This is a genomic window from Flavobacterium sp. (assembly GCF_044361015.1).
Classification (GTDB): Bacteria; Bacteroidota; Bacteroidia; order Flavobacteriales; family Flavobacteriaceae; genus Flavobacterium.
The window spans coordinates 1-46,554 of record NZ_JBIKJL010000015.1 but is presented as its reverse complement, the minus strand read 5'-3'; the positions used below and the strand labels follow the sequence as shown (position 1 = coordinate 46,554).

The following is a 46,554-nucleotide window of genomic DNA, read 5'->3' as shown; positions in this document are numbered from 1 at the left end:
TTTTGGCGGAGTCATTCGCGATATACTGTGCAATGAAATCCCCATCATTTTCCGAAGAGAAATTTACGCCACCATTTGCATCATCGGAGGTTTGCTATTTTTTGCCTTAAAGCATTTCAACTTAAACGATGATGTGCTTTATTTAGTAACCTCTGTCGTTATCATTTCCATTCGATTGATGGCGGTTAAGTTTAAATGGTATTTGCCGACGATGGGGAGGGGATAGATTTCTCAACTAACCCGCTCTAAATTAGCACAATGCTAGTCGAAAGACTTCATAGAGCTAGGGTTAATTTTTGAAAACCATGTTAAAGTTGTATATATTTGATGATATATACTAGTTACTGGCTTTATTAAAACCTAAAACACGAACTACGAGTCTATTTTAATAATGAAAAAAAAAATTGTAACATTCATTTTTCTATTATTTACGGTGATTTCTTTTTCTCAAATTAGAACAAAGGATGTAATTGGAACATGGTATGCAGAAAATGAATTGACTCAAAGTAATTTTAATGACACAATTAAATTTTATCAAAACCCAAAAATAATTGAGAATATAAAATGTGAATTTATTAAATGGGAAATAGAAAAGAAAACATTTAAATTGAGTGAAGTTAATTTATGCTCAGCAAAAGCAAAAGTATCTTCAATTCTTATAAAAGAAAAGATTGAAATAATTAAAACTGACTTTGGTCAAATAATAGAATATTACCAAGATAAAAAAGTAATTGATAAATTCAGAATTATTAGACTTCAAAATAATATTTCTAAAGAATTTACAGTAATTCGTTTCGACAGATTAATTGATCAAAAACTTTATAAATATGTTGATTCGTTGATATTTAAAGTTTTGAAATACAATCCCGAACCAGATGAAAGCTTAACTAATTATGGTGTTCAAATTGCTGACGGCAACCCAAATTTTAAAGTAACAATAAAGGAAGGCGAAAATAGAAATCTAGAACCTCTGATTGTTGTTAATGGATATCTTATAAAAAATAAAGAAATACTAAAAGAAATACTTTTAGCAGAAACTTATGGAATTACATTTTTAACAAAAGAAAAATCAGCAAGCCTTTATGGTTATAAAGCTGTAAATGGAGTTATTATTTTACAAACTTCGGAGAAGAAATTTAAAGCAATACGAAAGAAATACTACTGGTAACACTAGCTACCGTCAATGGCGAGGTCAGAGCTATCAGGAAAGTAAGCTGATGAAATAAATTTTGGTTACATTTGTTTGGTCCGTGATAATGGTCGCAAACTCTAGATGATGGACTTTACCGGTAATGTTAGCAAAAATGAAATACATCAAAAAAATAATTTTCTTATTTCTAATAATGATATTTATTAGTTGTGATCCACCTCATAACATAGTTTTTATTAACAATGGTCAATCAGAAGCAAAAATTAAAATTCATATCGATACAATTGTTGAAAATAATGAGTTTATGAATTTTGATGAATTGCAAAAAGATACAATTGTATATAAAATTAAACCTTCAGATACTTGCACAATTTTTTTTGGAATTGGAACTTGGTCTGATAGTGAAGTTAAAAACATTTCAAAGTCAATCAAAAAAATTGAAATAGGAAACGAAGAGTTTCAAACAATCTATAAAACTAAAAATAAAATTGAAAAGTTATTAATTGAAAATAGAGATGATAAAATTGGATGGGAAACAGAAATAATTTTCGATATTAGATAATAAAATTATGTATAAATTTTAATCTATTTTTTCTTTATAATACAATTCGCTTTTAGTCAAAATAAAGGCGAAATTAAACTTGATAAAAACATTACTTTGAAATGGGTAATTCAAAACCTCCGCTCAAAGTCTCCCGACTTCGTCACAATAACTAATCCCCTCAACCTCACAACTCCTCGCATGGTTTTTTTTAAGCAAACTTCATCATAATCAAAAAACCAAAGAATCACAAATCAAAACAAAAAACAACCCCCAAAACACACAAATTCTTTATTAATTCCTACAAAAAAATCAAAAATTTAAAAGAATCAAAAAATCAAAAAGAACAACAAAACTAAAAACTAAGAAACCAAAAAAATTAAAAAATGTCATGCTGAGCCTGCCGAAGTAAAAAAAACTAAAAAATCAAAATCGCACTTCTAAAGCAATTTTGCACCTACTAAAAAGTAAAGTAAAAGCACCAAATAGCGATTAAATCAATAAAAACAAGCCCTAAGCTACTTCAACAAGTGGCAGTTCCTTCAAAAAAAACGCTCGATGTTACTAAAATTATGCCCGATGATAGTAAAAAAACGCCCGATGATTGTAAAAATATGGCCGATGATAGTAAAAAAATGCCCGATGATAGTAAAAAAATGCCCGATGATTGTAAAAAAATGGCCGATGATTGTAAAAAAATGGCCGATGATTGTAAAAAAATGCCCGATGATAGTAAAAATATGACCGATGATTGTAAAAAAATGGCCGATGATTGTAAAAATATAGCCGATGTTTCAAAAAAAATGGCCCATGTTTCAAAAAAAACATCGACGAATGACACTTTTTTAAATCCAAATTTTAAAAAAATAGGATAACAGCAACTAAAAAAAGTCAAAACTAAACGTATCCTTTTAGAAATTCCTACAAAATTTAATCATTCCGAGATTGGCTCAACAAATTTTTCAATAGCGACCTTGCCTAGATAGTTTTTTCCGTAATAAACTCAAATTTTTTGCCAATGTTGCTCGCAGTAAATAAGCAGTATAAAATCAAACGCAGTGTTTCACCATATAAATAAAACGTCAAAAAAAAGAGGAAAGTAGTCGCTACAAAATCAAGTTATCAAATCGTTCGGCAGTCATTTTCAACGCGTGATATACAAAAATCCTTGATAAGGTTGACTATAATTGGGGTCATTCAAATGAAGCACATAAAAATAAGTGCCATCCGGTGCAATATTTCCGTTCCATTTGATTTCTTCCGTTACTTCGCCCCGCCAGTCGGCTGTGTTTTGGTTGCCCTTCCAAATAAGATACCCCCAACGGTTATAAACCGCTAGTTCAAAATTCAAAAAAATGTCCCGCAAACCATCAATAAAGAAGTAATCATTCCAACCGTCTTCATTGGCAGAAATGAAATTATAAACCGTAGGCGGACAATTTTCAACCGCCAGTGGAAGCGGAGCCACACTCGGACACGGTTCATTTTCAATCCGAAGATAAAGGGTCTTGGGCGTTTCAGCGGAATAATTACCCGTAGAAAGAATGGCATTTGTGCCCAATTCTGCCTCTTCCAGTGTTTCATGGGCTGTCACAGCAAGCATCTCCGTTCCGCTTAATTCATTCAACACCGGATTTAAATCAAAAGTTCCCCGGCTAAAGCCTTCGTTACAAACCAGCAACGCTTTTAAAGCAGGAATAATAGGCGAAACTAACAACGTTACTTCTTGCATTGCCGTGTTGTTCGCATCGCTAATTTCAATTACAATTCCGGTGCCGTTACCAATGTCGTCCACCGCAAAAACTAGTTCAAATGAACTCGTTATCCCTTCCGGAAGCAATAGCGTTATGCTGTTTGATTCACTGCCGTCAATGGCAATCACATTCATAGTGGCAGCAGAAGCAATGACAACACCGTTAACATAAACCGCAATAGGGGTGTTGGCCGGCAACGGATTGGTAGCATTCAAATTATAAACGGTATAGTCAACCGTAACTTCATTGGAATTACAACTAAGAAAAACGTTGTCAATCACAATGGTCGCATCCGGAACCTGACTGTTTAATTTCGTCACCACGGCATTAATCATCACAAAATCCTGACCCGAGGTCAACGCTATTTCCGCCGATTGATCACCCGGCTGAATGTTATTTTGAATATCATAAATATCTAAATCCATATTAAACAAGGCCGAACTTCCCGTGATGCTATTCGTGCCGTTAAAGGCATTATTCTCCGGATTCAAAGGCGGATTGCTCAAAATAGTTCCATTAATACGAAGCGTTTCATTAACCAAAATTCCCACATCGCCTTCCCAGGCCAAAAAACCAATTTTAGCTCCTTGATTATCAATCACGTTTAAACTGTTTAAACTAATATTCAACTCTTCGGGAACACTCTCTAAACCATCATAAAGGTTAATTTGATTCAGAGGTAAAGAGGCATTATAATAAACCAAAATAATCGCCCATCCCGCAAAGTTGGTTCGCCGTTGAAAATGTAAAGGCAAAAAGGAGAGATTGTCTAACCCTGAAAAAGTATAAACGCCATTTCCTGTAGTAGCAATAAAATCAGTTATATCTGCAAAAGCACTGAAAAAAGTAAAATCAACCCCATTAAAATTGCGAATTAAACTAAAAGTTCGTGCTGCCGTAAAGCTTTCACCGTTTAACTCAACCTCAAAATCGCCATCGCCTGAACCGGCCCAGTATAAATAGGCTTTCAACAAAGTGTCATCGGAATTCAAACTTAATTCAGCCGCAGACGAAGCCAATATTTCCTGAGAAGTTTGAAAACTGTTTTCAGCAGGGTTTAAGGTATTGCCAACGAACGTAAAATCATACCTACCATTAAACTGTTGATACAAACTAACCTCTTGCCCCCAAACAGAGAATGCAAAAAAATGTAGTAGCCATAACAGAAAATAGTTGTATTTTCGTTTCATAAAGTATAAATCCTCAATTTTGGATTTAAAGATACTATTTTATTGAATATAAAAAAAGTCTCGAGGCATTCGAGTCAGTAGTTAAGGTGCATCAATACCAAACAAGAACATACGCTTCAGCCGATTATTCAACTTGGAATGATTTTATAAATCAAGCCAAAAACGCTACTTTTTTATTTCACCGCGACTTTATGGAATACCATTATGATCGCTTCGAAGACTATTCACTCATCGTAGAAGATGACAAAGGATGGTTGGCCGTTTTGCCGGCTAATCGAGTAGGAAAGGAAGTCTTTTCACACCAAGGGTTAACCTATGGCGGATTGGTTTTTAAAGGTGATTTAAAACTAGAAAAGGTACTGCTGATTTTCAAATCAATTTTACAACAACTTTATGTAAGCGAAATCAAAACACTACATATAAAAGAATTGCCTTTTATCTATTGTGATTATTTCTCAGATGAACTAAAGTATGCTTTGTTTCTCGCTGAAGCTAAATTGTCTCGCCGCGATACCTTAGCCGTAATTGATTTATCAAAAGAAATAAAACTGTCAAAAGACAGAAAGCAAGGAATAAGAAGAGGAATTAAAAATCAATTAATCATTAAAGAAGAAAATGATTTTACTTCTTTTTGGAACTTGGTGTTAATTCCGAATTTAATAAATAAGCACCAAGCAAACCCGGTTCATACTTTAGAAGAAATTTCTAATCTGAAACAGAAATTCCCTTTAAACATCCGACAGTTCAACGTGTACAAAGAAAATGAAATAGTGGGCGGCACCACCATTTTTGAAAGTAAAAAAGTAGCTCATTCACAATATATTTCAGTCACATCCTCTAAGAATGAATACGGAACGTTAGATTTTCTGCATCATTATTTAATGACAGAAGTATTTAAAGATAAAGCGTTTTTTGATTTTGGTATTTCCAATGAAGAACAAGGACGAAAATTAAACAGCGGTCTTTCCTTTTGGAAAGAAAGTTTCGGAGCTAAAATTGTAACGCAGGATTTTTATCAAGTTCAAACAGAAAATTATTTCAAATTGGAGCAAGTAATCGTATGATAAAATTTTTCGATTTACATAAAGTCAACAAGCAGTACGAAAAAGCTTTCCATGAAAAGTTAGAGCAGTTCATGCAAAGCGGTTGGTATATTCTGGGAGACGAAGTACAATCTTTTGAAAACCAATTTGCCGCTCATTGCGGAACCAAACATTGCATTGGAGTGGGGAATGGTTTAGAGGCTTTAGTCTTGATTTTCAAAGCTTACCTCGAACTTGGAAAATTACAAAAGGGCGATGAAGTAATCGTTCCGGCAAACACCTATATTGCAAGTATCTTATCCATTTTACAAACGGATTTAGTCCCGGTGTTAGTAGAACCCAAGTTAGATACCTTCAATTTGAATCCGGATTTAATAGCCGCTAAAATTACTTCCAAAACCAAAGCCATTTTGGTCGTTCATTTATACGGACAGTTAGCGGATATGGAAAAAATTGATTCGATTGCAAAGCAACACAACTTGTTAATCATCCAAGATGCAGCTCAAGCTCATGGAGCCCATCTCTCATCACCCAAAAGCAATGACTCATCACCCGTTTTTAATTACCCTTCTGCCTACAGCTTTTACCCTTCTAAAAATTTAGGTTGTTTAGGCGATGGCGGAGCAGTGGTAACTAATGATGATGAATTAAACAAAATCATTCGTGCGTTACGGAATTACGGTTCTGAAAAAAAATATGTCAATGATTATATTGGAATAAATTCCCGCTTAGATGAAATTCAAGCCGCTTTTTTAACTGTAAAACTACCCAACTTAGCGAATGATAATCAAAAGCGAAGACAAATCGCCAATCGTTATTTAGCTGAAATTAAAAACGATAAAATTGTTTTACCTTTTTATGATGGTTCAACCAATCATGTGTTTCATTTGTTTGTCATCCGCACAGAAAAGAGAACCGAACTACAACACTATTTAAAAGAAAACGGTATCGAAACCATGATTCATTATCCGATTCCGCCACATCAACAAAAAGCATTGAAAGAATTTAATTCGTTATCTTTCCCAATCACAGAAAAAATTCACAGTGAAGTCTTGAGTTTACCGATGAGTCCGGTGCTCACAGAAGAGGAAGTGAGTAGAATCATTCAAGTTTTAAATCAATATTAATGAGTGATTGAAAAAAAAAATACATATCGAAATATTCTTAAAGCTACTACGATATTTGGAGGTGTACAAGTTTCCTCAATTATCGTGTCAATTATAAGGTCAAAATTTTTAGCCATTTTTATTGGTTTGGCTGGATATGGTATTTTCAGTCTTTTAAACTCTACAATTGAATTAGTAAGAGCGTTGACAAGTTTCGGCTTAGAGACAAGTGGAGTTAAAAAAATATCCGAAGTAAATTCAATAAATGATAATCGTTTAATTTCTAAAAATGTATATGTCATATTGAAATTAGGATTGTTAACCGGAATTTTAGGAACTTTAACAGCAATGATTTTTTCCAATTACCTGAGTAGATTTAGTTTTGGAAATTCAGATAAAACAATTGCTGTAATTTTAATATCTGTTTCAATTTTATTTAAGCAACTCACAAGTTCAAAAAACGCAATATTTCAAGGGATGGCTAAACTAAATTTTTTAGCAAAATCTAATTTATACGGAAATATTTTTGGTTTAATAATGACACTTCCTTTATTTTATATATTTAAAATAGATGCTATAGTTCCGGCAATAATTGTTACATCATTCATAAGCTTTATAGTATCAGTTTATTATTTCAAAAAATTAAATATCGAAAAATCCTCAATAAAGTTTAATGAAATTTTAATTGAAGGTAAAGATGTTTTGTATTTTGGAGGTTTACTGTCTATTAGTAGTTTTTTGCCTGTTCTAAGTAATTATTTAATACAAATTTTCATAAGTAAAAACGGAGGGATTGAATTGGTAGGACTTTTTAGCGTAGGATTAATTATTATTAATTCTTATGTAGGTATACTATTTAATGCGATGAGCACAGAGTATTATCCGAGGTTAGTTTCAGAAATTAGTTTAAATAAAAATGTAAATAATTCTGTAAATCAACAAGCAATCTTTTCTATGTTGATTATAGTTCCAATTATTATCCTTTTTTTTGGGTTAATGCCCATAATTATTAAAATTTTATTTACAGCAAACTTTTTGGAGGTAATGCCTTTTGTTTCTTGGGCTATTTTGGCTATGTTTTTTAAATCATTTTCTTGGTCTATGGGACTAATGATTATTGCTAAAGCTGACTCTAAGGTTTTTACAAAAACTTCAATTATTTTTAACTTTCTATATTTATTGATTTGCCTTTATGGTTATCATTTTTATGGCTTAGAAGGTTTAGGTATTGGATTCCTTTTATATTTTATTATTCACTTAATTTCAGTTTTTTTTGTTGTTAAATGGAGATATGGGTTGATATTAACAAACAAACTTTATATAGTTTTTGTTATTTGTTTAGTATTATGTATTATCTCTATAGTTTTATTTCACATTAGTAATTCTTGGATGAAATATATTTTATTTTTAATTACATTTATTTTTTCAGTTCTTTTTGCTTACAAAGAATTAATGAAAAATTCAGATTTAAAAGAATCTTTAATAAGTTACTTTAATAGAAAGAAAAAATGATCCATATAAGACGAATTTACCATAGGGTTAAATACATTAAAAATCTATTTATTAAAGTAAATTGGATTAAAACAATTTATTTTAATTTCAAAATATTTCCTTATGAAACAGCTATTAAGCTACCTGTTTTCTTTTACGGTAAAGTGAAATTTCAAAGTTTAAAAGGAAATATACAGATTGACGCACCAATAAGAAGAGGTATGATAGGTTTTGGACAACCATATGAAATGAATACAAAGCATATTGGTATAGCAGAATTATTTTTAGAGGGAAATATAGTTTTTAAAGGTTTTGTTCAATTCGGGAAAGATTATTTCGTTCATATTTCAAAAGGATCAATGCTAGAAATGGGAAATATGTCTTCTATAGGTTCAAGAGGTAAAATAATATGTGCAGAATTAATTAGATTTGGAAATTATACAAGAATTGGTTCAGAGTCACAGGTTATAGATACCAATTTTCATCAAATGATTAATACTTTTAATGGTGAAACTTATCCTATGAAATCACAAATTTATTTGGGGGATTTTAATTTTGTAAGTAACAGAGTTACTATTCTTTCCAAAACAATAACGCCAAATTATTGTACAATTGCTTCCAATACTTTATGTTCTAAAAATTATTTAAATCTTGGTGAAAATATTTTAATTGGTGGAATCCCTGCAAAATTAATAAAGGAAAATATTTCAAGAGATTGGGAAATTGAAAAAGAACTGTTAGATAAATGGTTAAAAATTTAACAAATAATTAACTGTTTTATGTTTTTTTTTTTTTTGTAATTTTAAAGAATTAACTTATTAATCTTTTATTATTATGAAAAAAATTTCGTTTTTATTTGCTGTTATGATTACGACAGTAGTTTCAGCTCAATGGAGTCCAACAGGGACTTCTTTAACATCAAACATTTTTAGATCTGGTTCAGTTGGTGTTGGTTACACCACAACACCAAGTTTTGGAACAAACAAGTTTTTGGTAAATGGTAATTCTTATTTTTCCGGAAATTTAGGTATTGGTACTACTACTCCGAGTGAAAAAGTTGACATTAATGGTAATATTACAGCAAAACAAGCTTTGTTTTTTAATTCTGCTCCTAATGGAACAAATTATGCTACTTGGGCAGGTAGATTTAGAGCCTCAATTGCCTTAACCGCAGGAACTAAATTATTTGACCAAGGAGTTCCTTATGGTGTTTTTAGTATATATGACTTTCCAGATAATCCAAGTGATGCTAATACACCGAATCCAACTGTGTTTTTAAATGTATCAGACAGGGCTGCTAAAACAAGATTGAGATTTCATGCAGAACAAGGTGATGAAACTGGGTTTAGAATAAATGGTAAAAATTCGGATGTGGTTTTTAGAATTTTTGATTCTGGAAATGATAATGATGTTTTTTTGGATATGCCCAAATCGAACTCAAGGGTTGTGATAGCTGGTTGGGGTGACTATTTACCACAACATAAATTGGTTGTAAGAGGTAGTTCAATGATAGAAGGAAATATTTTAACAGATTCAAACATTGGTATTGGAACAAGCAATTTTACAGATGGTACAGATAGTTACAGATTATCTGTTAATGGTGCGGTAAGAGCAAATCGAGTAAGAGTTTATACAGACTGGGCTGATTATGTTTTTGAAAAAGATTATAAATTGCCAACTCTTGAAGAAGTTGAAAAACACATAAATGATAAAGGGCATCTAATTGATATACCATCTGCTTCTGAAGTTGAAGAAAATGGTATAGAACTAGGCGAAATGAATAAATTATTGCTTCAGAAAATTGAGGAATTGACACTTTATATTATTACATTAAATAAAGAGGTTGAACAACTTAAAGAACAAATTAAAAAGTAGTATTCTATGAAAAAGAAAGTTAGTTTACTCATTTTTATGAGTCTATTTTCTTTAATAAGTTTTGGTCAAGACCTCAATTTCTTTTTAGTAGAAATGTCAAATAAGGAATTTGCTCCAAAATTTAAAAAAGAAAATAATTTTATTGTTTACGATGGAAAAGACGAAAGAGAATTTAATTTTTTTAAAAATTATAATATTCTCGATTTTTTTCAGGCTTTTCCAGATTCTAAAAGAGAAAAAACATTAAATGTGTTTATGTTCGTAACGAAAGAAAAATTTTTTGGTGAAAATTTGGTGACAACATTTTCAGATAAATTTATAAAGTTTGAAGATGTTACCGATTTTAAAGTTGAATTAAGTAGTAGTTATCCAAATGATTATGGAATTTCAAGTCCTCAAACTAATCTAGGTTTTCCATTAAGTTTAAGTAATTTTGATTATGTAAATGTTCCTAAAGCATGGGATTATACTTATGGTGATAGCTCAATTAAAGTGGGTATTTCTGATGCGATTATTGATGTGAGAGATGCTGATTTTTCAAGTAAAACTACTTTATTGCCAGGATATTTTGATTCTCAAAATTATTCTCCTCCCTATTCACTTAATAATATTGAAACTTGGCATGGAACATCAGTTGCATCCATAGCCGCCGCACAAGGAAATAATTCATATGGCTTGGTGGGAGTTTGTTCTGACTGTAGTATTTTGGCAACTTGGTATTTATACGGTACTCCGGGAACTTACACAAACCCAACTCCAAATTTAAATAGATTATTACAACTTGCCTATAATGGAGCTAAAGTTATTAATATGAGTTGGACCACTTTTAGTACTTCACCTCCTAACACATATTCAATTTATCAATGGATTTTTGATGAAATTTATGATGAGAATGTAGTTTGTATTGCGAGTGCAGGTAATAACAATAGCTCTCCAGGTTTATTATATGGATATCCTGCTTCATATAATCATGTTATTTCAGTATTATCTGTAAATCATAAAAATGAATGGAGTCAGGAAGTAGTCAATGATCCTAATTATGGTGAAATTTCATTATTTGTTAAGGATATGATTTCTCCATCTGTAGTAACAAATTATAATGGTAATGGGCCATATGCATTTAATTCTTGGCATACAGTAAATGAAAGTGTTGATATTTGTGCTCCGGGTTATAATAGTGTAATTTATCCATGGTATTTATTAGGAAATACTCAAAACGGACAACCTTTATATTATGGTAGCGGAACTTCTGGGGCAGCTCCTCATGTTACAGGGACAGTTGGTTTGATGTATTCATTGAATGATTGTTTATTAGTTGATGAAGTTGAAGATATTATTCAATTAACTTCCAAAAACTTAGAGTCTATTAATGGCAACCAAAATTTTATAGGTTATTCAGGATCTGGTAAGTTGGAGGTTGGTGATGCTGTCGAATTTACATATGAATCGATGATTCCAAATGGAAATGCAGTTATTGATAACCAAGATTTTTTGAGATTTAACTTTGACTTAAGTAGAATAAGTAATAATTTGACATTATCTAATTTAATTTTGAGAGAATCAAATACCTCTACTTTTAAAGCTAAAAACAGTATTGATATCATAGAAAATTCTGATTTTAAACCAACCACAGGATTTATAGATATTAATATAGATACCAGTATGGATATATGTTCTTCTTCTCAAAGAGTTTCCAAAAGTAAATCTAAAAAGGAAGAAAATAATTATGACTTAATACAAAGAAATTTAGATAAAAAAGTTCAACTTTTTCCTAATCCTAATGAAGGAGATTTTAGATTAGTTTTTAATGATAAAATATTAGAAGAAATTGAAGTCAATATTTTTGATGTATTTGGTAAGTTAGTGTACAGTATGAGTTCAAAAGAATCTCAAATAGATTTTAAATTGAATAATTTGAATAGTGGAGTTTATTTTGTAAAAATAAGTTCATCTGAAATGAATGAATCAATAAAATTCATTAAGAAATAATTTAAATTTTTAAAGAGGGCTGAAAAAGCCCTCTTTATTTATCCCAAACCTTCAAATACTTCTCGGCAATCTTCACATAATTATGTTCCTTTTCAACAAAAGCTCTTGCCTCTTTCCCAATCCTGATAATTTCCTGCGGATTTTCAATTAATAACGATAACTCTTTTACCAATTCATGCACATCCGGTAAAGCATTGATGGCAACTCGATCTGTTAACTGATAATAATCAATATACTCTTGTTCAGCACCGGTGAAAACTACTTTTCCTTTCGCCATCGCTTCTAATGCATTGTATCCTTGATCATAAGCATACACTTGGTCCAAAAGAATATGAGCTTTGTTATATAACTGAATATATTTCTCATAAGGAATGTTTTCCGTGATGATAATTTCTACTTTAGCAGCATATTTTTCATCAATAATCTTTAACGCTTCTTCAAAAAAGTGAATGCCTTTTTTGACATAATTGTGCCTGTTGATGCCTAAAAACAAAACAACTTTATCTTTTATTTCCATAGGAATAAAATCAATTTTAGCACAGTTGATTGGATTCGGAATCAATCCGAGATACTTTGATTTTCCCTCTAACGGAATCGCATAATCGAAATCAGTGGCAATGACCCCGTTACTGTTTTGATATAAAAAATGATGTAACTTCAAATGACTTTTGGAAACATACCGCAGCATATAAGGATATTCATTACTTGCTTTTTGTTCTTCCAGATAGGGAGTAAGTATAGAGTACTTAAACTTTTTGTCTAGCATATATTGCACATTCACGGCATCGGCACCTGAGGAGAGTAAGAACAATTTGTTATTATGCAAAAGCAGTTTTTGAATCAAATAAATCTCAAAGGATGCAATGGTATTAATAGATGCTTCGTTAATGAACTGAATCACCTCAAACTTTTTCAGTTTAGGAAGTAAAAAATAAAACCGAAGACCACGTTCAATAGAAGCAATATCAATCTTAAAAAATTTGTGCAAAGCTCTTCGCGGATAGAACAAAAGTTTCGATTTACTCCATTTCGCATCATACGAATAATCGTTGGGATAATTTTTAAAATCATCACCATCACTCACTAGCGTAACTTCATGACCAAGTGTCAAAAGTCCCTCTTTTAAAGAATTATGCAAACGGCTGTATTCGCCTATCAATAAGATTCGCATGAATCGATTATATTTGTATGAATTTAAATGAAATCGCTTGCAAGATAAGAAAATAAAAATTGGATTGTTAGGAACCAGCTTAGCCCATGGCGGAGCAGGAAAAATCCTTGCTTTGTATTCCATTGGCTTCGAAAAGGCAGGGTTTGAAGTGCATACTATCCTGGTCAATTCAACTATTGATTTTGAATACAAAGGAAATTTAGTAGACTTAAGCAAGCACAAAAAGGGTTTCTTCAACCGATTGAATCGATTCTTGATTTTAAAAAAATACATTCAAAAGAATCAATTAGATTATTTAATAGATTTTCGGGTTCGCAATAAACCGCTGATGGAATTGTTACTCAATCAATTTGTTTTCAATTGCCGCTATATTCCAACGGTGCATAGTTTTGAGTTAGATTTTTACTTTCCTAAAAATGATTTTTTGGCGAAACTGATTTATCGAAAAGCCTATAAAATTGTCACGGTTTCTAAAGCTATTCAACATAAAATTGAACAAAAGTATTCGCTCAAAAACGTCGTTACGATATCCAATCCGTTAGATTTTGATGAAATAGAAGCAAAAAGTGAACAACCTATTTTAATGGCTGAAAAGTTCATTTTAGCAGTGGGCAGAATGGAGGTAGACAACATCAAGCAGTTTGATAAATTACTGGAAAGTTATGCTGATTCTCAATTACCGGCACAAAACATTCACCTAGTTTTTCTGGGTGACGGCATGTTTAAATCTAAATTAGAATCGATTGTAGCAAAAGCTAACCTTGCCTCGTTTGTTCATTTCAAAGGGTTTCAAAAAAATCCGTATGCCTTCATGAAGCAAGCTCAATTTTTAGTGCTTTCCAGCAGAAATGAAGGTTATCCCAATGTGTTAATTGAAGCTTTAGCTTGTGGAACGCCGGTAATTTCGTTTGATTGTGAATCAGGGCCAAACGAAATCATTCAGCAGGAACAAAACGGCTTATTAGTCGAAAATCAAAACGTTGAAAAATTAACGATTGCCATGAATCGATTTGTTTTGGAACCGGAATTATTGAAATTTTGTAAAGTAAACACGTTGCATTCTTTAGAAAAACATCGATTTGAACAAGTCATTTCACAATGGAAGGAAACAATTTTTAAAAAATAAGGCACTCTAATTACTTAATCCCTTAGATTTGTAAATCAAAATTAAAAATAAACTATTTTGTCTTTTCAACTTATAGCTATACCAAAAATTGAAGATCCGCGTGGCAATTTATCTGTCATAGAAAAAAACGTTTTGCCTTTTGAAATGAAACGTGTTTACTATTTATATGATGTGCCAAGTGGTGCTGAGCGTGGCGGACATTCGCATGTTCAACAAAAAGAGTTTTTGGTGGCTCTTAGCGGAAGTTTTGATGTCATTCTAAACGATGGAAAAACAGAAAAGACAATTACTTTGAACAAACCTTTTGTAGGCTTATTGATTAACGAAGGAATATGGCGAGAACTGAAAAACTTTTCTTCGGGTTCTGTTTGTTTAGTGGTGGCTTCAGACGTGTTTGAAGAGGAAGATTACATCCGGGATTTCATCGATTTTTGTAATTCTAAATAACGGAAATGACGAAAGAAACCTCATTCGTTTCTGTGGGTGACTTCCTTGACGTTTACTATAAAGTGAAACAAAAAGGATTTCTGCAATTGACATCCCTTTTTAATTTAACGAAAAACAAACGGGTTTCAGCAAAATGGGACCAATATCAATCTTGCTCTGATTTTTGGATTATTCCTTCTTTACAACAATATTGGAATAACTTAATTTCAGGCAATCCGGAAGTGAGTTATGAGTCGTATGTTGTTCAAAAATACTTACACAACAAAACTAATTTATCCTTATTATCCATTGGTTGCGGCGAAGGAAGACACGAACGTAAATTTGCCGTTTCCGGACTATTTTCAAAAGTAATCGGTGTAGATATTTCTAAAGACAGAATTGAACGAGCCAAACAATTGGCTTTAGAAAACAACTTAAAAATTGACTATTTAGCTGATGATTTTCATCGAATGAATTTTGAAAATGAATCAGTTGATGTAGTTTTATTCGATTCTAGTTTGCATCATTTCAATGACATCAATGGGTTTTTAAAAAACGAAATTTCACCATTATTAAAAACTGATGGAATTTTAGTGGCAAATGAATTTTGTGGTCCCAATCGTTTGCAATGGAAAAAAGAGCAACTTGATTTTGCAAATGATTTACTAAAAGAACTTCCCAAAAAATATAAAACACTCATCGATGGCAAATCTGTTAAGCGAAAAGTTTATCGACCGGGACTAATAAGGATGATGTTGGTTGATCCTTCCGAAGCTCCTGATTCTGCTAATTTAAAAAATGCTTTGCAGGCCAATTTCACTCTGTTGGAAGAAAAAAAATTAGGATGGAATATTCTGCATATTCTCTTGAAAGGAATTGCTCATAATTTCTTAAAAAATGACGATGAAACAAATCAATTACTTGCTTATTTGATTAAAAAGGAGGAAGAGTTTGTGGAAAGTGTAGGTGATGCCGATAGTATTTTTGGAGTCTATCAAAAATCAAGACTTAAATAAGCGGGTGTAAAAATTGAAATACATTTTGTTTGAGTGCAACAACTGTCCAAACACAAATAGCTTTTTCAAAATAAAGGTAGGTAACTTCAACAATATTCTACTTTTCAAAGGGCAATTTTCCATCGCAATGGCGGAATAATAATAAGCAAAGTTCTTTTCATCACCGGCTAATTTATGTTTAAGAGCATAAACAACCCGGTACAAATCTAAAAATTTCTTAAGGGAAGGATTTACTTTTTCTTGTTGATAAAACTTATCTAATCGGGCAAAGTTTCGTTTTGTAGTATCACTGAAACTTATTTTGTTTTGAGCCGTCATATTATATCGGGCAGAAATTTCAGTAGAAAAAGCTACCGGATAATCAACCGCAATTCGAATCCATAAATCGGTATCTTCTCCTGCACCTAGGGTTATTGTTTCATCAAAGCAACCAATTTTATCTAAAATAGCTTTCGGAACGGCAACAGCACTCGTCCATGCCAATCGATAGGTCATACTTGATTTAAAAAAGTCTTTTACTATTCCGCTCCAATTTTCTTCCGGAATATTGTCAAAAATAGGCCGAATGATATTGTGCTCGGAATAATAAAATTCATAATTAGTGGCCAGTAATCCGGCCTCCGGAAATTTTTGATACAATCCAAATAACTTTTCTAAATGGTTTGGAAACCAATAATCATCAGCATCTAAAAAGGCAATAATTTCCCCGTTAGCATAATTAATTCCGAAGTTTCTCGCTTGTGAAACACCTTTGTTATCAGTTGAAATCAGCAAAATTCGTTCATCGGAAAACGATTTTACAATTTGCTCACTTTTATCCGTTGACCCGTCATTAATGATAATCACTTCAAAATTAACAAAAGATTGACTCAACACACTCTCAAGCGTTTGTTGAATTTCTTTTTCCTTATTGAAAAGCGGAATAATTATGGAAAATATGGGTTTCATGACTATTGCATTATTCTAATGAGCAAAGATAACCTAAGCGATAGATATCAAAAAAAACTAATTTTGGATTTGTACTCAATATATTTTTCTTTAAAAAGGGAGCTACAATTTTAAAACCAACTGCTACCAATTTTATTAATCCCATTTTTTTCAGTTTGAAATAAGCTTGCACTAACGGATTCATTTGGTCCACACCTTTTTCATGAAGAAGGTATTTTTTTCGGGATACAACTCCTTGCAACGCTTTTTGAAAATAAACTTCGTTTGTTTCTAATCCTAAATGAAGGATTGGGTTATCAAGATGAAGCACAGAAATATGATGTTGATAAAGTTGATATCCAAAATAAATATCCATGCCATAATTTTTCTCGTTGGCTTGGTAATTAAAGTTTAAAAAAATTGATTTTGGAACTAGCATATTTCCTGAGAACACGTAGGTATAGGGATTTTTATTTCGTTCAGAAGCATATTTTTCTTCTCGCTCTTTTCCATACCTATACCTTAAAATTTTTGTAGCATCAGTTGATTCCTTTTCATATTGATAGCCGCCAAAAATAACTGTGTTCGGTTGTATAGCATCTATATAATGTTTGATAAAAGCGGAAGTAACGGGAATCACATCTGCATCTAAAAATAATAACCAGTCGTATTTTGCTTGTTCTGCCAATCGTTGCCGAGTTCGCGTCCGTCCGACATTGGTTTGGTTAACGTTATAAATAGAGCTGGGTAAAGTTGAAATAACTTGATTTTCAATTTGATAATCATTATCAGATTGGTCATCCAAACAAATGATTTCAAAAGGAATTTGTGCTTTTAAGCATTGTTGATGCACATTTTTAACAAGTGCAAGAATAGCATAATTATAAGTCGGAATTAAAATGGATAGCATATTAAAGTCTTAATAATCCATATTTAAAAATACACCAAATTGCCCAAAAACCATCTTTCCAATTGATTTTTTTTCCTTCTTCATACGTTCTTCCGTAATAGGAAATGCCTACTTCATAAATTCGAATTTTGGGAATGCGAGCTATTTTTTGAGTGACTTCCGGTTCAAACCCAAAACGATTTTCATGCAAAGAAAGTGATTTTAGAAGGGTAGCATTAAATAATTTGTAACACGTTTCCATGTCAGTCAAGTTTAAATTGCTGAACATATTTGATAGGAAAGTCAAAAACCGATTGCCAATGGTATGCCAGAAAAATAAAATTCGATGGGGTTTTCCGCCCATAAACCGCGAACCATAAACCACGTCAGCATGACCGGCTAGCATTGGTTTTAATAAAACAGTATATTCCTCCGGGTCATATTCCAAATCAGCATCCTGAATGAGGATGAAATCACCGGTAGCTTTTGAAATTCCGTTGTGAATTGCGGCACCTTTGCCTTTGTTTACGTCATGCTTGTAATAATGAATGACAAATTCCGGATTATTAAATTGATAGGATAATAAGGTTGCTTCGGTTTCATCGGTTGAACAGTCATTCACTACAATGATTTCTTTCAAAACAGCCTCAGGTAATACAACGTCCTTAATTTTGTTTAAAATCAAATGAATTGTCCTTCCTTCATTGTAGGCAGGAATAATAATCGATAATTTTTTGGGATTGCTTTGGTTTTCCATACAATTGAAAATAATAACCTATTTTTGACTATTATTTTTAAAGCAGCAATTTAGCTTTTTTCAACCAATAGTGAACTTATTTTATTCAAATATATGACACTTTTTTTTCAAAAGTATTATTATCATTTCATACTCGTGACCGTTGGATTGCTTTGGTTGTTATTTTTATCAGCAATGTTGGATATTTCTGCTCAAACCTTGATATATCCTGACGCCGGTGATTATAACTTGTCTGCCACTAATTTGTATTTATATTTTCGTGGCCATTGTTATCGACCAATGCTGATGGCGGCTATATATGGTTTTCCATTGTTGTTTGGAGCTTCTGCCTTTGATTTGTATGGCATTGCGATATATATCAATATTTTTTTATGGTTAGCTACTATTTTAATTTTATTTGAATTACTTCAAACTTATGTAAGTGAGAAAATCGCATTTTTGATATCACTTTGTTTTGTTTTTTTTGTTAGCAATGCATTGTTTAATTTTCATTTATTAGCAGAAACCCCTTTTCTTTTTTTCCTGATTTCAGGGTTTTATTTTATTCAAAAGTATACTCAAACGAAGGTTTTTAAATGGCTCGTATTTGCTCTTTCCATCATCGTTTTAAGTATGTTAATCAAACCTGCCAGTAAGTTTTTTGCAATACTTATGCTACTCTACTTTGCCAAAATACTTTTTTCGCAGTATAAACAAAAAGTAATGGTTTTTTTGTACGCTTCTTTGGTTTTATGTTTTGTTCAAGCGGCTGGTTTAAAACACCAGTTTGGCGATTTTACCATTAGTTATATTGATAGTGTGACGTTTTATAATTACTTGTTTTCAAAAGCAGATTGTTATAGAAAAGGAGTAGAATACAATCAAATTAAGAATCCCAGAGCGGAATATTTATTCACTCACAAAGCCCATGAGCAAAAACAAATTGCCAATGCGGATATCAAAGAACAATTGTTGAACAACAAATGGAATTTGATAAAAGCGTACAGTCACAATTTTATGTGGAATTCTGTCACCGGTTCCATTTGCATCAATGGGTATTCAAACGTAAAGGGAAATCCAAATTTTGAAACCAACCAAACTATTTTATCTTGGATTTCTAAATACCAAAATCGATTAATAACGGGTTTAGGAATCGTGCTGACTTTGTTGTCGGTTTGGCAGTATTACAGAAAAGATACCTTTTTGCTTTTCGCCGGGCTTTTAATACTTTATATCATTGGAATATCAGGTATATCAAGTAATCAGGGCGATCGATTCCACCTGATAACTTATCCGTTTACCTTATTGCTGTTCGCAAAATACTTGAGTACTAAACCGTTCTTTGCACCACTTCAAAAATAGTGCTGTCTTCGCATTTCAACGTTTTGGATGGAAATTTCATAATCAACGCATAATCATGTGTTGCCATGATAATCGTTTTTCCGTTTTGATTAATTTTTCGCAATACTTCCATCACTTCCACACTGGTTTGCGGGTCAAGGTTTCCGGTCGGTTCATCTGCTAGAATTATTTCTGGATCGTTTAATAAGGCTCTGGCAATAGCAACCCGTTGTTGTTCTCCACCCGATAGTTGATGAGGCATTTTGTGTAGCATTGATTTCATGCCAACTTTTTCCATCACTTCATCAATTTTTTGCTTCATTTCAGTTGTTTCTTTCCAACCGGTTGCTTTCAAAACAAATTCTAGGTTATCAAAAACACTTCGGTCCGGCAGTAATTTGAAATCCTGAAAAACGATACCTATTTTTCTTCTCAAATACGGAATGTCATTTTCTTTAAGTTTAGCCAAATCAAAGTCAACTATAAAACCTTCGCCGTTGGTTAGTGGTAAATCGGCATAAAGTGTTTTCATAAAACTACTTTTCCCGGAACCTGTTTTTCCAATCACATAAATAAAATCACCGCGTTTCACATCTAAGTTGATGTTTTTCAAAATCATGTTGTTTTCTTGCGAAATATTGACGTTTTTTAACGATGCGATGGTGTTTGACATAAATTGACTATTTGATTGGTAAAAGTAGTAAGTTACCAATGGTTTTCAAAATTATTTTTTCAATTTAGTAAGGGTATAGATTCCACCTGCAAAAAGTACAACAGCAAGTCCTAAATATAAATAGCCTTCCTGTTTGCCTGATTCGTTAGAAGCATCAATTTTTAAACCCAATAAATTGACTGATTTGGAACTGTAAGTAATCTTTGTTGCACCGATGTAACCAATTCCCAAACTGATAATTTTTAAAAACCGCTCCTATAATTTTTGATGAATTCATTTTTTTTAAATTTAGTATTTCTACAAGATAATGAATTTAAGCATAGAATCAGCATTTCTGCCATTTATAAAAAATAGTGTGGCATAATTATTATAAGATATATATAAAACAATAGTTTTTATCTATTGAAAACTAATAATTATACGAGTTTATTTTGTTAAATTTGAGATTGTTAAATCATTAGATTGAAACTACTTTTTAAGGAATTAAAAGGTAGTTGTGTTTTGATATTTAATTTTTAAAACAAATTAATTTAAACTTAAAATAATAAATATGAACAATTCACAACCGGGAAAATGTCCGTTTGGTCACGGAGCCAATACTGAAACCAGCAATTCAGTAATGGAGTGGTGGCCTAAATCGCTTAATTTGGACATTCTTCATCAACATGACACAAAAACCAATCCGAATGGTGAAAACTTCAACTACGCAGAAGTCTTCAAAAAATTGGATTTAGAAGCTTTAAAAAATGATTTGAAAGCATTGTTGACCAACAGTCAAGATTGGTGGCCGGCTGATTGGGGACATTATGGCGGATTAATGATTCGGTTAGCTTGGCATGCTGCCGGAACTTATCGGGTGGCTGACGGTAGAGGGGGAAGCAACACAGGAAATCAACGTTTCGCCCCGCTGAACAGTTGGCCTGATAACGGAAATCTTGATAAAGCCAGAAGACTATTATGGCCTATTAAGAAAAAATACGGAAACAAAATTTCATGGGCTGATTTATTCATTTTAGCCGGAAACATGGCCTATGAATCGATGGGATTCAAAACCTTTGGTTTTGCCGGTGGCCGGGAAGATATTTGGCATCCGGAAAAAGATGTGTATTGGGGTGCAGAAAAAGAATGGTTGGCTAAAACAGGAGTAGAAGGAACTCGTTATAGTGGTGAACGTGACCTTGAAAATCCATTAGCAGCGGTAATGATGGGATTAATCTACGTAAACCCTGAAGGAGTAGACGGAAATCCGGATCCGTTAAAAACTGCTCATGACATGCGTATAACATTCAAACGAATGGCCATGAATGATGAAGAAACCGTTGCGTTAACTGCAGGTGGTCACACCGTTGGAAAAGCACATGGTAATGGAGATGCTTCCATTTTAGGTGAAAGCCCTGAAGGCGGTGACATCAAAGACCAAGGTTTTGGTTGGATGAATCCAAAAGGAAATGGAAACGCAGGTGATACCATAACCAGTGGTCTAGAGGGTGCTTGGACAACCAATCCAACTACATGGGATAATGGTTATTTTGAAATGCTTTTTAACCATGAATGGGAATTAAGAAAAAGCCCTGCAGGTGCTTGGCAATGGGAACCAATCAATATCAGAGAAGAAGACAGACCGATTGATGCTCATAACCCTTACGCTCGTCAAAACCCAATTATGACCGATGCTGACATGGCTTTAAAAGTGGACCCGGAATACAGAAAAATTTCTGAACGATTCAGAAATGATCCTGCTTATTTCAATGACGTTTTTGCCAGAGCTTGGTTCAAATTAACCCACCGCGATTTAGGTCCGAAAAATAGATACCTTGGTACCGATGCTCCAACAGAAGATTTGATTTGGCAAGACCCAATTCCAACGGTTGATTACAACTTATCTGAAAATGAAATTCAAGAATTAAAAGAGAAATTACTAAACAGTGGTTTAACGCAAGCAGAATTAATCAATACCGCTTGGGACAGTGCCCGAACTTTTAGAGGTTCTGATTTTAGAGGTGGTGCAAACGGGGCTCGCATTCGATTAGCTCCTCAAAAAGACTGGGAAGCTAACGAACCTCAACTTTTAAATAAAGTATTGACTAAGCTTGCTGAAATCCAAAGCGGATTAGCTAAAAAAGTAAGCATGGCTGATTTAATTGTTTTAGGTGGAACAGCCGCTGTTGAAAAAGCAGCAAAACTATCCGGTGTGAACATAACAGTACCTTTCAGTCCAGGTCGTGGTGATGCTACACAAGAAATGACTGATGTAGAATCGTTCGAAGTTTTAGAACCTCTACACGATGGTTTTAGAAACTGGCAGAAAAAGGATTATGTTGTTAACCCTGAAGAAATGTTATTAGACAAAACGCAACTTTTAGGACTAACAGCACCGGAAATGACCGTGTTAATAGGAGGGATGCGAGTTTTAGGTACCAACTTTGGAGGGACTAAGCATGGCGTTTTTACCGATAGAGTAGGTGTTTTATCGAATGATTTCTTTGTGAATTTGACTGACATGAACAATGCTTGGAAACCGGTTGCTTCTAATCTGTACAATATTGTAGACAGAAAAACCGGAGCAACAAAATGGACAGCCACCAGAGTAGATTTAGTGTTTGGTTCCAACTCCATTTTGCGTGGATATGCAGAATTTTATGCACAAGACGACAACAAAGAAAAATTTGTAAAAGATTTCGTGACCCTATGGAATAAAGTCATGAACCTTGACCGATTTGATTTAGCTTAACTTTAAAGTTTTGTAGAAATAATAAAAGGTAGTCTATTTTAGGCTACCTTTTTTATGCTATAGTATTTACTTGCAACTAAACAAAAAATAAAAGCACTTTGTAAAGAAACTGTTATTGAAAATGTAATTATTGTATGATATATTTTGTTTTATTAAGAACTCCAATCCGCTCAAATAGATGTAATTCCATTCCTTTTTTCAAATCTCTACTGGCAGTTGCGGATGACAAATCTTTAAATACATTCATATAATCTTTTCTGGTAAATTCTTTTGTTCCAAGTTTTAGAAAGTATTCCAATCTATCTATATCTTTTAAAATACGATTGTTATAACTAAGTAAACTTTCTAATGACTTTTCAATAACACCAAGCATGTACTCAATAAATGCGGTTTACTTTCCTGATTTATCACTTAATACTAATGACCTTTAGTAATCATCTTGGGTTTTATTGATTAATGTTTTAAATGGTAAAAACTCAAAAATGGGATATTCATTCAATAATATCAAAGTTTGCCACAATCTTCCCATTCTGCCATTGCCATCTAAAAAAGGATGAAAAAATTCCATTTCATAATGAAAAACATAACTTTAAATCAAAGTTAATTCTTCAGGATCTTTCAGGTATTCAAACAAATCCTTCATTTATTCATTTTTACTTTCAAAAAAAATACTACTATTTTGAAATAAACGTTGTCAAAGTTCAAAAGGTTGACAACATCTTTTTTTAATTTTATTGCTCCGCAGGACGGCTTCGGAAATTATAAAGTTCTTATTATTCAGAATTTATTTGTGGGCACGAGCAAGATGCTAGGGCTATCGGAGTTATTTTTTCAGCTTAAAATTTATATTTAAAATATAATCCAGTTTCTAATATTGCTCCAGGTGATTCACTATTATAAGTCGATATTAGTCTAAAACCATATTCATAATTATCGTTTTGAGAAATAAATGCTCTTACACCTAAATCCATACCAAATCCATTACCATCATCTAAATTTAATTTATCATCGAAATCCATATAAGAAAAACCCATAATCGAGGCTATTCCAAACTTTGAATCTTCTGAATTAAATCTATAATCAACATTAAAATAGTATTTACTAACATTGTAATCATCGTTTATCAAATCGCTATCGATTGTTCCATTCATAAAACCTAAAATTAAATTAATTCGGCTTGATGCTTGGTAACCTATACCAGCTCCATATGCTAATCCTGCGTCGCTTTTAATTATCAGAGATGTTCCATACGCTTCCGCATTAAATTTCGATTGAGCGATAATTGTCATTGGTAAGAGTAATAAAATAAGTAAGATTGTTTTTTTCATTTTTTTTTCATTTTTATGGTTATTGTTGTGTTTAGTTACCGCTAACGTCAGCTCGTCTAAAAACCCTCCACCCGAACTGATTTTTATTATTTATGGAAGTAAATATATTAGTTTTACGGGACAATAAAAACCTATTTATTACTTTTTTAGGAACAACTATTACCTTAAAACGCTTGAAATGCCGACCATAAAAAATGAATTTAATCTGGATTTTCCGGGCATTCTATTTTGTCCTTTAAAAAACAATAAAAAAGCCAAATAAAACAAAAGGGATACGAATCCTTAACGGAAATCTACATTCAACTCAACCCATCTCTTTGCGAACCGCCGTATACGAGACCCGCTTGGTTTATACTGAGCTTGCCGAAGTATGAGGTGGTGTGAGAGGCTCTCCCTGTCAGTTTCTGACAGGGCAGTCTACTCGATTGTGCATAGTTTTACTACGACCTGTCTTTAAGATAATCTTTGATATCAGCTCTTAATTTTCCAATTTTTTCTTTATTATATTGAGAGCCTTTGTGTCTATCTTGTTTTCCTACAGCTATTTTCCAAAGGTAACTTTTCAGCAAGCTCCTTTCTTTTTGGTTTAATTCTATAGGAAGTCTAACACCTTTTATATTGTTTGTGCTATCATACTCAAAATATGGCGCAATAGCATCATTTATTTTATGAAAATAATTTTGCATAAATTTATTTTCGCTGTATTCTTCGCTAAATTTTCTTTCTAATTCATAATCAACTTCATATAAATTAATGATCTTAGTCCTCAAAGTATCATTTTTAATAGTTTCTAAACCTCTTGATTTTAAAGATTCATATCCTGATTTGTTTTGAACAACTATAATATCTCGAGAGAGTAGAAAATAAAATGCAACTAAGCTATCATTTTCAACAGACTTTCCGTCTAAAATCTCATTAAAATATTTGAGACTTCTAAATGTAATTTTATAATATTGTTCATCGTTGGCAATATCTATACTATCACGTTCTAATCCATTATAGATTTCTTCTATTATTTTGTTTTCAGCAATACGGTCTTTTCTATTGTCATTCCATCTATCCAATATAAAGGCTAGAGAAACAGCAAGGAAAATCGAAAGAAATTCGAACAAGTATTTTCGCATATTTTTAAATTTAATACGATTAGTTGTTTTCAATACTCAAATTTTTAAATTATCTACAACGTCAGTTCGTCTAAAAACCTCCATTCGAACTGATTTTAATTAATTATGAAGTAAATATATTAGTTTTACGGGACAATAAAAACCTTTTTTATAAAAAGGCAACTGATTATTTTGAAAAAGAAAAAGGTCGTAAAAAGCTTTAAAACGTCTTTTACCAATGAATAAAACCCTTCATGATTATAAGATTTATAGTTCCTACTCAGGCTGTTTCTTTGACTCAAAAATAGTAAAAACATTCTTTGATTGCTAGTACCACACGAAGGGATTTTGCGGGAGGGGGTGGTAAGCAGCACTTGGAAACGGCAAAAGCTAGGTGTATTGCAATCAAAACTCCAAATACAACCTACTGTCAAAACAGTTCGAGCCACTAAAATCAGAAAATGCCAATGTTGCAAAACGGGCAACTTGCATACTATTCTAATTTTTGACAAACGAGGACCGCCTGGGTGGTATCTTGGCGATAGCCAAAATTCAAGTTTCTATAAAAACTAATTGTATGGGTAAGGGAACTTATTCCCCTTAGTGAAGGAAAACACGATAAAAAACCAAGCAATACACTCCACAAAAAAAGAGGACTACTAATCCTCTTCTAAATCTTTATAAAAACACATCGAAAAACCCATAGTGGACGCACATGTAATCGGTGAGCCTGTCCTGAGTTTATCGAAGGGTTCAACAGGAGTTTCATTACTTCGTCCGTTCGCCGTTGGCTCGGGTGTTGGCTTTGCAAGCCCAACGAAACTCTAGCTATTGTGTGCTTTTATTCTTTATCATCCAATATTTTTAAAAGTTTTTGGTTTAAGTATAGTTTCTCTTTACCTACTTTTTCTGATTTCAAAAAACCGTTTTCTTCTAAGGTTATTAAATAGCTTCCCACTGTCTTTAAGTTTCCAATATTTTCGTCAATTAAGTTTTGACGTTTTATGTACGGTAAACGATATAAAATTTCTATCAGGTCTTTGGAATAAATTTTCGGCAACTTCTTTTTGATTTCGTTTGCCGTTTCTTCCATAGCCACCGTGATTTTAGAAAGCCTCTTTAATCCTTTATTGGCAGTTTCTTCAATCATATCCAACATATACAAGATGTAATCGTCCCATTCGTTTTTTTCGGTTATATCACGTAAACATCTATAATATTCACTTTTGTTTTTTATGATATATTCACTTAAGTAGATTGCGGGTGTGTTCAATAACCCTGAAATTTTTAGATATAAAAGTAACAAAATTCTTCCTGTTCTGCCATTTCCATCCGAAAAAGGGTGTATCGCTTCAAATTGATAGTGCAATATTGCCATTTTGATTAATGGGTCTATGGTCTCATCTTTGTTTATAAATTTTTCTAGGTTAGCTAGTTTCTCACGTATTATATTTTCTCCACTTGGTGGAGTGTATATAACTTCACCTTGGGTGTTGCTCAATGTAGTTCCAGGTGTATTTCTTATCGATGCTTTGTTTTGTTTTATACACTGAACAATTTTGATGCAAAGATTAGTTGTTATAAATGGTTTTGTTTTTAATTCCTCTAAACCTAACCAAAGAGCTTCCTTGTAGCTTAATACTTCTTTTGTAGCTAAGTTTTCAATTTTTCTATCCGCAACGAAAGATTTATAAAGTTCATCATTTGTTGTTATAATGTTTTCAACTTCTGAGCTTGCCTTTGCTTCTTGTAAATAAATAGTGTCTAAAAACAGAGTAGGGTTGGGTAAGTTGAGCAAAGTTCCATTCAGTTGTGCCAATACTCGTCCAGCTGAAATTGTTTTTCGAAGTATCTTCTTTGTTTCTATATCTACCTTTGGCGGTAACAAAGGCAAGTTGTTATAGGGTGTATTTCTGTCAAATTTTGTCATTATGTTCAAAGGTCTATTTTACTCTTGTTATTAATACAAGGGCAAAAATAATAAAAAATTACTCTTGTTTTACAAATAAAGGTAAAAATTACGCTCGTTCATTTTTTATGAAAGAAGATTAACTTGTGGACTGCTGCGATATAATAAGGAAAGATTCAACTGAATTTGGTTTGTTTTGTTTTGTAATTACTCTATTATTATTTATCACTTCTGTGCTAGTATTAATCGAAAAAGAAAAATTGGGCGAAAGACTAGGAAAGATCAGAAAATCAGATATTTCTGTTTCAGATTGCTGAAGAAAAAAATAGCTACTAATATGTTTTTTTAGTAAAGCGTGTTTAGGTTTAAAAATAGAAATATTCATAACTAACTATATTTGTCTTTGTGATTTAAAATTACAATCAAAGTCAGTTTTTCATAAACAAGATTCTTATGTATTTCACTTTTTATTGTCGAATTCAAAATTAGCGATTTTTAAATAATACTTTTTTCTGTATATGTTTTTATTTGCACAGTCTGCGGTACGGTTGCCCCTAACTAACGTATACCCGTTTAAACATTCACCAATCTTAATTTGGTTTATTTCCCTTTCTATTCCCAAAAATACTACAATTTTATAACAAACATTGTCAAAGTTCACAACGTTGTTAACGTCTGGGTTTCTATTTTATTGTTCCTTAGGGCGACTTCGGAGAGCGGGCAAGCGTATTCAGTACTGCTCCATGCATAGATACATGGTCAACTCTAACGGGGTTATCAGGAAAGGCCTTGTCTAAGCCATCCCGGTTCAACAGCCGGCCGTTGGGCATTACATTATCATCGTATCCGTAGCCCATAATTATTTCGCCTTTCAGTATTTTTCTTTCCTGTGCAAAGGTTTTTAAGTAGCAATGATGCTTTCAACATCTTTTGCTGGTCCGGATGGTGTAGGATATAATTTGCACTGATTGGCCACCAGCAATGAATTGGTGTAATGACTGTGTGCATCTAAAAAACCGGGTAAGAATGTTTTGCCTGCAAGGTCGTTCATTTGCGTGCTGTCGCCTTTCATTTTTAGGGCATCTTCCTTACTTCCGACAAAAACAATTTTTCCATCTTTTATGGCAACTGCTTCGGCATATTGTGCTTCTTTACCTTCCATGGTAATGATGTCCCCGCCAAAGTAAATAGCATCTGCGGAGGTGGTAACTTCTTGTTTTTTGCAGCTAACTAAAGCTAGTAAAAAACACTGCGAAAATTGTTTTTTTCATCTTATGACTTTTTAGTTGTTATTGTTTTTTATAAATTGATTTAGCTTCTTTACTAGTTTCTATAACCTGAATATCTTTTGGGGGTCAATGGATAGTTTTCTATTTCAATATTAAAACGAATACTGATACATCCACATAAACGTCACCCCTTGATTATCGTTTAGCGCTAAGTATTGAGTAGACTTATGGGTTAGCTCAATTCCGGTTGATACCGTTTTATTAACCTCCCAAATAACATTACCAAAATAGGTGCTGTTTTTCCAAACGCCAGCTCCCATTAAATCTTGCTTATTACATTCATCTTGTCCATATCCGAACCGGCTTTGTAGATTTTTTTGCCAGAAATAGGTGGCCTCTGTCCAAAATCCCTTACTACGGATTTCATTGTCGTTATCACCTTTAGTAGTTTGCAGTATAGTTCCCAGATAGTTGCCAAGGGCTTGACCGGCATATACTTCTCCCTGAATCCCGAATCGCTTTCCTAAACGAAGAGCATACTCACCGCATATTCCATTTACCTGAGGTTTATTTATACGGGTATTTACTATAACTCCCCCGAGGGTTTCATTTTTAAATACTCTATAACTACCTGTTATACCCGAAATAGCTAATTCAAATGCGTTGAAGGGTACCCAGGCATTATCATCTTTTTTGGTTTCATACTTAACAGCCCACTCTAAATTAGGAACGCCATTGTTTTCGGAATTGTTTCGGAGGTCTTTAGAAAAGTAAGTTGAAACTGGCTGAGAAGCGGCGAGTGTAATAGAGAGTTTACTGTTTTTTCCCGTTTCAATAAATCGGGTGGCCCGAAGCTGTCCTCTTGAGCTATTGCCTACACACCCCGAAGAGGCGAGGGCAAAATACCCATCAATCATATTAGGTATTCGCTCGGAAAAAACATCTACCTGTTGGCCCACAGCAAACCTCCACTGATCATTCTTCATATCCACATACATCATAGCGGGTAACAAGCCATAAGCAGGATCTGACAAATCGCGAATAACATAAAAAACCATTTTTGTACCCAACTTAAATGAACCCATTTGAGGTCCGTCGGCAGCCAGATAAATGGTACTGGCTCGGGCATTGATATCAAAGGTTCCCTCTACCCCTGTGGCATCTTTTGGTAAAAGCAAATAGGCCGTTCCTGTACTGGGGGCTGGTCTACGATTGGTAAGCAGCATCGTTGTTTTTAAGTTTGCCCCAAAATAAACATTTATCGAGCTATCTGCTAAGCTGAAAATGGGCTTAGGAGTTTGTGAAAATCCGTGTTTGAACCAAGCGACCAAGAGGAAATAAATAATTATATTTTTTTTCATAACAAAGTTAGCATGCATGATTGATTTTTTTACTTCTCAAAAATATAATCAAAACTTTTATTGAGCACTTTGTACTAATCTAGCTACTATTTTTTGTTGGCTTTTACTTAATGGCTTTTGTTGGCCGGTTTCGTGGTGATGATCGTTCATGCTAACCAGGGTATAAGCCCTAGGATGAAATTGGCGAGGGTATTGGCGTACACGATGATCGCTCATGCTAACCGGGGTATAAGCCCTAGGGGAACTTAGCTTAAAAATAGACTTTCCTTCTTTGATGGTTTGAACCACATTAATATCTGTAATTTTTGCAGGAGACACTTTGAGGGGATTATAATCTAGAATAACAAAATCAGCCAATTTACCGGCTTGAAGGGTTCCTTTGCTTTTTTCTTCCTTAATTTGATAAGCAGCGGCTGATGTAACTGCTTGCAGTGCCTGATAGGGAGAAATTCGTTGATCGGCGCCTAACACTTTTCCAGAACTGGTTACTCTATTCACGGCTGCCGATATCAGGGGCATTATCATAGGTGGAGTAATTGGCGCATCATGAGAAAGCGTGAAAGGAACGCCGGCTTTTAGCATAGACTGTGCTGCCATCCCATTGGAGGCACGTTTTGTTCCCCATATTATTTCTATCTCATCTCCCTGTCCATATAAGCCAAAAGATAAGAAAGACGGGATTGCACCCACTGCTTTCATTCGGGCAATTTGATCGGGCCTTGCGTAACCACAATGAACAAAAACCGGCCTATGGTCGCTCATGCCATGTTTTTTAATGGCAGCTTCAATTGCCCTCAACGCCTGCTCAATTGCCTCATCACCCATCACATGCATATTGATTTGCATATTGGTTTTCCAATACTTGTCAAAAAACGAAAAAATTAGTGAATCCGGAATCTGTCCATATCCTTTAAAGCCGGGCTCTCTTCCGGGCGGAGGAGTGGCATATGCATCAGACATCCAGGCCATAACCGGATTTCCATCTAACCATAATTTTATTCCCCCCAATCTTACTCGATTTATATATCGCTTATCTAAGTCAACACGCTTGCTAAGTAATTTGGTTGCATTTTTAGTTGACTTAGGTGAATAGGATTCGCTAACTCCATACGCAGCATTAACGACATCATCCGTTGCAGATTCTTTAGAAAAAACCACCAAATCTATAGGCAATATTTTCTTTTCTATGGCATTTTCAACAATAGAAATATCGTCTGCCCCTAAACCCAATCCGCATTCCATAGCGGTGGTTTGTCCATTACTAACCCAAAACTCACTCGCTCCTTTAATTACTTTATCAGCAGCTTCTCCTGTAAATGCGGGGCGTTGGTTTCTCACATCAATAAGGGCAGTTTCTTCCATGGGACCTGAGGGCATTTTACTGCCTTTTTCTCTAATGTATTCTCCACCGGCAGGATCAACTGTTTTCTCGTCTATATGTAAAAGTTTCATCAGCGCATGGTTCATAGAACCACCATGCCCCGAAGCATGAACAATAAGTACGGGTCTATCCATGGAGATTTGATCTAATTCATCCGCAGTTGGATGTCGAAGCTCTTCCATTTTTAGAGGAGCATACCCCATACCCACAATCCATCCATCTCCAGGAACCTGAGCAATATGCGATTTCATGCGCTTAATAATTTCCGGAATATCTTTCACACCAGTTAAGGATTGATCCATTAGGTTTTTCCCGTAATAAACCATATGTCCATGGGCATCAATAAAACCAGGGAGCAATGTTTTGCCTTGCAGGTCGTTCATAACCGTGTTATCACCCTTCATTTTTTCTGCTTCCGATTTGCTACCTACAAAAATAATCTTGCCCTCTTTTATGGCAACTGCTTCGGCATATTGTGCCTCTTTACCTTCCATGGTAATGATATCCCCGCCAAAATAAATAGCATCTGCGGAGTTGGTAACTTCTTGTTTTTTGCAGCTAACTAAAAATAGTAAAAAGCATGCGATAATTGATTTTTTCATTTTATGACTTTTTAGTTGTTATTGTTTTTTATAAATTGATTTACCTTCTTTAATGGTCTCCAACACTTTTATATCCTTAATTTCTATGGGTGCAACTTTCAAAGGATTTTTATCCAATATTACAATGTCGGCCAGTTTACCCGCCTTCAAACTGCCTTTAGTATTTTCTTCGAAATACTGATAAGCACCGTTGATGGTGAGAGCTTTTAACCCACGATAGGCATCAATTCGTTGCGCTCCGCCCACTACAACCCCATTACGGGAAATTCGGTTTACCGAAGTCCACAATAAAAACAATTGATCCATTGGGGTTACACTGGCATCGGTATGGTTGGTTGCAATGATATCCATGTCCATGGCTGATTTCATAGGGCTAAGAAAACTCGCTCTTTCCATACCCAAATTGGCAATATGCACATCGCCCCAATAGAAAGTATGGTTGGTAAAAAAGCTTGGCAACATTTTATATTTCTTATAACTATCGAGTTGGTCGGGTCGCATAATTTGGGAGTGGATAATCACAGTGCGTCGATCTGCAGTACTGTCATTCAGTTTTCGCATGGCATACTCATGACCTTTTATCATCATATCAATAGAGGCATCGCCATTGCAATGCGAATACAGTTGCACTTTGTTGGAGTAACAACCCAGCATCAGTTCATTTATTTGTTTCTGTATCAGATTTGGAAAGCCCTTACAGTCGTGACTACATCCCGGTACAGGCGTTAAATAGGATTTTGTAAGAAAGGCGGTTTTCCCTTGTGGTGAACCATCTGTAGCAATTTTCAGCCCACAATATTTCAAATGATTATTGTAAACACCCCATTTAATTTTTCCCGTTCCCAATAACTCTTTCGCCATTTGAAAAGATGGGGCTGCTTGCAAATCGATAAACAGCAGTTTGGCAGCAGCAGCTTTCGCCAGTAAAGGCATTTTTTCGGGAGTCACTAAATGTTCTGCAGCGGTGGTTACGCCACAACTGGCATAATATTCTTGTGCCGCTTTTATTTTTTTAAATTCCTGTTCATCTGATAATACCGTTTTGGTTAAGGGCATAAAAGACACCATGGCCATTTCCTGTACCAGGCCTTCCAAATCGTTGCTTCCTTTTTTGCGAATAAATGTACCGCCAGAAGGATCTTTTGTTGCTGCTGAAATACCAGCTAGTTTAAAAGCGAGAGTATTGGCCACTAGCATATGGCCCGATGTATGAATTAATACCACAGGATTGGTCGGAAAGGCAGCATCCAATTCGGCTGCAGTGGGATGTCTTTTTTCACTTAAAAAATCCTGGTCATATCCCCAGCCAATTAATAAGCTGGTATCACTGAATTGTTGTTTTGTTTTCAATGCTTTTAGGGCAGCAACAATGTCGGGGATTGTGGCTACAGTACCTACCGGTGCGGGGCTAAGGTTGGCCTGCATCGTACCATCGGCAATCGTCAATAAGTGGCTATGGCAGTCAATAAAACCCGGTAATAATGTTTTGCCTTGCAGGTCATTCATAACCGTATTATCGCCCTTCATTTTTTCTGCTTCCGATTTGCTTCCTACAAAAACAATCTTACCCTTTTTTATGGCAACAGCTTCGGCATACTGTGCCTCATTGCCTTCCATGGTAATGATATCCCCGCCAAAATAAATAGCATCTGCGGGATTGGTAACTTCTTGTTTTTTGCAACTAACTATTCCTAAAAAGGAAATAAAAATTACGAAGAGATTGATTTGTTTCATGATTGTTTTGTTTTTTTATATTTTACTTTCAAAACCCATATGCAGCAATATCGATTATTCATGATTTTGAATATGTTTTATAGTCAACGTATTGCGACTTTTAAATGCTACTTTTTCGATTACTGAAAAAACGAAGTTAAGATTTTTTTTTTTTTTGCAATAAATGATTTATGTTTTTTTTTCAATAAATAAAAAATCCTACTTATCTTTAAGCAGGATTTTTAATCTTCATGAATAGCCAATAGTAGCTATTAAAACTTGAAACCAAAGCTGAAATATATTGAATTAAGCTGATCAACTTTTTGTTCTACGCCGTCTTTTTTCATTTTACTTATGTCGCCCTGACTTTCAAATCCAATACCGATGCTCGTTTTATCCGAAATTAAAAATTTTATCCCGGTATTAAAAACTATACCATAATTCCAACCTAAGTTTTTTGTAGTAGTACTTCCGGTAATGGTTTGAAGTTCTGATTTTAGCAATGTACCTACTTACCTTTATTTGACAAATAAAGCGTTTGCAACGCGGGTCTAAAAACATTTTATCTAATATAGTATTTCTGAGAAAACAATGATATCAAAAAGGAAGCTTCATTATTACTATTGTTAAATTAAACCGCATTGCAAATGCTAGGATTATTGTTCTAATTTGAGTAGGTACTCGTCACAGACGAGCACTCAATGTCATTAAGTTAGTGTGTTAAATTGTTGAATATCAGGTATTTATCTTTGTTTTTTAGTAAATAATTTCGTATATTTATTTGATAATCAAATAGTTATTTAATATTATGAAAAAAAACACCTATATTTATTTTTGATATTTTAAAGAAAGAGATTTGCAATCCAGAGCTTATTGAAAAGTATAAAATGTCAAGAAAACATTTTACAAGAACTAGAAAGCAAACATTTTCTACTACACTACTTTTTATGATGAATTTTTTAAGAAAAAGTCTTTCTCTAGAAATTGAAAACTTTGTAAAGCACCTTAAGTTTTTTACTGGAAATAATAAACTTACATATTTTTCGAAAAGTGCATTTGTGCAATGTCGCAATAAAATTCATCCTGAAGTTTTTAAACATCTGAATAATACGTTGGTTAACGAATTTTATACGGATAATGATGCTTCAATAAAGTTATGGAAAGGATTTCGATTATTATCAGTTGATGGTTCAAGAATGACATTACCTAATACCGAAGAACTTAAAAATGAATATGGTTTAGCCAAAAATCAAAACCCATCAGGAGTGGTTCAGGCAAGAATTTCTGTTTTATATGATGTTTTAAACAAATTTGTATTAGATGGTAAATTGGCTCCACTTTCGGTTGGAGAGCTTGCTTCTGCAATTAAGCACCTTGAATGCACAAGGCCTAAAGATTTAATTATTTACGACAGAGGTTATCCTTCATTTCAATTAATCTTTGAGCATTATCAAAGGAATATTGATTTTGTAATTCGAGTAAAAAAGGATTTCAACAATGAAACTATAGCTTTTTATGAAAGTGGATATAAAACTAAAATTGTAAAAATATATCCTGGCAAGAACACTAAAATTAGTGATAAACCATATAATCATCAAACACATCAAATGGTAAGACTCGTTAGAGTAGAACTTCCAAATGGAGAACCTGAGATACTTATAACATCACTTTTAGACAATGTGAAATATCCGTCTAAAATTTTTAAAAATCTATATTTTCAAAGATGGGATGTAGAAAAGTTTTATGATGAGTTTAAGAACAAACTTAAAGCAGAACATTTTTCGGGATATTCAAAACATAGTATTTTACAAGATTTTTATGTAGCACTCTTTGTATCAAATATCCAAAGCCTAATTGTAGGCGAAATAAATGAAGAATTGCATCTAAACAACAAAACTAAATATGTTTATAAAGTGAATAACAATCTATCATACGGATTGCTTAAAGACAGAATAGTTACATTATTTTATTCCGACACTAAAACAGAACTAATATTTTCAGAATTAAGAGAACTTTTTTATAAGCACCTAATTCCAATACGACCCGACAGAAAATTTGAACGACAGAAGGATAAATATCGTAATAGGCAAAAACCAAAAGTGCCTAAAAACATGAAAGATACATTGTGATTTTTGCTTAACTTAATGACATTGGACGAGCACCAGCTGGGGTTCTTAGAGCGGGAGTAACTACCATGCGATAGGAATGCTACGCCAGTCGCTTTGCTCTAGTCGAGCGGGAGGGGGTGCGTGAGGGGTAAAATCACATCGAAATCCCCATAGTGGACGGACAGTAATCGGTGAGCCTGTCCTGAGTTTATCGAAGGGTTCAACAGGAGTTTCATTACTTCGTCCGTTCGCCGTTGGCTCGGGTGTTGGCTTTGCAAGCCCAACGAAACTCTAGCTAATGTGCAACGTTTTTTTCTTTTCTAATTTTGTTTATTCTATTTACTTCACTTAGTTTTTCACTTAACTCATTTTCTATATCGTAGTCATCTTGAATACCCAACCAAAATTTTGCCGAGTTTCCGAAATATGCACTCAATCTTACAGCAGTATCAGCAGAAATTCTTCTGTTACCTTTAATTATTTCAGAAACTCTCGTTTGAGGAATATCTAAATCTTTAGAAAGTCTGTATTGAGTAATTTGAAGAGGTATTAAAAATTCTTCTAATAAAATTTCTCCGGGTGTTATGTTTTTTAGCTTCTCCATTTTTTTTAATTTTAATGATAATCTATAATTTCAACTTCTAGAGCATTTCCATTGTCCCATTTGAAAATAATTCTCCATTGATTATTAATTCTTATACTGTTAAACTCTTTCAAATTGCCTTTTAGTTTTTCGAGTCTATTTGCTGGAGGAATTCTCAAATCATTAACATCTATTGAGTTATTGATCATTCTCAATTTTCTTCTTGCGGTATCTTGAATTTCTCTAGGAAGTTTTTTTGAAACAATTCCATTCCAAATTTTTTCAGTTTCTTTATCTTTAAATGAAACAATCATACTCTTTTCCGTTACTAACGTCAAAGATAAGTATTAATTTGTTAAGTTTTTCATTTAAGCAGGATTTTTTCAAAAATGTTGTATAACGTCAGTTCGTCTAAAAACCCTCATCCGAACTAATTTTTATTAAATATGAAGTAAATATATTGGTTTTACGGGACAATAAAAACCTATTTTATTACTTTTTTAGGAGCAACTATTACTTTGAAACGCTTGAAATGCCTTCCACAAAAATAGAACTTAATCTGGATTTTCCGGGCATTCTATTTGTCCTTTAAAAAACAATAAAAAAGCCAAATAAAACAAAAAGGATACGAATCCCTAACGGAAATCTACATTCAACTCAACCCATCTCTTTGCGAACCGCCGTATACGAGACCTGCTTGGTTTATACTGAGCTTGCCGAAGTATGAGGTGGTGTGAGAGGCTCTCCCTGTCAGTTTCTGACAGGGCAGTCTACTCGATTATGCTTTCGTGCTAACTAATTATACTTTCGAACTAATCTTAATAATAAATTTAAATTTTTAAATTATTTTATTTCTTCAATATCTTCCAATTGCCAAGTCTTATCAAAGTAAGTTTCAGTTGGCCCGTAAAAACGGAAGTATGGAAACCAACCTTTGCCTGGTAATGTTTTAATATAATTTTTATTAGCACCTTTAGGTTTTGTAGGGCCAAAGTAAATATCAACAGAACCATCAGCATTTTTCTCAATATCTTTTCTTGAAGACATGTCTGCAGAACCTTGATCGGTTACCAATGGTCCTCTTGTAACATTATCATATAATGTAATTGACCAAAATTGTTTAACTGGTGCATTGGCTGGAACATGAAAATGGTAACTCTTTGAACCCACAAGCCATTTACCTGCTTTGTCTTTTGAAGTTTCCAAATAAACCTGACCAAATCCTAATATTCTTCCTTGCATTCCTGTGCTGTTTCCAATGGCTTCATAAAACCATGAAGCTCTTTGATCCAGTTGGGTATAATTACTGTCTTCTTGATTTAATTCAACCATGTTAGCATACTCCCAATGCTTGTCCTTCCAAACAATTGATCCGTCAAATCTTTTCTCATAAGCATTGGCCCGAGCGGTCAATTCACCCACTATGGCTGCCTCGTTAAAAATTTTGGTCAAGCGCTCATCCGGTTGAAAAGCTTTACCTTTTTCAATTCCAAGTGAAGCCATCATACCATAAATAACCCTGTCACGGGTTTGTACAGGTTCTGGTTCAAGTGCTTCAGCCACCATTTTAAAATAGTTCGCATCAGTAGGTTGTGCAGATGTCCATGCTTTACCATTTACAGGAACAAAATTAGTTACAGTGGCCTTTGATCTGTCGTTCCAACTGTAAATTTTAAATTTCCTAATAGTCTCCTCAGCAATTTTTGGATTTGGGTCTAATGCTCTGGTGCCAAACCACACTTGTACAGTAGGAGAAATATAAACCCTGTAACCTGGAGCAGCAATCATTTTAGAACCAGGAGGAAGAAACAAATATTTACCTCCTGCACCTTTGTCGGGTCCGGTTTGACCAATATCTGTAATAGGCTGCTGCCAAAGATCAAGAAGACCACCCGCTATTAATCCTGCTGGTGCATCGATAACGAATGCACCTTGCTTGTCGAAGTTCCAAAAGCTAAATGCATAAAGCGTTGTAATGTTTGGTGTAAGCATACCACTTTTATCTTTAAGGTCAAAAAACATCGATATCTCACCGTCTTTTATACCAAGTTGATCACGTTGAGCAAGGTGCAATCCATGAAAGCCAACCATTGGCAATGCCCAAGTGTGTATCTGACATGCCCTTTGAAAATCCCTTTCATCATAGAGTTTTGTAATAGCATCTTCTGAAGGATAACCACTTTCTAATTTTAAATCACCAAATCGTGTAACAATATTGTCACCTGTTTGTTTTTGCTCTGTATTATCGGTGTTGGAAGTTGCTACTTTTTCTTTCTGATTGCAGCTGATAGTAATTGTTACTATTAATAAAGATAGTAACCCTGTAATTTTAGTTTTGTGTTTCATTTCTTTCGTTTTACTTATTAATTAATTATTTATTGACTATTTATTAAGGTATTAAGTTATAAATGTATCCGCACCAAGCATGACATATAACGATTTGCATGCTAGCGATGTGCCCGAAACCGGAGCACCGAACTGCCAACCTAGAACAAATTTACAAAAGAAATCCGAACTTCCAATTTAACGCTGAACAATCGGCAATCGCTCGTATGCTTTTAGTGGCAGGCAAATCTGTCTTTTTCGTAATTTGTTAACGCTTTTTAAGTCTTAATAGAAATTGGTTTGATGTTCTTTTAACCATTTTGTTATAAACACAATCTGACCTGTATGAAATGAGAAGTGTTCTGTAATATGTATTAAAACTGAAACGCCTGTTTCCTGTTGATTCTGTAGCGGTAGAATATCCAATAACTTATCATTGGTAACTGATTGAATACAAGAGCGTAATTCTTCGCTTAAATTAGTCAGCATAAGTATAAGTTCTTCTTTACTATGTGTTTTTTCAGCATCAAATTCTAATTGCCTATTTCTCAAAAAAGGTTTTCCACCAATAGAGTCAAGAATCCATTGATTCAAATTGCCATTCAGGTGCAATACCAAATTACCAACACTATTAGACTGACTATTTGGGTGATACCAAATTTCTTCTTCATTTAACATTTCGAGGCATTTAATGACACGAGGAAAATTTTCATCTATCAAGTATCTTACAATATTATCGATAAAAGCATTCTGAAGTTGAGTTTCATTATTGTTCATAATAGGTTCATTTATTTTTAAATTTTTGTAAATATAAATTGTTGTCCTAGTTTTCAATTAATTGTATACCTTTTCTAACTGGCGGCCAATGCTTGCCACCAACGTCAGTTCTTCTAAAAATCCTCCACCCGAACTGATTTTTATTATTTATGGAAGTAAATATATTGGTTTTACGTAATAATAAAAACCTTTTTTATAAAAAGGTAGCTGATTATTTTGAAAAAGAAAAAGGTCGTAACAAGGCTTAAAAACGTCTTTTACAAACCAAAAAAACAAAGCCAATACTTTGAGGTACTGTTTGAGCGTGTTTTGGTCAATGAGATTAAAAATTCGTTTAAGATTGTAGGCTGTAAAAATAAGTCCCACATCAGCCGAGGCATGTTTGATGGTTTTTTTAGTCATGATATAATAGAAGTCCCATTGTCTTTTTATAGTTCCGTAAGGGTGTTCCACAATGGCCTGCCTTCTGAGGTAGGTTTCATAATTGTTTTCTATTCTAACCTTGTTTTGATAAATTAAATCGGCATGCTCAGAACGTTCTATGAGTCGGCTTTTGGCGTTTGGTACATTTAGAAAACAACTCACAGGTTACAAAAGCACTGTTACCAACTGCCTTTCTTTCGTCCATTGGCTTTAATCAAATTTAAGTCCGAGTGCTTCTATATGTATCTTGTCAATTTTACAATTTTTCACTTCTACAGCATTAATAATTTTATCTATTACATTTACTGTCGTTTCGGCACTTGGTTTTTTAGAACCTTTCACGTTCGTTAACCAGTCCATTACATCCCGCATTTCATTGTCCATATGAAACTGTAGAACCGACATGTGTAAATCCTCAAATGGAATAAAAATCCATCTTCCATAGTAAGGTGGTCTTTTCTTTTCTTCTTTTGTAGTTGAAAGTTCTATAGACTTCCATGTGTACATTGCCCAACCATCAATTTCACTCGAGTTGTTCATTAAATCAACTTGTTGTTTAATTGCCGATAATCGGTTGATTCCAAATTCTCCACAGAATATTGGACGTTGTGTTGTTTCTGCTCTTCCTAAGTGTTTTGGTAATTGCTTCTCAATTTTATTCCCAAACCAACTGTAAAAATGAAATTGATAACAAGCATTAGAATCTAAAAGGCTATCATATTTTGAAAGAACATCCAGTTTTGTCGCATAGTGATTGCCTTCATAAATAATCATATGATTCGGGTCGTATTTTCTTATTGAGGTAGTTATTTTTTGATATAAATCAATTAATTCCTTTTCTCGTTTCCGATTGATGTTTGGCTCATTGATTAAATCGTACCCTAAAATGATTTGTTCGTCTTTGTAATGTTGAGCTATTTCCGACCATATAGCAGCTGTCTTTAGCTTTGCTTCTTCAGAGTCCCACAAAACTGTTGCTCCTGTCGTATAGTTTGAAACCCATAAAGTATTTTGAGGCTTAGCGGCATGAATCATTGAAAGTATAATGGCTACCTTGTTTTCTTTAAAAGTGGGTAAAAGATTATCTAAAGTAGAAAATAGCACATTCTTAATAGAGTCGTTGACAAATGACTCCGCTGAAAAACCAACTCTTACAGAATTAAACCCCATTTTCTTCATAAGACGAATATCTTCTTCAGTTATGAAATGCTCCATCATCTGTTTCGAAAAATTGCCGTAAGCATTCGTACTGAGAATCTCATTCAAATTTTCCGCTGTAATTTTATGTACATTTTGTGCACCCCCAAAAATGTAATTCTCTTGGTAAAGCCAACAACTGACATTTGTAGCTTTAATGATGAAACGATTACCATTTGGATCTATAATATCACCCTTAATTCTGCGAAAATATTTTGCCTCATTCGACTGAGAAAAAGCCGAAATGGTTAAACTTAGAAAAAATGTAAGCACTATTATTTTATTCATATTCTGCTTTTTTGTCTAAGGTTGCAGCCAACGTCAGTTCGTCTAAAAACCTCCATCCGAACTGATTTTAATTAATTATGAAGTAAATATATTGGTTTTACGTGACAATAAAAACCTATTTGTTACTTTTTTAGGAACAACTATTACTTTGAAACGCTTGAAATGCCTTCCACAAAAAAAGAATTTAATCTAAATTTTAGGTGCATTCTATTTGTCCTTTAAAAAACAATAAAAAAGCCAAATAAAACAAAAGGGATACGAATCCTTAACGGAAATCTACATTCAACTTAACCCATCTCTTTGCGAACCGCCGAGTACGTGACCTGCTTGGTTTATACTGAGCTTGCCGAAGTATGAGGTGGTGTGAGAGGCGCACTCCGTCAGTTTCTGGCGGAGCCGTCTACTCGATTAGCGGTTCGTTGTTTTTTATTTCAAAATGTATTTATTTGTAATTTCTTTCTCGACTATTATTTTAGGGACTTTGTCAATATATTCAATTTTAAATTCGTCAATTAAATCTTCATTTTCAATTTCAAAATCTACTCCATTAATTATATGCTTTTGAAAAAAGTAAGTTACGTCTTTGTTAAGATAATTTTGTACAATTTCTAAAAATAGCTCATCGCTAAACTTCCTATTTTCAGTTGTACAAGTTTTTAAAACATCTCTCATTAAGTCGTCTAAAGATTTTGTGTAATTATTTTCCTTTAAAATTTGATTGTCTAACCAAAAAGCAAAAATAGCGCCTCTCAGGTATGGTATTTTTTCAATATTCCGGTTTGTCCAATATTCATCTTGAATTATATAATTTGGTTTATTTCTTTCGGGATTTTCCCAATGTGCTTTTAGTACATCTCGGTTAAAATAATCAAGCCATTCCTTTAAAGAAATATCATTGTTGCGTAACCTATTTTTATATGTGTAATAATCGGTAAACCCTTCGCTAAACCATTTATTTAAATCTCCATTTTTCATTGAAATTTTCCCTCCAATCCAATCATGCATCATTTCATGATTGAAGATGTATGATATATCTAAAAAACTATTAAAAGGATTGTTTGTAGATTGGATTAAAAATCCGTTGGCTACACTTGACCCTCTAATACTTTGGCCTTTATAAAGACTGTCTGTTTGCGTTATGGTTGGTGTAATGATAACTGTATAATAGTCAAAATTATTATCTTGCCAAAACTCTCTTTGGGTTGAAATTGTCTTTTTTAATGTTTCAAAAAGATGTTCATCTGTGTATTCTCCCATCCAATTGCCTCTTATTGCAAAATAAACAGGATTATGTAAATAATTGAATGATCTAATTCTGTAATCTCCACCAACAAATAATGAATTATAAAATTCACTCCAGAGTCTTACTTTTAACTTTTGACTTAACTGTTGCGATCCGAATGTGTTATGTATTATGAAACTTTTTGGAAAATTAACCCATTCAATATCTGCAATAATTTGAGGATCTTCAATGTTAGTTTCAATCATTTCTTCAGGAACAACGAACAAACTTTGTCCTAAAATATTAAAATAATTCATTCTTAACTGCGGTCTGTATCTTGCTTTATGGTTTTCTTCTTTTATGTCTTGTACGATGTGATATGAGAAACTAATATTTTTCTCATGTGGGTGATAAACAACAATTCTATTGCTATCAGCTAGAATTTTAAATGTGTACTTAGGGTTTTCTTTTTCAATCAATATCAAACAGTTTGTAAGATTGGTTTCTCCCCAAACTTCGTTGGAATATCGAAAATATGTAGAGTCAGATGCTTTTTTTGAAGAAAATAAAACTTGTATTTTTAATCCTTCATTTTGAAGATTATCCGAATAAAATATTTTGTAATTTATTTTGGTTTGTCCAAAAGTTAAAGTTGTCGTTAAGGTTAATAATAAAAGTATAAAAATATTTTTCATTTTTTTCGAGCTTAATCTTTTTTGTCTGAAGTTCAATGACCGCTAACGTTTCGGCCTTGGCGAAGTGGCGGTTCAAAAAGCACAAATGTTCAAGCTAGCACAAAGGTAAGTAAAAATACCTAAAGTTTCATCCTAGCACCGAACCCGCCATTTTGCCAAACTGCTTGTGTGTGCCCTGCATATGCAGGACACACCCCGAAAGCTTTTCAAATAGTTCAAAAATACAAATTTTGACTACAAAAACTAATTCTCGGGGTGTTATTTTTCCAGAGGGTGTAAGTCCCTTAACCGCGAGAGTAACGTCTCGAAGGTTTAGCACGTGGCAAGGTGGTTTATCGTGAGGTATGCACTGAAGGAAGCAGGACTACAGAATCAGGTACTGACGAACAGAAATGTCATAAGAGGCAATTTAAAGCGGATAAGCGTCCACAGCAACGCAACGTCCAAAGAATACCAAACTTTAATTTGTAGATGACGCAGGCATTGGAGGAAGGAAAAAGCGGTTACCAGGGGAGGTCTCTTAGATTACGAGTTAGTCACAAAGAGAAGTCAGCAGAGGTCATAGTACTTGAAGGCAAACGAGATGCGAATAGATACCGCATAGGACTCACAAACAAGGAAGGACTGAACGTAAATCTCCAAGAAATTCGACTAGGAAAGTTATCTTAGCCTAGTCTTAAAGTAAAGTTATGGATAGCTCAAAAGGTGTAAAGAGCTTTTGATTGATGATTTACGAACCGCCGAGTACGTGAGCCGTACGCTCGGTGGTGTGAGAGGCTCTCCCTGCTAGTTTCTGGCAGGGCAGTCTACTCGATTGGCAGTAGTTGTTCTATTTGATATCATTTTCACATATCAATTTTTATAATTCCAAATATTTGCCCAATTGCAATTCCAGAGAAAATTAAGCCTCCAAAAATCATAAAAATTACACTTCCATAATTAAATTTTTTTTCTTTTTCCATAATAAACAATTCAGGATTTTTTGGACTGTACAATATTTCAATATTTTTGTTTATGTTATTTTGATAAGTTTTTACTATACTTAAATCAGTTGAAGCGTAATAATGTGGTTTTTTTGTTATAAGGTTTCCCTCTAAGGTTTTGAATTCAATAATTGGTGTTTTATGACTATCTTCGTCTTTTTCGTATGATAATATTTTGCCATTAGTTTTTATTCCTTTTTTGTTAATGTAGTCAAAAAAAATTAAGCTATTTACAGAATAGTACATCAAAAGTATTCCTAAAATTAAAAAGCAAAATATTGGTTTATAAAACAGAAAGAAAGCAAATAAAGTAACAATAAAATACCCGTAAATTTTTTTCTGTTCCATTTCATTTTTTTTTCTTAACCTTAATTTTTTCGCGGTCTGAGATACAATTACTGCCAACGTTTTTGGGCTTGGCGAAGGTGGGGTTTAGAAAGTACCAAAGTTCAAATTTAGTACAAAAGCTAATAGAAAGTACAAATGTTCAGCCTAGTACTAAAGCCCCACTTTTGCCAAACCCATGTGTGTGCCCTGCATCCGCAGGACACACCCCGAAAGCTTTTCAAATAGTTCAAAAATACAAATTTTGACTACAAAAACTAATTTTCGGGGTGTTATTTTTCCAGAGGGTGTGAGTCCCTTAGTCGCGAGAGTAACGTCTCGAATGTTTAGTAAGCTGCAAGGTGGTTTATCGTGAGGTATGCACTAAAGGAAGCAGGACTACAAAATCCGGTACTGACGAACAGAAATGTCATAAAAGGCAATTTAAAGCGGATAATCGTCCACAGCAACGTAACGTCCAAAGTTTACCAAAACTTTAATTTGTAGATGGCGCAGGGATTGGAGGAAGGAAAAAGCGGTTACCAGGAGGGCGGAGCGTTAAGAAAATGTCCGGTGGACATTTTTAGCGAACGAGCCAGGCGGCGGGGTGGCAAAGGATTACGAGTTAGTCACAAAGAGAAGTCAGCAGAGGTCATAGTACTTGAAGGCAAACGAGATGCGAATAGATACCGCATAGGACTCACAAACAAGGAAGGACTGAACGTAAATCTCCAAGAAATTCGACTAGGAAAGTTACCTTAGCCTAGTCTTAAAGTAAAGTTATGGATAGCTCAAAAGGTGTAAAGAGCTTTTGATTGATGATTTACGAACCGCCGAGTACGTGACCCGTATGCTCGGTGGTGTGAGAGGCTCTCCCTGTCAGTTTCTGGCAGGGCAGTCTACTCGATTAGGCGTTCGGCTTTTTATTATTTAATCCGTTTAGTATTCTTTAAAAGCATCTCCACTCAATAACTTATAATTTTTTGTATCAACATAAGAGATTAGTATACTTAAATCTGATTCTATTTTTATCCTAATCATTCCGTTACCATTTTTGCTTAAAAAATGACTTTCAAAAATATATAAACCATCTTTAAGTGCTTTTTTTTCATCATCATAAGTTTTATTATTAAACTCTTCAAATTTTTCTTCATTTATTTCAGGCTCTCCGTATTTTTCAATCAGTTTTGATTTTATGTAGGTATACCTTGATGTTGCGTCAAATAATGATTCTCTCTCAGGTAAAATTACAATTACACTTGCTACTGTTTCTTTTTTTCCTTGAACTAAAAGTTGGACTTTTTCGCCAGTATATCTGCCTGTTAGTACTGCATCAACTTCTGTTATATCTTTAAGCTTGAAGTTTTTGTTTTTTAGTTCTTTAACAAATTGCTTAATTGTTCCATTTATGGGTATGTCTAAAAATGTAAAATGTTCATGATTTTCAATTATTGAAGTAATTGTATCTTTATCATTTTGATTATTATTTGATTTATTACCTTGTCCAAATACAGACATTGAAAATAGACATAATGTTGATAAAAAGTAAAATTGTTTTCTCATAATTAATATTTTTATTGTTATCGTTCTGTCAAGCTGACGCCTAACGGTTTCGGGCTTGGCGAAGGTGGCGATTTTCACCACAAATGTTAATGCGGAGAACCAAACTTTGATTAACCACAAATGTATCTGCGGAGAACCGAACCGCCACTTTTGCCAAGCATCTATGTAAAAGCATAACTTTGAATTTCCTAAAAACGAAGATTATGCAATTACACGATGCCTTAACTATTCCAAAGATATTCATTGGATTAGATATTCACAAAAA

Annotated in this window: 42 protein-coding genes and 1 pseudogene; 16 read left to right on the top strand and 27 right to left on the bottom strand. The window is 33.6% G+C overall.

Features of this window, described 5'->3' with window-relative positions; translation table 11 throughout:
• The 4 genes from ACIQ2Z_RS05895 to ACIQ2Z_RS05880 all read left to right on the top strand — a co-directional run.
• Nucleotides 1–226, top strand: a 226-nt coding sequence (locus ACIQ2Z_RS05895; protein WP_396183221.1) for a trimeric intracellular cation channel family protein, incomplete at its 5' end; no start/stop codon positions are given.
• A gap of 165 nt (nt 227–391) precedes the next feature.
• Nucleotides 392–1,168 (top strand): hypothetical protein, encoded by a 777-nt coding sequence (locus tag ACIQ2Z_RS05890; protein ID WP_396183220.1) that lies wholly within the window; start codon nt 392–394, stop codon nt 1,166–1,168.
• Nucleotides 1,169–1,304: 136 nt separating this feature from the next.
• Complete coding sequence (locus ACIQ2Z_RS05885) at nt 1,305–1,712, top strand: hypothetical protein (RefSeq protein ID WP_396183219.1); 408 nt, start codon at nt 1,305–1,307, stop codon at nt 1,710–1,712.
• Between the two features lie 509 nt (nt 1,713–2,221).
• Nucleotides 2,222–2,566, top strand: a complete 345-nt coding sequence (locus ACIQ2Z_RS05880) for a hypothetical protein (protein WP_396183218.1) — start codon at nt 2,222–2,224, stop codon at nt 2,564–2,566.
• 269 nt (nt 2,567–2,835) lie between these two features.
• On the opposite strand, the gene ACIQ2Z_RS05875 is transcribed toward ACIQ2Z_RS05880, so the two are convergent.
• Nucleotides 2,836–4,635 carry a gliding motility-associated C-terminal domain-containing protein gene (locus ACIQ2Z_RS05875; protein WP_396183217.1) on the bottom strand — a complete coding sequence of 600 codons (1,800 nt, stop codon included), beginning with the start codon at nt 4,633–4,635 and terminating at the stop codon, nt 2,836–2,838.
• An 86-nt stretch (nt 4,636–4,721) separates the two neighbouring features.
• Here ACIQ2Z_RS05875 and ACIQ2Z_RS05870 point away from each other — a divergent pair, with 86 nt between their 5' ends.
• The 6 genes from ACIQ2Z_RS05870 to ACIQ2Z_RS05845 all read left to right on the top strand — a co-directional run bounded on the left by ACIQ2Z_RS05870 (nt 4,722) and on the right by ACIQ2Z_RS05845 (nt 12,139).
• Nucleotides 4,722–5,699 (top strand): GNAT family N-acetyltransferase, encoded by a 978-nt coding sequence (locus tag ACIQ2Z_RS05870; protein ID WP_396183216.1) that lies wholly within the window; start codon nt 4,722–4,724, stop codon nt 5,697–5,699.
• Entirely contained in the window at nt 5,696–6,805 is a 1,110-nt protein-coding gene (locus ACIQ2Z_RS05865; protein ID WP_396183215.1) for a DegT/DnrJ/EryC1/StrS family aminotransferase, read from the top strand. Before ACIQ2Z_RS05870 ends, ACIQ2Z_RS05865 begins: the two co-directional genes overlap by 4 nt.
• Nucleotides 6,806–6,808: 3 nt before the next feature.
• Entirely contained in the window at nt 6,809–8,296 is a 1,488-nt protein-coding gene (locus ACIQ2Z_RS05860) for an oligosaccharide flippase family protein (protein WP_396183214.1), read from the top strand.
• A 143-nt stretch (nt 8,297–8,439) separates the two neighbouring features.
• Nucleotides 8,440–9,036, top strand: coding sequence for an acyltransferase (locus tag ACIQ2Z_RS05855; RefSeq protein ID WP_396183213.1), 597 nt, complete (start codon nt 8,440–8,442; stop codon nt 9,034–9,036).
• 73 nt (nt 9,037–9,109) lie between these two features.
• Nucleotides 9,110–10,150, top strand: coding sequence for a hypothetical protein (locus ACIQ2Z_RS05850; RefSeq protein ID WP_396183212.1), 1,041 nt, complete (start codon nt 9,110–9,112; stop codon nt 10,148–10,150).
• Nucleotides 10,151–10,156: 6 nt separating this feature from the next.
• A complete protein-coding gene (locus ACIQ2Z_RS05845; protein ID WP_396183211.1) occupies nt 10,157–12,139 on the top strand; it encodes a S8 family serine peptidase in 1,983 nt (660 codons plus the stop codon).
• A 34-nt stretch (nt 12,140–12,173) separates the two neighbouring features.
• Here ACIQ2Z_RS05845 and ACIQ2Z_RS05840 read toward each other — a convergent pair whose 3' ends face one another.
• Nucleotides 12,174–13,310, bottom strand: a complete 1,137-nt coding sequence (locus ACIQ2Z_RS05840; protein ID WP_396183210.1) for a glycosyltransferase — start codon at nt 13,308–13,310, stop codon at nt 12,174–12,176.
• A 37-nt stretch (nt 13,311–13,347) separates the two neighbouring features.
• Between ACIQ2Z_RS05840 and ACIQ2Z_RS05835 the strand changes: the two genes are divergently transcribed.
• Genes ACIQ2Z_RS05835 through ACIQ2Z_RS05825 form a run of 3 tightly spaced genes read left to right on the top strand, consistent with a single transcriptional unit; the run spans nt 13,348 to nt 15,878 of the window.
• Nucleotides 13,348–14,436 carry a glycosyltransferase gene (locus tag ACIQ2Z_RS05835; RefSeq protein WP_396183209.1) on the top strand — a complete coding sequence of 363 codons (1,089 nt, stop codon included), beginning with the start codon at nt 13,348–13,350 and terminating at the stop codon, nt 14,434–14,436.
• Nucleotides 14,437–14,493: 57 nt separating this feature from the next.
• Complete coding sequence (locus ACIQ2Z_RS05830) at nt 14,494–14,883, top strand: sugar 3,4-ketoisomerase (protein ID WP_396183208.1); 390 nt, start codon at nt 14,494–14,496, stop codon at nt 14,881–14,883.
• A gap of 5 nt (nt 14,884–14,888) precedes the next feature.
• A complete protein-coding gene (locus ACIQ2Z_RS05825; RefSeq protein ID WP_396183207.1) occupies nt 14,889–15,878 on the top strand; it encodes a class I SAM-dependent methyltransferase in 990 nt (329 codons plus the stop codon).
• On the opposite strand, the gene ACIQ2Z_RS05820 is transcribed toward ACIQ2Z_RS05825, so the two are convergent.
• The 3 genes from ACIQ2Z_RS05820 to ACIQ2Z_RS05810 are packed head-to-tail and all read right to left on the bottom strand — an operon-like array spanning nt 15,864 to nt 18,451.
• Nucleotides 15,864–16,826: a glycosyltransferase family 2 protein gene (locus tag ACIQ2Z_RS05820; protein WP_396183206.1), complete on the bottom strand. Its 963-nt coding sequence runs from the start codon at nt 16,824–16,826 to the stop codon at nt 15,864–15,866. The two genes, ACIQ2Z_RS05825 and ACIQ2Z_RS05820, sit on opposite strands and share 15 nt — an antisense overlap.
• A 10-nt stretch (nt 16,827–16,836) precedes the next feature.
• Nucleotides 16,837–17,715: a glycosyltransferase family 2 protein gene (locus ACIQ2Z_RS05815; RefSeq protein ID WP_396183205.1), complete on the bottom strand. Its 879-nt coding sequence runs from the start codon at nt 17,713–17,715 to the stop codon at nt 16,837–16,839.
• Nucleotide 17,716: 1 nt separating this feature from the next.
• The gene (locus ACIQ2Z_RS05810) at nt 17,717–18,451 is read right to left on the bottom strand and encodes a glycosyltransferase family 2 protein (protein ID WP_396183204.1); all 735 of its coding nucleotides are present in this window, start codon (nt 18,449–18,451) and stop codon (nt 17,717–17,719) included.
• 93 nt (nt 18,452–18,544) lie between these two features.
• Between ACIQ2Z_RS05810 and ACIQ2Z_RS05805 the strand changes: the two genes are divergently transcribed.
• Entirely contained in the window at nt 18,545–19,792 is a 1,248-nt protein-coding gene (locus tag ACIQ2Z_RS05805; protein ID WP_396183203.1) for a hypothetical protein, read from the top strand.
• Here the strand turns inward: ACIQ2Z_RS05805 and ACIQ2Z_RS05800 are convergent.
• Together ACIQ2Z_RS05800 and ACIQ2Z_RS05795 are read right to left on the bottom strand one after the other, a co-directional pair.
• Nucleotides 19,761–20,444: a cell division ATP-binding protein FtsE gene (locus ACIQ2Z_RS05800; protein WP_396183202.1), complete on the bottom strand. Its 684-nt coding sequence runs from the start codon at nt 20,442–20,444 to the stop codon at nt 19,761–19,763. The genes ACIQ2Z_RS05805 and ACIQ2Z_RS05800 overlap by 32 nt on opposite strands.
• A gap of 51 nt (nt 20,445–20,495) precedes the next feature.
• Nucleotides 20,496–20,675, bottom strand: coding sequence for a hypothetical protein (locus tag ACIQ2Z_RS05795; protein WP_396183201.1), 180 nt, complete (start codon nt 20,673–20,675; stop codon nt 20,496–20,498).
• 319 nt (nt 20,676–20,994) lie between these two features.
• Here ACIQ2Z_RS05795 and katG point away from each other — a divergent pair, with 319 nt between their 5' ends.
• Nucleotides 20,995–23,175, top strand: coding sequence for a catalase/peroxidase HPI (gene katG, locus ACIQ2Z_RS05790; RefSeq protein WP_396183200.1), 2,181 nt, complete (start codon nt 20,995–20,997; stop codon nt 23,173–23,175).
• A 127-nt stretch (nt 23,176–23,302) separates the two neighbouring features.
• Here the strand turns inward: katG and ACIQ2Z_RS05785 are convergent, their stop codons facing one another.
• The 11 genes and pseudogenes from ACIQ2Z_RS05785 to ACIQ2Z_RS05735 all read right to left on the bottom strand — a co-directional run bounded on the left by ACIQ2Z_RS05785 (nt 23,303) and on the right by ACIQ2Z_RS05735 (nt 34,304).
• Nucleotides 23,303–23,548, bottom strand: a complete 246-nt coding sequence (locus ACIQ2Z_RS05785) for a hypothetical protein (protein ID WP_396183199.1) — start codon at nt 23,546–23,548, stop codon at nt 23,303–23,305.
• 54 nt (nt 23,549–23,602) lie between these two features.
• A pseudogene (locus ACIQ2Z_RS05780) lies at nt 23,603–23,746 on the bottom strand (Fic family protein); the annotation flags it as partial.
• A 265-nt stretch (nt 23,747–24,011) separates the two neighbouring features.
• Complete coding sequence (locus ACIQ2Z_RS05775) at nt 24,012–24,503, bottom strand: hypothetical protein (protein ID WP_396183198.1); 492 nt, start codon at nt 24,501–24,503, stop codon at nt 24,012–24,014.
• Between the two features lie 440 nt (nt 24,504–24,943).
• Entirely contained in the window at nt 24,944–25,660 is a 717-nt protein-coding gene (locus tag ACIQ2Z_RS05770) for a hypothetical protein (RefSeq protein ID WP_396183197.1), read from the bottom strand.
• A 787-nt stretch (nt 25,661–26,447) separates the two neighbouring features.
• On the bottom strand, nt 26,448–27,536 hold the full coding sequence (locus ACIQ2Z_RS05765; RefSeq protein WP_396183196.1) for a Fic family protein: 1,089 nt from the start codon (nt 27,534–27,536) through the stop codon (nt 26,448–26,450).
• Nucleotides 27,537–28,213: 677 nt separating this feature from the next.
• Nucleotides 28,214–28,390 (bottom strand): amidohydrolase family protein, encoded by a 177-nt coding sequence (locus ACIQ2Z_RS05760; protein WP_396183224.1) that lies wholly within the window; start codon nt 28,388–28,390, stop codon nt 28,214–28,216.
• Nucleotides 28,391–28,416: 26 nt separating this feature from the next.
• Complete coding sequence (locus ACIQ2Z_RS05755) at nt 28,417–28,677, bottom strand: hypothetical protein (RefSeq protein WP_396183195.1); 261 nt, start codon at nt 28,675–28,677, stop codon at nt 28,417–28,419.
• 219 nt (nt 28,678–28,896) lie between these two features.
• Nucleotides 28,897–30,123 (bottom strand): hypothetical protein, encoded by a 1,227-nt coding sequence (locus ACIQ2Z_RS05750; RefSeq protein WP_396183194.1) that lies wholly within the window; start codon nt 30,121–30,123, stop codon nt 28,897–28,899.
• Nucleotides 30,124–30,162: 39 nt separating this feature from the next.
• Nucleotides 30,163–32,088, bottom strand: a complete 1,926-nt coding sequence (locus ACIQ2Z_RS05745) for an amidohydrolase (RefSeq protein ID WP_396183193.1) — start codon at nt 32,086–32,088, stop codon at nt 30,163–30,165.
• 18 nt (nt 32,089–32,106) lie between these two features.
• Nucleotides 32,107–33,822: an amidohydrolase gene (locus tag ACIQ2Z_RS05740; RefSeq protein WP_396183192.1), complete on the bottom strand. Its 1,716-nt coding sequence runs from the start codon at nt 33,820–33,822 to the stop codon at nt 32,107–32,109.
• 251 nt (nt 33,823–34,073) lie between these two features.
• On the bottom strand, nt 34,074–34,304 hold the full coding sequence (locus ACIQ2Z_RS05735) for a hypothetical protein (RefSeq protein ID WP_396183191.1): 231 nt from the start codon (nt 34,302–34,304) through the stop codon (nt 34,074–34,076).
• A 321-nt stretch (nt 34,305–34,625) separates the two neighbouring features.
• On the opposite strand from ACIQ2Z_RS05735, the gene ACIQ2Z_RS05730 reads away from it, so the two are divergent.
• Nucleotides 34,626–35,930: an IS4 family transposase gene (locus tag ACIQ2Z_RS05730; protein WP_396183223.1), complete on the top strand. Its 1,305-nt coding sequence runs from the start codon at nt 34,626–34,628 to the stop codon at nt 35,928–35,930.
• 274 nt (nt 35,931–36,204) lie between these two features.
• Here the strand turns inward: ACIQ2Z_RS05730 and ACIQ2Z_RS05725 are convergent, their stop codons facing one another.
• The 9 genes from ACIQ2Z_RS05725 to ACIQ2Z_RS05685 all read right to left on the bottom strand — a co-directional run bounded on the left by ACIQ2Z_RS05725 (nt 36,205) and on the right by ACIQ2Z_RS05685 (nt 46,289).
• On the bottom strand, nt 36,205–36,513 hold the full coding sequence (locus tag ACIQ2Z_RS05725) for a HigA family addiction module antitoxin (protein WP_396183190.1): 309 nt from the start codon (nt 36,511–36,513) through the stop codon (nt 36,205–36,207).
• 11 nt (nt 36,514–36,524) lie between these two features.
• Complete coding sequence (locus tag ACIQ2Z_RS05720) at nt 36,525–36,806, bottom strand: type II toxin-antitoxin system RelE/ParE family toxin (RefSeq protein ID WP_396183222.1); 282 nt, start codon at nt 36,804–36,806, stop codon at nt 36,525–36,527.
• Between the two features lie 529 nt (nt 36,807–37,335).
• Nucleotides 37,336–38,838, bottom strand: coding sequence for a DUF1254 domain-containing protein (locus tag ACIQ2Z_RS05715; protein ID WP_396183189.1), 1,503 nt, complete (start codon nt 38,836–38,838; stop codon nt 37,336–37,338).
• Nucleotides 38,839–39,102: 264 nt separating this feature from the next.
• Complete coding sequence (locus ACIQ2Z_RS05710; RefSeq protein ID WP_396183188.1) at nt 39,103–39,594, bottom strand: DinB family protein; 492 nt, start codon at nt 39,592–39,594, stop codon at nt 39,103–39,105.
• A 147-nt stretch (nt 39,595–39,741) separates the two neighbouring features.
• A complete protein-coding gene (locus tag ACIQ2Z_RS05705; protein ID WP_396183187.1) occupies nt 39,742–40,179 on the bottom strand; it encodes a hypothetical protein in 438 nt (145 codons plus the stop codon).
• A gap of 48 nt (nt 40,180–40,227) precedes the next feature.
• Nucleotides 40,228–41,502 carry a glycoside hydrolase family 5 protein gene (locus ACIQ2Z_RS05700; RefSeq protein WP_396183186.1) on the bottom strand — a complete coding sequence of 425 codons (1,275 nt, stop codon included), beginning with the start codon at nt 41,500–41,502 and terminating at the stop codon, nt 40,228–40,230.
• Nucleotides 41,503–41,928: 426 nt separating this feature from the next.
• A complete protein-coding gene (locus tag ACIQ2Z_RS05695) occupies nt 41,929–43,419 on the bottom strand; it encodes a M1 family aminopeptidase (RefSeq protein ID WP_396183185.1) in 1,491 nt (496 codons plus the stop codon).
• Nucleotides 43,420–44,264: 845 nt separating this feature from the next.
• A complete protein-coding gene (locus ACIQ2Z_RS05690; protein ID WP_396183184.1) occupies nt 44,265–44,807 on the bottom strand; it encodes a DUF3592 domain-containing protein in 543 nt (180 codons plus the stop codon).
• A gap of 858 nt (nt 44,808–45,665) precedes the next feature.
• The gene (locus ACIQ2Z_RS05685) at nt 45,666–46,289 is read right to left on the bottom strand and encodes a hypothetical protein (RefSeq protein ID WP_396183183.1); all 624 of its coding nucleotides are present in this window, start codon (nt 46,287–46,289) and stop codon (nt 45,666–45,668) included.
• Nucleotides 46,290–46,554: the final 265 nt, after the last annotated feature.

Coding starts and splice junctions, on each gene's coding strand:
- ACIQ2Z_RS05890 (WP_396183220.1), top strand. CDS start 392: ATGAAAAAAAAAATTGTAACATTCATTTTTCTATTATTTACGGTGATT.
- ACIQ2Z_RS05885 (WP_396183219.1), top strand. CDS start 1,305: ATGAAATACATCAAAAAAATAATTTTCTTATTTCTAATAATGATATTT.
- ACIQ2Z_RS05875 (WP_396183217.1), bottom strand. CDS start 4,635: ATGAAACGAAAATACAACTATTTTCTGTTATGGCTACTACATTTTTTT.
- ACIQ2Z_RS05865 (WP_396183215.1), top strand. CDS start 5,696: ATGATAAAATTTTTCGATTTACATAAAGTCAACAAGCAGTACGAAAAA.
- ACIQ2Z_RS05850 (WP_396183212.1), top strand. CDS start 9,110: ATGAAAAAAATTTCGTTTTTATTTGCTGTTATGATTACGACAGTAGTT.
- ACIQ2Z_RS05845 (WP_396183211.1), top strand. CDS start 10,157: ATGAAAAAGAAAGTTAGTTTACTCATTTTTATGAGTCTATTTTCTTTA.
- ACIQ2Z_RS05840 (WP_396183210.1), bottom strand. CDS start 13,310: ATGCGAATCTTATTGATAGGCGAATACAGCCGTTTGCATAATTCTTTA.
- ACIQ2Z_RS05825 (WP_396183207.1), top strand. CDS start 14,889: ATGACGAAAGAAACCTCATTCGTTTCTGTGGGTGACTTCCTTGACGTT.
- ACIQ2Z_RS05820 (WP_396183206.1), bottom strand. CDS start 16,826: ATGAAACCCATATTTTCCATAATTATTCCGCTTTTCAATAAGGAAAAA.
- ACIQ2Z_RS05815 (WP_396183205.1), bottom strand. CDS start 17,715: ATGCTATCCATTTTAATTCCGACTTATAATTATGCTATTCTTGCACTT.
- ACIQ2Z_RS05810 (WP_396183204.1), bottom strand. CDS start 18,451: ATGGAAAACCAAAGCAATCCCAAAAAATTATCGATTATTATTCCTGCC.
- ACIQ2Z_RS05805 (WP_396183203.1), top strand. CDS start 18,545: ATGACACTTTTTTTTCAAAAGTATTATTATCATTTCATACTCGTGACC.
- ACIQ2Z_RS05800 (WP_396183202.1), bottom strand. CDS start 20,444: ATGTCAAACACCATCGCATCGTTAAAAAACGTCAATATTTCGCAAGAA.
- katG (WP_396183200.1), top strand. CDS start 20,995: ATGAACAATTCACAACCGGGAAAATGTCCGTTTGGTCACGGAGCCAAT.
- ACIQ2Z_RS05785 (WP_396183199.1), bottom strand. CDS start 23,548: ATGCTTGGTGTTATTGAAAAGTCATTAGAAAGTTTACTTAGTTATAAC.
- ACIQ2Z_RS05775 (WP_396183198.1), bottom strand. CDS start 24,503: ATGAAAAAAACAATCTTACTTATTTTATTACTCTTACCAATGACAATT.
- ACIQ2Z_RS05765 (WP_396183196.1), bottom strand. CDS start 27,536: ATGACAAAATTTGACAGAAATACACCCTATAACAACTTGCCTTTGTTA.
- ACIQ2Z_RS05755 (WP_396183195.1), bottom strand. CDS start 28,677: ATGGAAGGTAAAGAAGCACAATATGCCGAAGCAGTTGCCATAAAAGAT.
- ACIQ2Z_RS05750 (WP_396183194.1), bottom strand. CDS start 30,123: ATGCATGCTAACTTTGTTATGAAAAAAAATATAATTATTTATTTCCTC.
- ACIQ2Z_RS05745 (WP_396183193.1), bottom strand. CDS start 32,088: ATGAAAAAATCAATTATCGCATGCTTTTTACTATTTTTAGTTAGCTGC.
- ACIQ2Z_RS05740 (WP_396183192.1), bottom strand. CDS start 33,822: ATGAAACAAATCAATCTCTTCGTAATTTTTATTTCCTTTTTAGGAATA.
- ACIQ2Z_RS05725 (WP_396183190.1), bottom strand. CDS start 36,513: ATGGAGAAGCTAAAAAACATAACACCCGGAGAAATTTTATTAGAAGAA.
- ACIQ2Z_RS05720 (WP_396183222.1), bottom strand. CDS start 36,806: ATGATTGTTTCATTTAAAGATAAAGAAACTGAAAAAATTTGGAATGGA.
- ACIQ2Z_RS05715 (WP_396183189.1), bottom strand. CDS start 38,838: ATGAAACACAAAACTAAAATTACAGGGTTACTATCTTTATTAATAGTA.
- ACIQ2Z_RS05710 (WP_396183188.1), bottom strand. CDS start 39,594: ATGAACAATAATGAAACTCAACTTCAGAATGCTTTTATCGATAATATT.
- ACIQ2Z_RS05700 (WP_396183186.1), bottom strand. CDS start 41,502: ATGAATAAAATAATAGTGCTTACATTTTTTCTAAGTTTAACCATTTCG.
- ACIQ2Z_RS05695 (WP_396183185.1), bottom strand. CDS start 43,419: ATGAAAAATATTTTTATACTTTTATTATTAACCTTAACGACAACTTTA.
- ACIQ2Z_RS05685 (WP_396183183.1), bottom strand. CDS start 46,289: ATGAGAAAACAATTTTACTTTTTATCAACATTATGTCTATTTTCAATG.